Origin of the sequence: Agrobacterium sp. a22-2 (genome assembly GCF_012276985.1) — a bacterium.
Classification (GTDB): Bacteria; Pseudomonadota; Alphaproteobacteria; order Rhizobiales; family Rhizobiaceae; genus Allorhizobium.
In genome coordinates, this window is sequence record NZ_JAAXMM010000003.1 from 56,178 (window position 1) to 112,550 (window position 56,373).

General features: G+C 61.4%; 54 protein-coding genes and 2 pseudogenes (1 of these 56 cut by a window edge). 10 read left to right on the forward strand and 46 right to left on the reverse strand.

Features of this window, described 5'->3' with window-relative positions; translation table 11 throughout:
- Window positions 1–245 precede the first annotated feature (245 nt).
- The 15 genes from HFC70_RS05730 to argH all read right to left on the reverse strand — a co-directional run bounded on the left by HFC70_RS05730 (window position 246) and on the right by argH (window position 16,945).
- Window positions 246–530 (reverse strand): copper-binding protein, encoded by a 285-nt coding sequence (locus tag HFC70_RS05730; RefSeq protein ID WP_168472263.1) that lies wholly within the window; start codon window positions 528–530, stop codon window positions 246–248.
- 19 nt (window positions 531–549) lie between these two features.
- Window positions 550–1,032 (reverse strand): plastocyanin/azurin family copper-binding protein, encoded by a 483-nt coding sequence (locus HFC70_RS05735; RefSeq protein ID WP_168472264.1) that lies wholly within the window; start codon window positions 1,030–1,032, stop codon window positions 550–552.
- Window positions 1,033–1,064: 32 nt separating this feature from the next.
- On the reverse strand, window positions 1,065–2,414 hold the full coding sequence (locus HFC70_RS05740; RefSeq protein ID WP_168472265.1) for a multicopper oxidase family protein: 1,350 nt from the start codon (window positions 2,412–2,414) through the stop codon (window positions 1,065–1,067).
- A gap of 14 nt (window positions 2,415–2,428) precedes the next feature.
- Complete coding sequence (locus HFC70_RS05745; RefSeq protein ID WP_168472266.1) at window positions 2,429–3,889, reverse strand: TolC family protein; 1,461 nt, start codon at window positions 3,887–3,889, stop codon at window positions 2,429–2,431.
- Entirely contained in the window at window positions 3,886–4,113 is a 228-nt protein-coding gene (locus HFC70_RS05750; RefSeq protein ID WP_168472267.1) for a hypothetical protein, read from the reverse strand. The genes HFC70_RS05745 and HFC70_RS05750 overlap by 4 nt, the downstream gene beginning before the upstream one ends.
- Before the next feature lie 86 nt (window positions 4,114–4,199).
- The gene (locus HFC70_RS05755) at window positions 4,200–4,592 is read right to left on the reverse strand and encodes a hypothetical protein (RefSeq protein ID WP_246735661.1); all 393 of its coding nucleotides are present in this window, start codon (window positions 4,590–4,592) and stop codon (window positions 4,200–4,202) included.
- A gap of 236 nt (window positions 4,593–4,828) precedes the next feature.
- Window positions 4,829–7,051 (reverse strand): copper-translocating P-type ATPase, encoded by a 2,223-nt coding sequence (locus HFC70_RS05760; RefSeq protein WP_168472268.1) that lies wholly within the window; start codon window positions 7,049–7,051, stop codon window positions 4,829–4,831.
- A gap of 13 nt (window positions 7,052–7,064) precedes the next feature.
- The gene (locus HFC70_RS05765) at window positions 7,065–8,522 is read right to left on the reverse strand and encodes a multicopper oxidase family protein (protein WP_168472269.1); all 1,458 of its coding nucleotides are present in this window, start codon (window positions 8,520–8,522) and stop codon (window positions 7,065–7,067) included.
- A 935-nt stretch (window positions 8,523–9,457) separates the two neighbouring features.
- Complete coding sequence (gene speB, locus HFC70_RS05775) at window positions 9,458–10,516, reverse strand: agmatinase (RefSeq protein ID WP_168472271.1); 1,059 nt, start codon at window positions 10,514–10,516, stop codon at window positions 9,458–9,460.
- Between the two features lie 28 nt (window positions 10,517–10,544).
- Window positions 10,545–11,417 carry a polysaccharide deacetylase gene (locus HFC70_RS05780; protein WP_168472272.1) on the reverse strand — a complete coding sequence of 291 codons (873 nt, stop codon included), beginning with the start codon at window positions 11,415–11,417 and terminating at the stop codon, window positions 10,545–10,547.
- Between the two features lie 11 nt (window positions 11,418–11,428).
- Entirely contained in the window at window positions 11,429–12,820 is a 1,392-nt protein-coding gene (locus HFC70_RS05785) for an MmgE/PrpD family protein (protein ID WP_168472273.1), read from the reverse strand.
- Between the two features lie 106 nt (window positions 12,821–12,926).
- On the reverse strand, window positions 12,927–13,754 hold the full coding sequence (locus tag HFC70_RS05790) for an ABC transporter substrate-binding protein (RefSeq protein ID WP_168472274.1): 828 nt from the start codon (window positions 13,752–13,754) through the stop codon (window positions 12,927–12,929).
- A gap of 81 nt (window positions 13,755–13,835) precedes the next feature.
- On the reverse strand, window positions 13,836–14,606 hold the full coding sequence (locus HFC70_RS05795; protein ID WP_168472275.1) for an amino acid ABC transporter ATP-binding protein: 771 nt from the start codon (window positions 14,604–14,606) through the stop codon (window positions 13,836–13,838).
- A gap of 9 nt (window positions 14,607–14,615) precedes the next feature.
- On the reverse strand, window positions 14,616–15,488 hold the full coding sequence (locus HFC70_RS05800; RefSeq protein ID WP_168472276.1) for an amino acid ABC transporter permease: 873 nt from the start codon (window positions 15,486–15,488) through the stop codon (window positions 14,616–14,618).
- Window positions 15,485–16,945 (reverse strand): argininosuccinate lyase, encoded by a 1,461-nt coding sequence (argH, locus tag HFC70_RS05805; RefSeq protein WP_168472277.1) that lies wholly within the window; start codon window positions 16,943–16,945, stop codon window positions 15,485–15,487. The genes HFC70_RS05800 and argH overlap by 4 nt, the downstream gene beginning before the upstream one ends.
- 152 nt (window positions 16,946–17,097) lie before the next feature.
- Here argH and HFC70_RS05810 point away from each other — a divergent pair, with 152 nt between their 5' ends.
- Window positions 17,098–17,997, forward strand: coding sequence for a LysR substrate-binding domain-containing protein (locus tag HFC70_RS05810; RefSeq protein ID WP_168472278.1), 900 nt, complete (start codon window positions 17,098–17,100; stop codon window positions 17,995–17,997).
- Between the two features lie 18 nt (window positions 17,998–18,015).
- Here the strand turns inward: HFC70_RS05810 and HFC70_RS05815 are convergent, their stop codons facing one another.
- Window positions 18,016–18,492 (reverse strand): GNAT family N-acetyltransferase, encoded by a 477-nt coding sequence (locus tag HFC70_RS05815; RefSeq protein ID WP_246735662.1) that lies wholly within the window; start codon window positions 18,490–18,492, stop codon window positions 18,016–18,018.
- A 208-nt stretch (window positions 18,493–18,700) separates the two neighbouring features.
- On the opposite strand from HFC70_RS05815, the pseudogene HFC70_RS26930 reads away from it, so the two are divergent.
- From HFC70_RS26930 to HFC70_RS05825, 4 genes and pseudogenes are all read left to right on the forward strand, one after another.
- Window positions 18,701–18,876: pseudogene (locus tag HFC70_RS26930) on the forward strand (IS21 family transposase); the annotation flags it as partial.
- 10 nt (window positions 18,877–18,886) lie between these two features.
- Complete coding sequence (locus HFC70_RS27125) at window positions 18,887–19,021, forward strand: hypothetical protein (RefSeq protein ID WP_256368912.1); 135 nt, start codon at window positions 18,887–18,889, stop codon at window positions 19,019–19,021.
- A 38-nt stretch (window positions 19,022–19,059) separates the two neighbouring features.
- The gene (locus HFC70_RS05820; protein ID WP_246735663.1) at window positions 19,060–19,419 is read left to right on the forward strand and encodes a helix-turn-helix transcriptional regulator; all 360 of its coding nucleotides are present in this window, start codon (window positions 19,060–19,062) and stop codon (window positions 19,417–19,419) included.
- Window positions 19,412–20,665 carry a type II toxin-antitoxin system HipA family toxin gene (locus tag HFC70_RS05825; protein WP_168472538.1) on the forward strand — a complete coding sequence of 418 codons (1,254 nt, stop codon included), beginning with the start codon at window positions 19,412–19,414 and terminating at the stop codon, window positions 20,663–20,665. The genes HFC70_RS05820 and HFC70_RS05825 overlap by 8 nt, the downstream gene beginning before the upstream one ends.
- Before the next feature lie 66 nt (window positions 20,666–20,731).
- Here the strand turns inward: HFC70_RS05825 and HFC70_RS05830 are convergent, their stop codons facing one another.
- The 23 genes from HFC70_RS05830 to HFC70_RS05940 all read right to left on the reverse strand — a co-directional run bounded on the left by HFC70_RS05830 (window position 20,732) and on the right by HFC70_RS05940 (window position 44,706).
- Entirely contained in the window at window positions 20,732–22,099 is a 1,368-nt protein-coding gene (locus HFC70_RS05830; RefSeq protein WP_168472279.1) for a sensor histidine kinase, read from the reverse strand.
- Window positions 22,083–23,537, reverse strand: a complete 1,455-nt coding sequence (locus tag HFC70_RS05835) for a sigma-54 dependent transcriptional regulator (protein ID WP_168472280.1) — start codon at window positions 23,535–23,537, stop codon at window positions 22,083–22,085. The genes HFC70_RS05830 and HFC70_RS05835 overlap by 17 nt, the downstream gene beginning before the upstream one ends.
- Entirely contained in the window at window positions 23,534–25,225 is a 1,692-nt protein-coding gene (locus HFC70_RS05840; RefSeq protein ID WP_168472281.1) for an enoyl-CoA hydratase-related protein, read from the reverse strand. Before HFC70_RS05840 ends, HFC70_RS05835 begins: the two co-directional genes overlap by 4 nt.
- Before the next feature lie 8 nt (window positions 25,226–25,233).
- On the reverse strand, window positions 25,234–26,286 hold the full coding sequence (hypE, locus tag HFC70_RS05845; protein WP_168472282.1) for a hydrogenase expression/formation protein HypE: 1,053 nt from the start codon (window positions 26,284–26,286) through the stop codon (window positions 25,234–25,236).
- On the reverse strand, window positions 26,283–27,440 hold the full coding sequence (gene hypD, locus HFC70_RS05850) for a hydrogenase formation protein HypD (RefSeq protein ID WP_168472283.1): 1,158 nt from the start codon (window positions 27,438–27,440) through the stop codon (window positions 26,283–26,285). The genes hypE and hypD overlap by 4 nt, the downstream gene beginning before the upstream one ends.
- Complete coding sequence (locus HFC70_RS05855; protein WP_112829417.1) at window positions 27,437–27,664, reverse strand: HypC/HybG/HupF family hydrogenase formation chaperone; 228 nt, start codon at window positions 27,662–27,664, stop codon at window positions 27,437–27,439. Before HFC70_RS05855 ends, hypD begins: the two co-directional genes overlap by 4 nt.
- Entirely contained in the window at window positions 27,655–29,931 is a 2,277-nt protein-coding gene (gene hypF / locus HFC70_RS05860) for a carbamoyltransferase HypF (protein ID WP_168472284.1), read from the reverse strand. The genes HFC70_RS05855 and hypF overlap by 10 nt, the downstream gene beginning before the upstream one ends.
- Window positions 29,932–29,935: 4 nt before the next feature.
- Window positions 29,936–30,826, reverse strand: coding sequence for a hydrogenase nickel incorporation protein HypB (gene hypB, locus HFC70_RS05865; RefSeq protein WP_168472285.1), 891 nt, complete (start codon window positions 30,824–30,826; stop codon window positions 29,936–29,938).
- On the reverse strand, window positions 30,826–31,167 hold the full coding sequence (hypA, locus tag HFC70_RS05870) for a hydrogenase maturation nickel metallochaperone HypA (RefSeq protein WP_168472286.1): 342 nt from the start codon (window positions 31,165–31,167) through the stop codon (window positions 30,826–30,828). Before hypA ends, hypB begins: the two co-directional genes overlap by 1 nt.
- Window positions 31,160–32,272 (reverse strand): nickel-dependent hydrogenase large subunit, encoded by a 1,113-nt coding sequence (locus tag HFC70_RS05875; RefSeq protein ID WP_168472287.1) that lies wholly within the window; start codon window positions 32,270–32,272, stop codon window positions 31,160–31,162. Before HFC70_RS05875 ends, hypA begins: the two co-directional genes overlap by 8 nt.
- The gene (hybE, locus tag HFC70_RS05880; protein WP_168472288.1) at window positions 32,269–32,793 is read right to left on the reverse strand and encodes a [NiFe]-hydrogenase assembly chaperone HybE; all 525 of its coding nucleotides are present in this window, start codon (window positions 32,791–32,793) and stop codon (window positions 32,269–32,271) included. The genes HFC70_RS05875 and hybE overlap by 4 nt, the downstream gene beginning before the upstream one ends.
- On the reverse strand, window positions 32,783–32,998 hold the full coding sequence (locus tag HFC70_RS05885; protein ID WP_168472289.1) for a rubredoxin: 216 nt from the start codon (window positions 32,996–32,998) through the stop codon (window positions 32,783–32,785). The genes hybE and HFC70_RS05885 overlap by 11 nt, the downstream gene beginning before the upstream one ends.
- A complete protein-coding gene (locus HFC70_RS05890) occupies window positions 32,995–33,843 on the reverse strand; it encodes a hydrogenase expression/formation protein (RefSeq protein ID WP_168472290.1) in 849 nt (282 codons plus the stop codon). Before HFC70_RS05890 ends, HFC70_RS05885 begins: the two co-directional genes overlap by 4 nt.
- Window positions 33,840–34,289, reverse strand: coding sequence for a hydrogenase accessory protein (locus HFC70_RS05895; protein WP_168472291.1), 450 nt, complete (start codon window positions 34,287–34,289; stop codon window positions 33,840–33,842). The genes HFC70_RS05890 and HFC70_RS05895 overlap by 4 nt, the downstream gene beginning before the upstream one ends.
- Before the next feature lie 174 nt (window positions 34,290–34,463).
- Window positions 34,464–34,754 (reverse strand): HypC/HybG/HupF family hydrogenase formation chaperone, encoded by a 291-nt coding sequence (hypC, locus tag HFC70_RS05900; RefSeq protein WP_168472292.1) that lies wholly within the window; start codon window positions 34,752–34,754, stop codon window positions 34,464–34,466.
- 89 nt (window positions 34,755–34,843) lie between these two features.
- The gene (hupE, locus tag HFC70_RS05905) at window positions 34,844–35,419 is read right to left on the reverse strand and encodes a nickel permease HupE (RefSeq protein ID WP_168472293.1); all 576 of its coding nucleotides are present in this window, start codon (window positions 35,417–35,419) and stop codon (window positions 34,844–34,846) included.
- A gap of 10 nt (window positions 35,420–35,429) precedes the next feature.
- A complete protein-coding gene (locus HFC70_RS05910) occupies window positions 35,430–36,029 on the reverse strand; it encodes a HyaD/HybD family hydrogenase maturation endopeptidase (RefSeq protein WP_168472294.1) in 600 nt (199 codons plus the stop codon).
- Entirely contained in the window at window positions 36,029–36,760 is a 732-nt protein-coding gene (gene cybH / locus HFC70_RS05915; RefSeq protein WP_168472539.1) for a Ni/Fe-hydrogenase, b-type cytochrome subunit, read from the reverse strand. The genes HFC70_RS05910 and cybH overlap by 1 nt, the downstream gene beginning before the upstream one ends.
- Before the next feature lie 15 nt (window positions 36,761–36,775).
- Entirely contained in the window at window positions 36,776–38,566 is a 1,791-nt protein-coding gene (locus HFC70_RS05920; RefSeq protein ID WP_168472295.1) for a nickel-dependent hydrogenase large subunit, read from the reverse strand.
- A gap of 23 nt (window positions 38,567–38,589) precedes the next feature.
- Complete coding sequence (locus tag HFC70_RS05925; protein WP_210259152.1) at window positions 38,590–39,672, reverse strand: hydrogenase small subunit; 1,083 nt, start codon at window positions 39,670–39,672, stop codon at window positions 38,590–38,592.
- A 271-nt stretch (window positions 39,673–39,943) separates the two neighbouring features.
- On the reverse strand, window positions 39,944–41,389 hold the full coding sequence (locus tag HFC70_RS05930; protein WP_168472296.1) for a nickel-dependent hydrogenase large subunit: 1,446 nt from the start codon (window positions 41,387–41,389) through the stop codon (window positions 39,944–39,946).
- Window positions 41,386–42,411, reverse strand: coding sequence for a HupU protein (locus HFC70_RS05935; protein WP_210259153.1), 1,026 nt, complete (start codon window positions 42,409–42,411; stop codon window positions 41,386–41,388). The genes HFC70_RS05930 and HFC70_RS05935 overlap by 4 nt, the downstream gene beginning before the upstream one ends.
- 351 nt (window positions 42,412–42,762) lie before the next feature.
- Window positions 42,763–44,706, reverse strand: a complete 1,944-nt coding sequence (locus HFC70_RS05940) for a methyl-accepting chemotaxis protein (protein WP_168472297.1) — start codon at window positions 44,704–44,706, stop codon at window positions 42,763–42,765.
- A gap of 380 nt (window positions 44,707–45,086) precedes the next feature.
- Here HFC70_RS05940 and HFC70_RS05945 point away from each other — a divergent pair, with 380 nt between their 5' ends.
- Window positions 45,087–46,130: an SMP-30/gluconolactonase/LRE family protein gene (locus HFC70_RS05945; RefSeq protein WP_168472298.1), complete on the forward strand. Its 1,044-nt coding sequence runs from the start codon at window positions 45,087–45,089 to the stop codon at window positions 46,128–46,130.
- A gap of 147 nt (window positions 46,131–46,277) precedes the next feature.
- Here HFC70_RS05945 and HFC70_RS05950 read toward each other — a convergent pair.
- The 4 genes and pseudogenes from HFC70_RS05950 to HFC70_RS05965 all read right to left on the reverse strand — a co-directional run.
- Window positions 46,278–46,382: pseudogene (locus tag HFC70_RS05950) on the reverse strand (GntR family transcriptional regulator); the annotation flags it as partial.
- 40 nt (window positions 46,383–46,422) lie between these two features.
- Window positions 46,423–47,268: a carbohydrate ABC transporter permease gene (locus HFC70_RS05955; protein WP_168472299.1), complete on the reverse strand. Its 846-nt coding sequence runs from the start codon at window positions 47,266–47,268 to the stop codon at window positions 46,423–46,425.
- Window positions 47,269–47,274: 6 nt separating this feature from the next.
- Entirely contained in the window at window positions 47,275–48,204 is a 930-nt protein-coding gene (locus tag HFC70_RS05960; RefSeq protein ID WP_168472300.1) for a carbohydrate ABC transporter permease, read from the reverse strand.
- A gap of 82 nt (window positions 48,205–48,286) precedes the next feature.
- A complete protein-coding gene (locus tag HFC70_RS05965; RefSeq protein WP_168472301.1) occupies window positions 48,287–49,534 on the reverse strand; it encodes a sugar ABC transporter substrate-binding protein in 1,248 nt (415 codons plus the stop codon).
- Window positions 49,535–49,937: 403 nt separating this feature from the next.
- Between HFC70_RS05965 and HFC70_RS05970 the strand changes: the two genes are divergently transcribed.
- Window positions 49,938–50,972: a LacI family DNA-binding transcriptional regulator gene (locus tag HFC70_RS05970; protein ID WP_168472302.1), complete on the forward strand. Its 1,035-nt coding sequence runs from the start codon at window positions 49,938–49,940 to the stop codon at window positions 50,970–50,972.
- A gap of 13 nt (window positions 50,973–50,985) precedes the next feature.
- Here HFC70_RS05970 and HFC70_RS05975 read toward each other — a convergent pair whose 3' ends face one another.
- Together HFC70_RS05975 and HFC70_RS05980 are read right to left on the reverse strand one after the other, a co-directional pair.
- Window positions 50,986–51,921 (reverse strand): alpha/beta hydrolase, encoded by a 936-nt coding sequence (locus tag HFC70_RS05975; protein ID WP_168472303.1) that lies wholly within the window; start codon window positions 51,919–51,921, stop codon window positions 50,986–50,988.
- On the reverse strand, window positions 51,918–53,066 hold the full coding sequence (locus HFC70_RS05980) for a Gfo/Idh/MocA family protein (protein ID WP_168472304.1): 1,149 nt from the start codon (window positions 53,064–53,066) through the stop codon (window positions 51,918–51,920). The genes HFC70_RS05975 and HFC70_RS05980 overlap by 4 nt, the downstream gene beginning before the upstream one ends.
- A 293-nt stretch (window positions 53,067–53,359) precedes the next feature.
- Between HFC70_RS05980 and HFC70_RS05985 the strand changes: the two genes are divergently transcribed.
- Entirely contained in the window at window positions 53,360–54,178 is an 819-nt protein-coding gene (locus HFC70_RS05985) for a sugar phosphate isomerase/epimerase (protein WP_168472305.1), read from the forward strand.
- 62 nt (window positions 54,179–54,240) lie between these two features.
- Here the strand turns inward: HFC70_RS05985 and HFC70_RS05990 are convergent, their stop codons facing one another.
- Window positions 54,241–55,002: a DeoR/GlpR family DNA-binding transcription regulator gene (locus HFC70_RS05990; RefSeq protein WP_168472306.1), complete on the reverse strand. Its 762-nt coding sequence runs from the start codon at window positions 55,000–55,002 to the stop codon at window positions 54,241–54,243.
- Between the two features lie 216 nt (window positions 55,003–55,218).
- On the opposite strand from HFC70_RS05990, the gene HFC70_RS05995 reads away from it, so the two are divergent.
- Both HFC70_RS05995 and HFC70_RS06000 read left to right on the forward strand, forming a co-directional pair.
- A complete protein-coding gene (locus HFC70_RS05995; RefSeq protein ID WP_168472308.1) occupies window positions 55,219–56,019 on the forward strand; it encodes a class I fructose-bisphosphate aldolase in 801 nt (266 codons plus the stop codon).
- Window positions 56,020–56,022: 3 nt separating this feature from the next.
- Window positions 56,023–56,373: the 5' portion of a PfkB family carbohydrate kinase gene (locus HFC70_RS06000; protein ID WP_168472309.1), read on the forward strand. It continues 582 nt past the right edge of the window; 351 of the gene's 933 nt are visible here — the first part of the coding sequence; it begins with the start codon at window positions 56,023–56,025; the stop codon falls past the right edge of the window.

Consider the following 56,373-nt stretch of genomic DNA (forward strand, 5'->3'; position numbering starts at 1 on the left):
CAGCGAAGGCTGGCAGGACCACTATTGTCAGTCCGATCTGATGTCAGCGATTGGTTCATGGGCCGAATGAAAAGGCTGTCTCGGTATCAGGTGGCGACCTGGATCTTGCCAAAGCTGTGCCTGACATCCTTTGCCGGGGATGCTCCAAATAGGCGGCCGTATTCCCGTGTGAACTGCGATATCAGAGGTTCGACTATCATTGGCAAATCCGGGGCGCGGCCGCTCCGCTCGCGCCCCGCTTGTCGCTACTTGAGCTGCGTCACTGTCAGCTTGCCGTTGACACGCTCGGCGACGAATTCGACGTTGCTACCGGGCTTCAACTTGTCGAGGATTGCGGGATCTTCAACACGGAACACCATGGTCATGGCTGGCATTTCGAGTGCCTTCAGTTCTTCGTGGACAAGGGTAACCTTCTTGGCCGTGGCATCGACCTTCTTCACTGTTCCCTTGGTGAACTCCGTGGCGATGGCACCATAGGCCGTTCCCATAGCGAATACCGATGCAAGGGTGAGTTTTATGATCGTCTTCATTTTCAAGGTCCTTTCGGGGTTACTTCTTGGCGACAATGACGTCGCCGTGCATGCCGGCGTCGTAGTGGCCGGGAACAAGGCAGGCGATCTTGAACGTGCCGTCATTGGTGAATTTCCAGATGATCTCGCCGGACTCGCCCGCTGCCAGGCGGATGGCGTTCGGATCGTCATGTTCCATGTCCGGAAACTTTTCCATCACCGCCTTGTGCTCCATGACCTTGTCTTCCTGATCGAGCACGAACTCGTGGTCGAGCTCGCCGGCGTTTTTGATGGTGAAGACGATGGTCTGGTCCTTGCGGACCTTGAAGGTGTTCGGCGTGAAGATCATCTTGCCATCGTCCGTCTCCTTCATCGTGACACGGATCGTCTGTGTGGCCTTTGCCTTGTTGCCGGGCTCGCCAACGGCCATGGCTTCGCCGTGACCACCTTCGTGTGAGCCGGACGCAAAAGCGGGGGTTGAGAGTGCTGCTACGATGAGGGTTGCGGTCAGTAGAGTTTTCATGCGGTCGTCCTTCGTTGGGGGGAGGGTTTCGATCATCCGTGCTTCGACTGGTCGCTGGTGATCGTTGTCTTTGCGTCCTTGGCCTTGGTTGTGTCGGGAAGCTGGCCCGTCCACTCCCAGGCCTGGGTACCGGGCGGGTTTTCGTACCAGCCGGGATCTGAGTAATCGCCCGCCGATATGCCTTCGCGGACCTTGACGACCGAGAACATGCCGCCCATCTCGATGGGGCCGTGCGGACCCCATCCCGTCATCATGGGGACAGTGTTTTCGGGGATTTCCATTTCCATCTCACCCATGTCGGCCATGCCGGCGGTGCCCATCGGCATGTATTCGGGCTGGATCTTGCGGATCTTCTCGGAGACGGATTTCTTGTCGACGCCGATGAAGGTCGGGACGTCGTGCCCCATGGCGTTCATCGTGTGGTGCGACTTGTGGCAGTGGATTGCCCAGTCGCCGAGATATTTGGCGTCGAACTCATAGGCCCGCATCGCGCCGACCGGGATATCGATGCTGACCTCCGGCCATCGCGCCTCCGGGCGAACCCAGCCGCCATCGGTGCAGGTGACTTCGAAGTCGTAGCCATGCATATGGATCGGGTGGTTCGTCATGGTGAGGTTGCCGACGCGCACGCGCACGCGATCATCCTTGGAAACGACCAGTGGATCGATCCCCGGAAACACCCGGCTGTTCCAGGTCCACAGATTGAAATCGGTCATTTCCATGACCCGCGGGACATAGGTGCCGGGATCGATGTCGTAGCCGGAAAGCAGGAACACGAAGTCTCTGTCGACAGGCATGAACGCCGGGTCCTTCGGATGAATGACGAAGAAGCCCATCATGCCCATCGCCATCTGCACCATCTCGTCCGAATGCGGGTGATACATGAAGGTTCCCGACTTCACGAGGTCGAACTCGTAGACGAAGGTCTTGCCGACCGGGATATGCGGCTGCGAAAGCCCACCGACGCCATCCATGCCGGACGGCAGGATCATGCCGTGCCAGTGGACGGTGGTGTGCTCCGGCAATTTGTTGGTGACGAAGATGCGCACGCGGTCACCCTCGACCGCCTCGATCGTCGGGCCTGGAGACTGGCCGTTATAGCCCCACAGATGCGCGGTCATGCCTTCGGCCATCTCGCGTTCCACAGGTTCGGCGACAAGGTGGAATTCCTTCACGCCATTGTTCATCCTGAACGGGAGGGTCCAGCCGTTCAGCGTGACCACCGGGTTGTAGTCGGGCCCGGTGGTCGGTCGCACCGGTGTCTGGGTCGCCGCCGTTTCCATGATCGCGGCTTCCGGCAAGCCCATATTGGAGGTCTTTGCCCAGGCGGCGGATGAAACCATCGCGGCGCTGACCCCCAGGATCTGTCTTCTATTGAACATGTTCGCGTCCTTTCTCAGTGTCCGCCGCCGCTCTCGGCAGTCGCTGCAACCTCGGTTTCACCACTTGCTGCACCCGCGCCGCCGCCATAGATGGCGGGTGCGAGATTGGCTTCGGCTAACCAGAAATCGCGTTTTGCATTGACCGCAAGGAGGATCGAATTGATCTTCTCCCGGCTGTCGGCGAGCAGTTCGAACGTGTTGGTAATCATGCCGTTATAGGTCAGCAGGGATTCCTCTTCGATCTTGGTGCGGAGCGGCACCACGCTGTTTCGATAGTGCCGGGCGATATCGTAGTTCGACCGATAGGCCTGGTATGCCGAACGAGCCCCGGACCGGACGTTGACGGCTTTTTCCGCGAGCAGGTTTGCGGCGCGCATGTAGGCGAGCTCGGACTTGCGCATGCGCGCTTTGCCGGTGTCGAAGATGGGAATGACGAACTCGAGTTCTACATTTCCTGTCGTTTGCTTGTGCTTTTCGCCATCTTCGAGTTCTCGCTCGGTCTCGAAGCCGGAGAGAATTTCCAGATCGGTGACGTAGCGCGTCGCCTCCGTCAGCTTGAGAGACTTCGCGGTGGCCTCCAGGTCGAGCTTGGCCATCTGCAGATCGACACGGCGTTGCAGAGCTTCCGCCTCGATCATGTCTTGCTTGATCAACACCTTTGGAAGCTGCGGCAGGCGATTGGCGATCTGATAGTCGAGGTCGGCGCCCCACAGTCCCATCAGCCTTGTCAGCTCTTCCTTTGCGAGACGGGCGTCAAGACGGGCCTTTGCCGTTTGACCGGTCAGTTCGGCATAGAAGACGTGTTCGCGAGCTTGGCCGCCCTTGGTCAACGAACCTGCCTCACCGAGTTTTTGCGCAAGTTCGGAAGCGGCATCCGCCGCAGACTGAGCCTGTCCTAGCTGCGCCACGGTTTCCCATGCCGCAACTGCCGAAATCCATGCACGACGGGTATCCGCGGCCACCTGCAGCGTCCGCAGAGCCGCCGCCAGTTGAGCCTTGCGGAAGTTCGCATCAGCGATCTCGACGTTTCGTTTGTGGGTGGCCAGGGCCAGGATGTTCGTGGCGATGACGCCCTCGATCGTCTTGTAGGCCTCAAGTCCCGGCGTGCCGATCCCCGTCAGTCCTATGCCGACGGTCGGGTTGACCAGCATGGTCGACTGCCAGGCATCCGCCGCGGAATCTCCAAGGTCGGCATAGGCTGCCTGAAGACCCTTGTTGTTGAGAAGCGCCACTTGCACCGCCGTCTCGACGTCGATCGTCTTGCGCGCCATCAACTGCTTGACGCGAGCTGAGGCCGCTTGCGCCTCGGCCCGGTTCTGCACCCACACCGTCTGTTTGCCAGTAGCCTCTGATGTCTTGAAGGAGACGTTGGTGAAGCCGGCGTCAGTGGAAGCATAGTCGGTGGCCGCGACACAGCTGCCAAGGACGAAAGGTACGGCCAACGCCGCGACAATTTTGAAGATGCCTATCGTCATGATGCGTCTCCCTGCGGAGCTTGGGCATCATTTTGATTGCGCCATGGTCTCGGGTCGACAGGAATCCGATGCGAATATCCGGTCACGGGTGTTGAGTAGTGAATGGGCGTCACGCCGAGTGCGGGATTGGCCGCGTCATCGTAGGTGGCGATGTCGCCTATGGGTGTGGCTGCGCAACCGCCAAGCAATAAGGGCAGTGCGACCACGATATAAATGTGGTTCATGGTGATATCCGAACAGGAGATGTCTCGGCGCAACGGCTGCAAGCCGTAGACGCACGGTCAATGCCCGAGAGGCGGGCCTTGCCTGTTCAGATATTCGGCGGGCGGTGGAGTACGGGTATCTGGCCAACAGCCATGCTGTCGTCGATGAAGAATCGAAGGCTCTCCATGGCCGGTCCGCCAATCGCGGCATGACCGATCGGAACGGCCATGCTGACGCAGTAGTCGCCGCAGCACTGCTTGACCAGCTTGCTTGCGCCGTCATCCTGGTCGCCTACGTCATTGCCATGATGGTCATGGGAAGCCAAGTCTGATCCGTGATGGTCGCTACCCGAGATAGCAGATTGTTGCATCTCGGCGGAACCCGGACCATGCATTGCGGCGCTGGCATTGGACAATGAGTATCCGGCCAGCGATACGATGATCGCCAACCTGATCAGAACCAGCAGCCTGCTGCAAATGATTCGATACATCACGTCCATTCCTAATCGGTAACCTCAATACCGTCGTGCTTCAACTGACAGCGGTGATTTGACGAACTTCAAGTCGTTTGTGTGGCGCCGACAGCACAGCGACAGCCGTAAAGGTTCCAGTGATGGTAAGGTCAATACGCCGCGGCGGGGATTTTTGAATTCAGCCGGGGCACATGGCAACAGGAACGATGCCTGGGTGTACGGTTTCGTGAAGCCGTACACCCAGGGCACCCATGATGCGGGGGTTACACCCGGGCGCTTCGCAGTCTCAGCGAATTGCCGATGACGCTGACGGAGGATAGGGCCATGGCAGCAGCGGCGATAATCGGAGACAACAAAAGCCCGAAGGTCGGATAGAGAACGCCCGCCGCAATCGGCACGCCGGCGGCGTTGTAGATGAAGGCGAAGAACAGGTTCTGGCGGATGTTGCGCATCGTCGCGTGGCTCAGCTTGCGCGCCCGGGCGATGCCCTGCAGGTCGCCTTTCAACAGGGTCACGCCGGCGCTTTCGATCGCGACGTCGGTTCCCGATCCCATGGCGATCCCGACGTCGGCGGCAGCCAGCGCCGGGGCATCGTTGACCCCGTCGCCGGCCATCGCCACGATCCGGCCCTCCTTGCGAAGCCGTTCGACGATCGCGCTCTTGTGTTCGGGCAGGACCTCGGCCTCGACCTCGGAAATTCCGAGCCGACGGGCCACGGCTTGAGCCGTGGTTTTGTTGTCCCCCGTCAGCATGACGACACGCACACCTTCATCGAGCAATGCCTTCACGGCCGCTGGCGTGGTCGCCTTGATGGGATCGGCAATGGCGATAAGACCGCCGACCCACCCATCGATGGCCACGAACACGACCGTTGCACCTTCGTTGCGCAGTTCCTCGGCCCGTTGCGTCAGATCCGATACGGCGATACCGGTCTCCTCCATGATCCGATGGCTGCCGATCACCAGCCGCTGGCCGTCAACAATTCCGGTCACGCCCTTTCCGACGGGACTGTCGAAATCCTCGGCTTTGCCAAGCGATAGCGCGCGTTCGTTCGCCGCATCGACGATGGCGGTCGCGAGTGGGTGTTCGCTCGCTCGTTCGAGCGTCGCCGCAAGCCGCAGAAGTTCCGTATCCAAGAGGCCGTTCGCGGTTTCCACCGCCGTCACCTTCGGCTTGCCTTCGGTCAGAGTTCCGGTCTTGTCGACCACGAGCGTGTCGACCTTCTCGAAACGCTCCAGGGATTCGGCGTTCTTGATGAGCACGCCCATGCCGGCACCTCTGCCGATGCCGACCATGATCGACATCGGGGTGGCAAGCCCGAGGGCGCAGGGGCAGGCGATGATCAGCACGGCGACCGCGGCGACCAGGCCATGGGCGAAACGGGGTTCCGGCCCGAAGATCATCCAGGAGGCGAAGGCCATGACCGCGATCAGGATTACCGCGGGAACGAACCAGCCGGAGACTTGGTCCGCCAGTCGTTGGATTGGCGCCCGCGAGCGCTGCGCCTCGGCCACCATCTGCACGATCCTCGACAGCATCGTATCATGGCCGACCTTCCGGGCCTCCATGATGAAGCCGCCGGTCTGGTTCATCGTGCCGCCGATGACGGATGCCCCCGCCTGCTTGGTGACGGGCATCGACTCGCCAGTGATCATCGACTCGTCGAGCGAGCTTCGGCCCTCGAGCAACACGCCGTCGACGGGAACCTTCTCTCCGGGGCGGACACGCAGACGGTCGCCGACCACGACGGTCTCCAGGGCGACGTCTTCGTCAGTCCCGTCAGGACGGATGCGTCGTGCGGATGTGGGAGCCAGATTGAGCAACGCGCGAATAGCGCCTCCTGTCTGCTCTCTCGCGCGCAGTTCCAGCACCTGCCCCAGCAGGACGAGCACCGTGATGACGGCCGCGGCTTCAAAATACACCGCCACCGACCCGTCGGCAGATCGGAAGGTTTCGGGAAAGAGGCCGGGTGCGGCTGTTGCAACAACGCTGTAGACCCAGGCGACGCCTGTGCCCATGGCGATCAGAGTGAACATGTTGAGGCTCCGCCGGACCAGCGACTGCCATGCCCGCTCGAAGAACGGCCGTCCGGCCCACAGCACGACCGGCGTTGCGAGCGCAAGCTGCAGCCAGTTCGAGGCTTGGGCGCCGATCACCATGTGGAGATTCGTCAGATGGCCGCCCATCTCGAGGGCCAGCACCGGCAGCGACAGCACGAGTCCGATCCAGAATCTCCGGGACATGTCCAAGAGTTCGGCGCTCGGGCCTGTGTCAGTCGACGGCATCTCCGGTTCGAGTGTCATGCCGCAGATCGGGCAATTGCCTGGCTCAGGCCGCCTGATCTCAGGGTGCATCGGGCATGTATAGATCGTGCCTGGGCGGACCGTCGCGGCGGCCGTCTGGGGTTTTGCTGCATCTTGATGGGCCTGCCCACTCGTCTGGCCGCCGTCGGCGTGATGATGGTGATGATCGTGATCGTGCGTCATGACGTTCTCCCGCTCATTGTGCATCATCATAGCCGACGAAGGACATCATTCCAGCGGCCATGTGATACAGGTGGTGGCAATGGAACGGCCAGCGCCCCGGATTGTCGGCGTCGAACTCGACAACCACTTCGGACATCATCGGCACCATGACAGTGTCGCGGACTGCCCCGCTGAAGGCGGCGCCATTGATGCCGACAACCTGAAAATGATGACCATGCAGATGCATCGGGTGCGACATCATCGACATGTTGCGCATGGTGATCCGCACCCGCTCGTTGGCGGTTACATTCAATGGTTCCGAAGTCTCGATGTTCCAGGCGTAGGATGCCATGTCGCCCATCAGCGTCGCACCATATTGACGGGCCGGTGACCGACTTTCAAATGGTGCGGCGGCGCGCAGCTTCGCCTCCAGGGCAAGGTCAAGGACCGGCGATGTTTCGGGAGCTTTCGCCGATATCTTGGTGACCGCCGCTTCCGGGGTTGCAAGGATGACACCGGTTTGCTCGACCGCTCCTTCCCGAAGCGCCAGGATCGGGAAACTTTGCTGCACGGAGGGTAGCTGCAGCCGTATGTCGAGACGTTGGCCCATGGAAATCGGGAAGCGGCTTCCTGCGACAGGCACGACGTCCTGTCCGTCCACCGCAATGAGCGACCCGGTGAGTGCTCCCGTGTCGATGGTGAAGGCGGTTGCCGTCGCGCCGTTGATGATGCGCAGCCGGACGCGTCCACCCTTCTCGACGCGAACGACCTCGGGATCGTCGAGCGTCCTGTCATTGGCAAGATACGCGTCGTATTCGATGTCATTGATATCCATGGCAGCCATGCCCGGCATCGCCATACCCTGATGGTTCATCGGCATCCCGCCGCTCTTCATCATAGGCATCATGCCCTGATGGCCCATGTTCATTCCGCTATGGTCTGAGCCGCCGCTCTTCAGCCCAGCGAGCAATTCCTCAGGCGACTTGAACGAGAAGTCGTGGAGAAGGATAACGATCTCCTGCTCGTCCCGGGCCAGATCCTCGGCCGTCCGCACAATAAGCGGCGCGGCAAGCAGGCTCTGTTCTTGCAGCGTGTGGGCATGCATCCAATGGGTTCCGCCGCTCCCGATCGGGAAGCGGTATTGCCGCGTTTCCTTGCCCGCCAGAAGCGCTGCCGGATTGTCTGGAACGCCATCCATATCCCACGGCGGCGTCAGGCCATGCCAATGGATAAGCGTGCCTTCGTCCGTGTCATTGGCGAGCCTGACATTGAAGTCCGTGCCGGCCATGAGTTCCAGGCCGGGCTTTCCGCCAGGTCCTGTCAACCCGAAGACCGTGGCCGCTTTGCCGTTGACGTCGAGCGTCCGCTTGGCGATGACGATGTTCTGAGATGTGGTGGCTGCGAGCGCACCTCCGGCTAGCGAGGTGTTCAAGAGGGAATAGGCGGTAGCTGCACTGGCGGCGAGCGCCTTGATAAATTGACGACGATACATGATGTGTCTCTCGATCTGCGTCGGAAAGGCCGACGCTGCTGATGGATTTATGTGTCCGCTGGCGCGGACGCTGCATCAAGCGATCGATCGCGGTGGTTCAAAACCCGGAGACGGTGTCCTGCCGGACAGGCAGACGGCAGACAGCGCAAAGGAGGAACTGGAAAACTCTGTTTCGATGACAGTGCCCAAAGTCACCACCACGCTCAGGCACGCCACGCACATGCTACTGCAGCATGCCTCAAGAGCGCCATCAGATTGATGGTGTTGCGATGCCGGTTCCCCGGCCGAGTGCGTTTGCGCGATATCCATGCATTGGGTAACATCGCCATGAGCCGTGGGCAAACCGACAAGTATCGAGAACGCCACCAAAGGGGCGATCAAGAAGCGCAAGACATTCCTGCGTGTCGTTGTTTTCATGACATTCCTATCCCGAACAGGCTCACTTTAACCTGTCCGCGCCTCATGGCCTTGACCTACGTCAAGCGGGTCGCACGTAGAGACTAAAGCATGTTGCCCGAAAGTGGGAACCGGTTTCGGGACAACAACATGCGACAAAACAATAGGATAAAGCGTGACGAGCGAATCTGAAAGATCGCGACACGCTTTAGGCTGGTCCGTCCAGTTTGTGGTCAGGCAATGTGGCTTAGGCGGGCTTTCGCCGATTCCATGTCGGAAGCCCGCCGTCATCTGAACTGACCCCCGAAAGTTGGACATCAACCTTCGGGGGTTTTTCATGTCCAGATATGGCTTGGAGTTCAAGCAGTCGGTGGTTCTGGCTTATGAGGGGGCCAAGAAGGTGCCGACACGGTCGCATCTCTCTTTGGTGTCGATCAAGGCGCAGCCGGTTCAACCCCTTTCAAGAGCTTCAATTTTTTGCCTAAGTTACCCGGTCGTCAGGTTTTCTCGCCGTTGGTTGGTAGCCCCGGAATGCAATTTTATGTGCCGGAGGCAATCGCCGGGCTGAAGCGGATCAAACTGAGGATCTCGAACAGCATTTGGGCGCCGACATGGGCGGTATTGGTGGTTGTGTCATATTGTGGGGCCACCTCGACCACATCCCCGCCCACGAAATTTACCCCCTTCAGTCCGTGAAGAATGTCGAGCGCCTGTCGGCTGGTGAGGCCGCCGATTTCCGGCGTTCCGGTGCCCGGCGCGAAGGCCGGATCGAGGCTGTCGATATCGAAGGACAGATAGGTCGGACCATCGCCGACCACTGCGCGGGCCTTTTCGATGATCGCGTCAAGGCCCATCCTGCCGAGATCTTCGGCATGGATCACGGTCATGCCGCTCTCGTAGGAAAACTCCCAGAGATACTCCGCCGCACCGCGAATGCCGATCTGGACCACGCGGGTGGGATCGAGAACGCCGTCGAGAACCGCATTACGGAACGGGCCGCCGTGGTGGAACTTGGTAAGATCGTAGGCGCCACCGGTGTCGCAATGGGCATCGATGTGGATCATGCCGACGGGCCGGTCCCGGCCGACGGCCTTGAGGATCGGATGAGTGATCGAATGGTCACCGCCGACCGAGAGCGGGATGACGCCCGCCTGAACAACCCTGTTGAAATAAGCCTCGATATCCTCATGGCTCATTTCGAGCCGGTAGCGGCTGCGAAACGGTACGTCGCCGATGTCAGCCACCTTCATCTCGAACAGCGGCGCAGTTTTGAGAACGTGATTGTAGGGCCCGACCCGTTCGATTGATCGCAAGGCGCGTGGCCCGAAGCGCGAACCCGGCCGATTGGTCACGCCAAGGTCCATCGGTACGCCGATCAGGGCGACGTCGAGATCATCAAGATCGGGCTGGACGGTATCGATCGGCCGATAGGCGGCATCGAGCAAAGTCGGTATGCCGCTATAGGGTGCGGCGCGTGTGCCGCTTGCCGAAAAGATGCGGTCGGCAACGGCGCGGAACTCGGGATCGTGAATGTTTCCGCCGTGGCCTTCGCCATAGCGTGCGCGCAGGCGCTTTAGTGCTTCGTCATCGAAAGCCATGGGCATATATCCTTCTGATCGGCGGTGTTTACAGACGGGCCGCTTCCTGGGCCTCGAAATGGTCGGTGATTTCGCTGCCGGTGGCGATCCACACATCGCCTTTGGCAAGCACGTGCTTCAGGAAATCCCGCAGCAGGTGCCAGCGCATCGGACGGCCGGAAACCTGCGGATGAAGCACGAGCGTCGTCACCCCGCCCCAGGCATGGGTTGCCTCGAACTCGTCGATCCAAAGCGGCAGGATCATATCCCGCCCGAAGATCGGGCGCGGGCTGGTGCGGCTCGTCATGCCGAAATTCCAGTCGTCGAAGGCATAGTTGACGGGGATTTCGACCGGGCCTGGCATGCCACCGCTTGCGGCGTGCCGGTAGGGCAGGATGTCGTCCCGGAAGGAACTGGAGTAGCGGATGCCGGACTTTTTGAGATAGGCGAGCAGCTCAGGGAAATTTTCGCCCGAGGGCGCACGGTAGCCGACCGGGCGGACCCCGAGCGCCGATTGCAGCGCCTCGAAGCCCCGGTCGATTTCCTCCATGGCTTCATCGAGCCTGGCGCGATCGGGCAGCTTGTGCAGGTATCCGTGATGACCGATCTCGTGGCCGGCTGCCACCATGGCTTCACATTCGGCCCGATGCGCGAGCGCCGTCCAGCCAGGCGTGAAGAAAGTGGCTTTCAGGTCCAATTCGTCCATCAGGCCAAGGATCCGGGCAATGCCGACGCGGGCATCATAACCGCCATGCGACGTGGTGACCATGCGATCGACATTGGATGGGTTGTTGCCGATCCAGGCGGTCTCGGCATCCACGTCGAAGCCGATGAACAGCGCGCTTTTGGCGCCGTTCGGCCAGGTCATTTCAGGCGTCTTCGCTGCCGGGTTGAGGGGGCGTGGTGTCAGATCGAAGGTCATGGAATTGCCTTTCATCGGAAGGTGGGAAGCGTTTCGGCGTGGCCGGTCATCTGCGCCTCGATCTCCGTGCAGTCCCTGATCCGTTCAAGGCTGTCGAGCTTTTGCCAGAGCGTCTCCACCCGGTCTTCGGGCAGGCTCATCGCGGCAAGTTCACGGAATTTGGCCGCGACGGCGATCGCCGGCATCGGTCGCTCGGCAGAGCCCGTGGCGCGCGGCACCATCCGCTCGACAATGAAGCCATCGCGGAAGGTCAAGGTCACCACCGGCTCGGCCATGGCATCCATCGATGCGTCGACGGAAATGTCGATCCGTTCCATCATCGCGTGGACGTCCGGATGTCGGCGTCGCTCCTCGGTATAGGCCTGAAGGCCGGCGGTGCCGAAGACACACCGGGCAGCAAGCGCGAAAGGCAGGCTCATCTGGGTTGGTGCCATGGCGCCGCCCTCCTTCGCGCCGCACATATTCTTCAGCATGTCGCTCATGCGAAGGCCGATCCGGGCGATCTCCTGCGGCAGTCGGCCGGTTTCTCCGAGCAGGTCCTCCAGCGCGTCGACGGCGGAATGGGCGCCACGGCAGGACGCATAGGGTTTCAGCACCGCCCGGTTGACCTTCCAGACATCGCCAAGCCCCTCCGACAAGAGCTCAGGCCGGCAGGCGGACTTGTTGAACGAGGTGAAAAAGCCGCCCCAGACGTCATCGAACACGCGGGAGGGGCCGGCAAATCCCTTGGCGGCAAGCAAGGCTGCAAGCAGGCCGCCTTCCGCTGCGCGACCGGCATGAAGCTTCTTTGCCTGGGAACCATCATGGATGAAGGCCCAGAGACCGGAGGAAAAGCTTGTTGCAAGCGTCATGGCGTCCCGGGTGGTCGAGGCATCGAGGCCGAGCAGGTTTGCAACGGCGACGGCTGCGGCAAAGGTGCCGCAGGTACCGGTCGAATGCCAGCCCAGGCCGTTGTGGGCATCATAGCCGCCGGTGGCTTCAAGGATGCGGCGTCCGGCATCGTAGCCTGCGACAACAGCGGTGATCATGCGCTTGCCATCCACAGGCCGTGCCACTTCATGCAGGGCTGAAAAGACGGCGGGCATGATGACAGCGCCGGAATGATCGCAACCGCCGGCGTCGTCGAGTTCGAAGGCATGGGCTGCGACACCATTGATGAAGGCACTGTCACGCGGCGAACCGGTGAGGCCTGTGCCCCAAAGCTGTGTACTGCCCGCCGGGTGCATCGCTTGCATCGCGCTTGCAAACTCTTGAGAGCGGGCACCCGCGATGGCCGCGCCCAGGGTATCGGCAATGTGGACTTTTGTCTTGGCGACGACACTTTCCGGTATGGAGCCATAGTCAAGCTCGGAAATGAAACGGGCGAGCCTGTCAATCGGCGTGTCGGCGAGAGAACGGTTCATGAGAAAACTCTGGAATAAGGGGAAGGCCCGCAACACCAACGCGGGGGGAGATGCCGGCCGCGAAGCAATCGCGGCCGGATGATGTATGTCATGGAGGTCTTGCCGCTTACTTTGCGGCTTCGCCGTTGATGTAGATGCCGTCCAGCATCGTTCCTTCCAGGCCGTGTTTTGCAAAGACCGCCTTGTATTCGTCGGAGGCCATGATGGCCTTCAAGGCCTCGGCATAGGCATCGCGCAAGGCAGGATCCTTCTTGGAGAAGGCGATGCCCTGGTAAACGGCGGTGATAGGCTCGCCGACGATGGCGTAGGTATCCTTCTCCAGCGTCATCAGGTAGGGCAGCGTTTCAGAGCCCTGCACGGCGCCATCGAGGCGGCCCTGCTTCAGCTGGGCGCGTGCATCGGCCGAGCCTTCCGTGCCGACGACCTTGATGGCGGCAAGCCCCTTGGCCTCGCAATTCGCGGCGCTCCACTTGGCGGTTTCATCCGGGAAGGACGTGCGGCGGCTCATGCCCACCGTCTTGCCGCAGAAGTCGGCCGGGGTCTTGAACTCCTCCTTGCGGGCGGCGGACGTGTAGAACTGCGCGCCGGATTTCATGTAATCGACGAAGTCGAGCGTATCGCGGCGCTTCGGAAGGTCGCTCATGCCGCTATGGATGAGATCGACGCGGCCCGTTTCAAGAGATGAGATCATCTGCTCGAAGCCGATGTCCGCCCATTCGACCGTAATGCCGAGCTGCTTGGCAAGCGCCACGCCAAGATCGATGTCGACTCCCATCAGCGTATTGGTGGCCGGGTCCTTGTATTCCATCGGCGGGTAGTTGGGCTGATTGGCGACGATGACCTTGCCAGCAGACTTGATGCGGTCCGGCAGGCCTTCGGCATACACCGCCGTGGAGGCGAGAAGTGCGGTGAGCGCGATAAGAGCTGTTTTCATGCGAGTTCCCCTTTTTGAACCTGATTGGATTAGGATGGTCTTGAAGCGTGGGCCGACCGCGCTAGGCCGGCCCGATTGGTTTCAGCTGTGAACAGCCCTGATGAACTCGATGGTGCGAGGGCTTTTCGGCGCACTGAGAACTTCAGATGCTGGGCCGATCTCGACCATCTTACCCGCCTCCATGAAGGCGACGGTATTGGCAACGCTCCGGGCGAAGCCCAGTTCATGTGTCACCACGATCATGGTCATGCCGCTGGCAGCGAGATCCTTCATCACATCCAGAACTTCGGAGACGAGTTCCGGGTCGAGCGCTGAAGTGGGCTCATCGAACAGGATCAGTTCGGGGCGCATGCACATCGCACGGGCAATCGCCACGCGCTGCTGCTGGCCGCCGGACAGTTGCGAGGGATAGTGCCCGGCCTTGTCACCCAGTCCCACGCGGACCAGTAGGTCTTCTGCCCGTTTGCGGACATCGGCCACCGGCTCGCGCAGAACCTGGACCGGACCTTCCATGATGTTCTCCAGCGCGGTCATGTGCGGAAACAGGTTGAACCGCTGGAAAACCATGCCGATGTGGCGGCGCTGCCGCGACATTTCCGCATCGCTGATTTCGTGCAGGTTGTTACCTTCGCGGCGATAACCGACCAGTTCGTCATTCACCCAGATCGCACCAGAGTTCATCTTCTCAAGCTGGTTGATGCAGCGCAGGAATGTGCTCTTGCCTGATCCGGAAGGTCCGATGATACAGCAGACCTCACCCTTGGCGATTTCCAGGCTGACCTTGTCGAGCGCGGTGAAAGTCCCATAAAGCTTGGTGACGTCAACGGCCTTTACAACGATATCCTTGCTCATCTCATCCCCTCACATCGATGCGCTGACGGCTTTGCTGCCGCGGCCGAAATACTGCTCGATATAATGCTGGACGACCGAGAGGACGGAGACGACCGCGAGATACCAGAAGCTGGCAACCAGCAGCAGTTCCAGCACGCGGGTGTTGGCAAAGTAGATGATCTGCGCATTGTGCAGGATTTCCGAATACTGGATGACGCTGGCAAGCGAGGTGAGCTTGACCATGCCGATCACCTCGTTGCCGATCGGCGGCACCATGACGCGCATGGCCTGGGGCAGCACGATGCGGCGCAGCATCATCATCTGCGTCATGCCGATCGAGCGGGCGGCCTCATACTGCCCGCTATCCACTGACAGAAGGCCGCTGCGGACGACTTCTGACGTGTAAGCGCCCTGGGAAATTCCAAGCCCCAGCATGGCCGCGACAAACGGCGTCATGATGTCCACGGTGCGGAATTCGAACAGGCCGGGAATGCCCATGGTTGGAAAAATGAGCGCCAGGTTGAACCAGATCATCAGTTGCAGAAGCGCTGGCGCACCGCGGAAGATCCAGACATAACCCACCGCAATGGACGACAGGACCGGGTTGCCCGACACGCGCATCAGGGCGATGACCACGCCAAGAACGATGCCGAGCGTCATGGCGGCCACGGTCAACACCAGCGTGCTCTGCAGGCCCTGCAGGATGGCTGGCGCGAAGAGGAAGTCGCGGACATAGCTCCACTCGATCTGGCCGACGCTGAAGGCGCGGACGAGGGCGGCAAGAGCGGCCAGAACCAAGGCGGCGGTCACCATGCGCCCGATATGGCGCTTGGGAACGAGCGTCAGGTGGGCGATCTCGTATTTCTGGTCGAGCGATGCCGCTTGGGGTGCTGGCATGGTCATCGGACGCCTCGTGCGTTCTCGGAGGGGGGCACTCTGCCCGGCAGGTTCAGCGTGCTCTCTGCGAAGACCTTTCTTGCCTGCAGCGCGCCGGTGAAGCGCTCGATCTGTTCCCGTACCCTGGCCGGTGACGTCGAGCCAAAGCCGGTGCGGCTGGCAAGCGCGCCTTCCAGCGTGATGGCCTTGAGAACAGCGGGCGCAAGGCGGGCGTCGATACGGGGCAGGTCTTCCTCACTCAGACCGGCAAGATCATGGCCGTGCTCTTCGCAATAACGCACGACGGCGCCGGTAATGTCATGAGCCTGCGCGAACGGCACGTTCTGGGATACCAGCCAGTCTGCCACTTCCGTTGCCAGCGTGAAGCCCTTCGGCGCTTCTTCGCGCAATTTCGCGACATCGAATTCCAGCGTTTCCACCATGCCGGCGAAAGCGGGCAGGATGAGTTCGAGAACATCGATACTCTCAAAGAGTGCCCGCTTGTCTTCGGCGAGATCGCGGTTATAGGCGAGCGGCATGCCCTTCATCGTTGCCAGGAACCCGGCAATGTTGCCGATCAGCGTGCCGCTCATGCCGCGGGTCAGTTCGGCAATGTCGGGATTCTTCTTCTGCGGCATGATGGAGGAGCCGGTCGAGTAGGAATCGTGCAACCTGACCCAGCTGAACTGCTTCGAACTCCAGATGCAGATTTCTTCCGCAAGGCGAGACAGGCTGATGGTGACCAGTGAGCAAATGAACAGGAATTCGGCCACATGATCGCGGGCCGAAACGGCGTCGATGGAGTTTTCGCAGGCCGCGGCGTAGCCAAGTTCGACCGCCGACAGATCCGGGCGGCAGGCGATGCCGGAACCGGCCAGTGCGGCGGCACCTAGCGGCGAACGGTCGAAGCGCCGATCGAAATCCTCGAGACGCTCCAGGTCGCGCAGCAGGCTCTGTGCATGCGCCATGAGATGATGGCCCAGCACGACAGGCTGTGCGGGTTGCAGATGGGTGAAGCCGGGCATCACCGTTTCGGTATGCCGGGAGGCCTGCGAGACCAGCGCCAGCTCTATTTCGACAATGCCGCGCGACAACTCCCGCGCCATGCGGCGCAGATAAAGGCGGGTATTGTTGGAAGTCTGGTCGTTGCGCGAGCGGCCGGCGCGCAGCTTGCCACCCAGCACACCCAGACGCTGCATCAACAGGCGCTCGAGGAAGGTGTGAATGTCTTCATCCGATGCGATCGGCTTTTCACTCCCGGTGGCAACGTCTGTCTCGATATGGTCGAGCGTTTCACGGATTTTGATGAATTCTGCTTCGTCCAGCACGCCTGCACGTTTCAGCTCGGAGGCATGGGCTCGCGAACCGGCGAGATCTTCGCGGTAAAGCCGAAAGTAAGAGGGGTGCGAGCGTGAAAGATTGGCAAGCGCTTCCGAGGGGCCGGACTTGAAGCGTCCACCCCAGAGCTGGGTCGGCTCCGACATGATTGTTCCCTTTTATGTTTAATATTGAGGCAATGGTCTTATTCGCCGCCAATTAAGGCAAGCGAAGTTAATTCCTTGGCCTATGACAAAAACGACTAGCCAATCATGCCTTGGATGCTTAGTCTGAAAACGACTGAACGGGCGAGGTGAATATGTCTGGCCGCAAGCAATTTCCATCCATGACGGCGCTTCAGGTTCTGCTGGCTGTGGGCGAGCGCGGCTCGACGAGTGCTGCCGCAGAGCCGCTCGCGCTGTCGCAAAGCGCTGTCAGCAAGCAATTGATCGGATTGGAAGAACTCATCGGAGGCCCGGCTTTCCAGCGCACGCCGAACGGCATGGTTCCAACCGAGTTGGGCGCCATTTACATCGAGCATGCCCGCACGGCGATCAAGGCAATGGAGGATGCAGCCCTAAAAGTCGCTCGCCTCAAGCCGGGGCCGCGGGTTCTTCGTCTTCAAGTGCCACCGATCTTCGGTGATCGCTGGCTTCTGCCGCGCTTTGTTCAATTCACTGAGGCCCATCCCGAAATCGAAGTGCAGTTTACGACCTTCGTTTCAAAGACGCAGACGGAAATTCCCGATGGAAGCGTACGTTTTCTCGTGACCCCGGCACCGGATGAGGAGGGTACATATCTCTTCGGCAATGACATTCGTCTTGTCAGCGCCGCATCCTACTGGGAAAAGCTTGGAGATCCCGCAACCATCGAAGCCGTAGCGCGGGGTGTCATGCTGGAGCATCCACAGACTCCGTTCCATTGGCCGTTGTTCGTGCAGGCGAATGGATTGCTCGGGCTGGAGGTTCGCCACACGATGCGTTTCGGCTATTATACGATGGTTATCCGCGCGGCATTGGCAGGGCAGGGCATGGCGCTGATCCCGCATGGCCTGATTGTCGATGAACTTGCTGCCGGCCGCCTCGTCAATCCCGGAGGGCTGCGCTACCGGAGCGACCATGGATACTGGTTCACCAAGCCGGGCAACATTCCCACAAGCCAGTCGATGCGTCTTTTTGAACAATGGCTGCTTGAAGAAGCCCGTTCAACGAAAGATTAGATCGGGATCATCCTGACGTCAGGAGGCCATACGCTTCAGGGCATCGCCATCCAGCCGATAGAAGATCTTGTCATGTTTTTGCTGTCCGCCAATGCTGTCATAGAAACGCAGCAGGCGCTCATCGTTGGCATCGGCGGTCCAGTCGATCCGCGACAGTCCGCGATCTCTTGCCAAGCGTGCGAGGTGGGCGAGCATTTCCTGACCTATTCCACGGCCGCGATAGGCGCTGCGCACATATAGCTCTTTCAGGAAAAGGCCAGCTTGCAGGTATGGGCCGGGATAGATGGCGCTGAAGGCGGCGAATCCGATAACGAGCTGATGATCGGTCGCTACGATGATTTCCGCAGCTTCCGGTCGTTCCGCCAACCCTTTCAGAACATCGTCGTAAGGTGGGCAGGGCACGTTGTAATGCGCCTGCATTTCCTGCTGCATTTCCGCAGCGCTCCGCAGCAGGTCCGGATTGTGATCCAGCATCTGGATGATGTAAGGCATCATTCCTCGAAAATCTTATCTGTCGATCATTAAAGACCAGTTGCCACATTTATCAGAGTTCGAGGGACATCTAGGCGTTGCCTGCTCTCTCGTCGAGCTAGCCAAGACGACCATCAAGACCTATGCCAAACCTTGCTCTATTGAACCGGATCTCGTCAACCTCGTCCAGAAGACTCGACGCGTTCGTCGCGACCATGCGACCATTAATCGGTGGCTTGACGACGACGTTAAGATGCCGCGTGACCAGCGCCCATACGGCCAAGTGGGTATTCGGCTGGCTCCGTGACGAGTGCGGGTTCATCGGCGGTTACACTCATCGAGGACGATATGCGCGAGCGTGAGCAGCGTCGCGAGGAAGTGTTCGTGCTGTTGTTGCATCCGGCGGGGCGCTTTCCGAATGGCTGCAGGCCTGTTTCTGGAGAGCGCCCCGCCGGAGCGGCTCGCTGGCCTCGGTCTGCAGCCCACCCTGTTCTCGCCCGCACCGCTGCCCAAATATGACAAATACGAAAACAGATCATTTTTCTCCAAATGATTCGTTTTCGTTTCTTTCTCTTGACGAGGGAGTCTGATATGATATCTATACGTATCAAAACAATCAGAAATGATATGTACAGGTATCCAATGAAATCTGAGTCCAGCGCTTTGCTCGAAATCGGCCGTCTTTTGAAGGCGGCACGTCTCGCCTTGGCAATGACCCAGGAGCAGGTTGCCGACATGGCGGGAATATCGCGCCCCCGCTACCGCGATATCGAGACGGGAAGCGCCGCAGCGCGGGCAACAACCTTGATCAATATCGCGCGAGCACTCGGGCTGGAGCTAATGCTGATCCCGCAGTCGATGGTCCCAGCTGTTGACGCGCTGCTGCGCCCCCATGAGGACGATGATTTGCCCGCCTTTGTCTCCAGTCCTGAAGATGACACCGATGGCTGAGAGGCTTCATAGTCCCAAGACCATTTCGTCACTTGACGTGCTGTTGAACGATCTGAAGGTCGGCACGATTGTCAGGACGCCTGGCGATTTCAACGCATTCAGTTTCGATGACGCCTATCGGGCGGCGGGTGGGTTTCCCGTTCTCAGCCTTTCTTTTCGAGCGGCGACGGGAGGATTGCGCAAGGATCCCAAGCCTGTCTCCAGAGCTTTGCCGGCCTTCTTCGCCAACTTGCTTCCCGAGGATAAGTTGCGCGAGGCGATGGAGAAACACCACGGGGGCAGCGTACGGGCTGGCAACGATTTCGATCTGTTGGCTGCGCTCGGTTCGGATCTGCCGGGTGCCGTCCGTGTCGTCCCGAGCGAGGGGACAATCGCTGTTGTCGACGATGCGTCAAAGTCCAAACCGAAAGCCCGGTTTTCGCTTGCCGGTGTGCAGATGAAGCTCTCCGTCATCAAGAATACCGGCAGGGGTGGCGGTCTGACACTGCCGCTTGGGGATGAGCAGGGTTCGTACATCGCCAAGTTCCCATCGGCATCTTTTCCTGGTGTTTCGGAAAACGAATATGCCAACCTCGCTCTGGCTGCTGCGATCGGCATGGAGGTGCCTGAACGTGAGCTTGTGGATCAATCCGAATTTGAAGGGATCCCGGAGGAGTTCACCACGCTGTCTGACGGCAAGGTTCTGCTCGTCAAGCGCTTCGATCGCGGAGCTGGTGGCGAGCGCATCCATATCGAGGATTTCGCCCAGGTGTTCGGGGTCTATCCTTCAAGGAAATACGAGGGCGCTGCATATCATGATATAGCCGCTGCCTTGGGCGTAGCCATATCCCCTGTTGCAGCGCTCGAATTCGTGCGCCGACTGGCCCTGGCTGCCATCACCGGCAATGGCGACATGCATCTCAAGAATTGGTCGGTGATCTACCGTGGCGCTGGCGACAAGCCGGCGCTCGCGCCCATCTATGACGTGCTCTCGACGGTCCCCTATATCCCGGCTGACACCATGGCCCTATCGCTTGCCGGAGAGCGTTCGTTCAAGGCTCTTGGCGCACAACGATGGAAGGCCTTTGCCCATCGTGCGCGGTTGCCGGAACCCGCGGTGCTCAAGGCGGTCGTCAACGTTGTCGAGCTCGTCAATCAGTATTGGTGGACACTGCCGGAACGCGCCGCGATCCCCGAGAAAGTGCTTGAGCGGATCGACACACATGTCAGCTTGATGGCGCCTATACTCGGAACCTGCGCTGATTAGCTGGAACGCCGTGGCCGTCACTTCGGTTCGATCCAGCAGCATTGCGATGGACTGTCTTGGTCAGCTCTAGCCATCCAGCGGCAGCATCACGCGGAATTCGGCGCCACCGGCGTCGCTATTGTGTGCCGTGATCGTGCCGCCGTAATCCTCGACGATCGAAAAGCTGATCCAGAGGCCAAGCCCGGTGCCCTCACCGACGGATTTCGTGGTGAAGAACGGTTCGAAGATTTTCCCCATATCGCTTTCGGCAATGCCGGGCCCATTGTCTGCAATGCGGATTTCGATGGCGGATTCCAGACGGGCGGCGGTGATGCGGACTTTTGGGTTCGCACATCGGGCGATGGCATCCAGCGCATTGTCGATCAGGTTGACCACGACCTGGTGGATCTGGCCTTCATGGGCATTGATGATCAATCCGGGGGTACTGTCGATGGTCACGTCGGCAAGCGAGTTCTTGGCCCGGATCGCCAGATGCGCTGCATTGCGCAGCAGGCGGTCGAGATCCACGGGCTGGCGCTCGGCCGTCTTGCTGAACGACAGCCGCCGCAGGTTCTTGACGATGTCGCTGATGCGGTCGGCACCTTCGATCGTGCCTTCCAGCAGCGGATCGATATCGGCAAGGATCGAATCGATCTTCAGCGTCTGGCGCAGCGCGTCGATCTCCGGCGCATCCGCGCCCTTGTGGACGGTGTCCAGATAGAGAACCAGATTCTTCCGGTAACGGTCGAGCGTATAGATATTGGCATAGACGAAGCTGATCGGGTTGTTCAACTCGTGGGCGACGCCCGCCACCAGCCGTCCGAGGCTTGCCATCTTTTCCTGCTCGATCAGCCGTCTTTGGGCCTGCTGCAATTCGCGATGCGCCAGATGCAGCGCCTGATAGGCCTGCCGCAATTCACTGATCGGCCGGCCTGTCAGCACGGCCCCGAAGCGCCGTCGGCGCCCGTCAAAGAGCGTTGCGCAACGCATGGCCAGGCATTCTTCCCGGCCGTCGGCGGTGCGGAAGCGCAGGTCGCCCTCCAGCACGCGACCCTGTTGCCCGGCGCTCGCCAGCCGCTCGGCCTCCTTGCGGTCCTCCGGCAACACATAATCGAAAATGCGGCTGCCGATGACATCGCTTTCACTCATGCCGAGCAAGGTGAGAAAGGCCGGATTGGCTTTCTTGATGACGCCATCGCTGCTGCAGGCAATCAGGATGTCGGAGACCGAGGCAATGACGCTCGAGATGAAGGTCTGTGCTTCCTCAAGCTCGGCATTCTTGCGCTCGAGATCGGTCTCGTTGCGCAGCAGTTCGGAATAGACTTCGTCCATGCGGCGAATGACATCGACCCACACGGATTCACCGTCGCCGTCGAGTTCGAGCAGGCCCGAGACGGAGATCTTGCTGATCAGGTCTTCACCGGTGCGCCCGGCCGTATCACTCAGTCGTGTCATCTGGGTAGCGCCGCAGGTCGTAGCGTTCGATCTTGCTACGCAGGCCGACGCGGGACAAGCCCAATTCTTCCGCGGTATGACTGATATTGCCGCCATGGCGCTCAAGGCATGCCTCGATCTCCGCCTTTTCGATCTCTGCGACGATATCCTTGAGCTGGCGCGGGGCGCTGGTCCGATTGCCGAGGCGGCCGTCGCCACCGTTGCGGATCTCCGGCGACAGCAGGCCTGGCTCCAGAGCTTGGCTGCCATCCGACAGCACGACCATGCGCTGGATCTCGTTCTGCAGTTCCCGCACATTTCCCGGCCAGCCGTAGGCTGTCATCAGATCGAGCGTTTTCGGATGAAAGCCTGCGACCTGCCGATTGAAGGCCTGGTTGATCTGGGTCAGGAAGCGGGCGGCGATGGACGGAATGTCGTTCGAGCGTTCCTTCAGCGACGGCATGTGGATCGGAAAGGCGGCCAGCCGGTAATAGAGATCGCGGCGGAACCGACCGGCGGCAACCTCTGCCAGGAGATCGCGATTGGTCGCCGAGATGACCCGGACATTGACCTTGCGCGGCCGTTGCGCGCCGAGCGGACGGATTTCGCCCTCCTGGAGAACGCGTAGCAGCTTGACCTGGAAGGCGGGGGAGGTTTCGCCGATCTCGTCGAGGAAGATGGTGCCGCTGTCGGCGAGTTCGAACAGGCCGATGCGGTCCTGGTAGGCGCCGGTATAGGCGCCCTTCTTGCAGCCGAAGAGCTCGCTCTCCAGCAGGTCGTCGGGCAGGGCACCGCAGTTTTCCACCACGAAGGGGCGGTCGGCGCGGCCGGATCCGTGGTGGACGGCGCGGGCCAGCAGCTCCTTGCCGGTGCCCGAGGCGCCGGTGATCAGCACCGATACGTCATACCGCGCCGCCCTCTTGGCGAGCGTAATGGACGAAATCAGCGGACTATCTTCCGTGTGGATGATCCGGTCGAAGCCGAACAGCTGCTGTTCGCTGCGCCTTCTGTCGCTGACGACCTTCTGCAACATTTCGGCTGCCGGCTTGACCTCGACCCGCACATCGCCCGCCTCGTGCTGCAGCCGCCAGAGATTGGCGCTTTCGCGCACGCAATCGATCAGCTTTTCCGGGCTCCACGGCTTGGTGATGTACTGGAAGATGCCGGCATTGTTGACGCCTTCGATAATGTCGTCGCTGTCGGTGTAACCTGAAATGATGATGCGGATGGTATCCGGCCAGAGCTCGCGGACCCGCTTCAGGAAGTCGACGCCGGATTCGCCGGGCATGCGCTGGTCGCAGAGAATGACCTGCACCAGTTCGCCCTCCAGCACCGCCTCGGCCTCCCTGGCGTTGCGCGCACCGATCACCTCGAACTCGTCGGACAGAACCCGCTGGATCGCCTCGATGGAGCGGACCTCGTCGTCGACGACGAGAACGGTTGCATGGCTGTTGCTCATGATCTTGCTCCTCCCGTTTGCTGATCCGGCCAGCCGCTGGCGCGGTGGATCGCAAGCGTCACGGGCGTTCGGGATTTCGGCACTTTGCGAATGAAATTGTAGCGGGCCACGTGGTAGCTCGGATCGAAGCCATAGAAGTTGCGCCGCATGCGCTGCAGCTCTTCCTGGCGATAGACGGCCAGTGGCTTCTGCGCTTCGTCCCTCTGTCGTTTCATTCGCTTGTCCGAAATGCGTTCGCCAATGTCCGGCTGTGCTGCCAATGCTGTGGCGGCAGAGCGCAGTTCGGCGTGTGCAGCATCGACGTCGCCCGGCAGCATGCGGCTGGCGAGACCCAGATCCAGCGCTTCCTTCACGCCCATCGGCAATCGCGCCTGGGTGACACGGCGGGCCCGCGCCTCGCCAAGGCGGGCGGGCAGGAGATAGGTCCAGTATTCGGAGCCGTAGAGATTGCCCATGTCCTTATAGTGCGGATTGAGGATGATGCCCTCGCGCATCCAGACTTCGTCGGCCGCAAGCGATAAAAATACGCCGCCGGCACCCGCATTGCCAAGCACGCCGGCAATCACGATGCGGTCGTCGCAGGTGATGATCTCGCGCACCAGATCGTTCATCGCCTCGATGTTGCGCCAGGATTCGTCCGCCGGACTGTCCGCCGTCTCGATCAGGCCGAGATGGATGCCGTTCGACCAGCAATCCGCGCCGCTTTGTAGCACCAGGACCGGGCACTTGCGGGCCTTTGCGGCCTGGACGGCGGTCCGCATCGTCTCGCAGTCTTCGGTCGACATCGCACCGTTGTAGAATTCGAATTCGAGAAATCCGACGCCGCCGTCTTCGTGGTACCGGTAGGGATCTGGCCTCTGCAAAAGGGGGAGGTCTTTCGCAGCGGCGCCGAGCAGGCGGAGCGCCGGCAGCTTGGGCGTCCGTGCGACTTTGTCCCGGAGATGGCCGATCCACAGCGCGCCCTCACGACAGGCGATTGCCACCGATTGGCGGGAGCGCCCCAGAAGCTCCCCCGGCTGGCCCGAGAGGCCTGGCGCGACTTCGGCATCGAAGGCCTTGTAGACATGTCCAGCGATCGTCATCCCGGCACCTGGGTCGCCATCCGATGCGCGGATAATCGTCAGCGCTTCTTCCGCCGTCAATCGGGTCGGGTCGACAAGGCGGTCGGCCACGCTGCAAGCAGGCTCTACCCGGCCTTTGCCCCTGTTGGCTTGCATCAGCGGCTGGGCGTCGCCGCCGGCCATGCGCGCGATCGCTTCCATGACGCAGGCGACCGCCGCTTCGGTCACCTCGTGGCGATAGAGGCTCGACTTGCGGGCCTGTCGCATCGGAAATTCCCGCCAGGCCCAGACGGGGCCGGCATCCATCTCCTCGCGCGCCTCGATCAGCGTGACGCCCCAGTCTTGCTCGCCGCGCAGGATCGCCCGGTCAAGCGCGCTTGGTCCCTTGTCGCCGCGAATGCCGGGATGGACGATCAGGCAGAGTGTCTTGCGCCACACGTCTTCCGGCAGTGCCCGCTTGAGGAAGGGGGCGATGATCAGGTCCGGTGCAAACAGCGCGACCGCTTCGCGCGTCAGGTCGTCATGAATGTCGAGCTCCACCGACACCTCGTGACCGGCCTGCCGGAGATCGACATGCAGGCGCTGCGAGAGCGAGTTGAAGCTGTGACAGACGAGCAGAATGCGCATGGCGGGGCTCAACAGATCCGCGGGAGCTGTTCGCCCGACAGCCAGTCGACGATCCGCCCGCCGCCGAAGCTGGTGGTCATCTGCACGAAGCCGTTCGGATCCTCAACGGCATGGCCGATCAAGGCGGCGTCCCGGCCAAGTGGATGGGCCTGCATGGCCGCCAGAATGCTCTCGGCACCCTCCGGTGCGACGATCGCCACCAGTTTGCCCTCGTTGGCGACATTCAGCGGATCGAGACCGAGGAACTCGCAGGCAGCGGCTACTTCCGGCTTGAGGGGGATCGCCTCTTCGTCGATGCGGAAACCGACACCCGACTGGCTGGCGATCTCGTTCAGGGTGGCGGCGATCCCGCCGCGCGTCGGATCACGCATCAGCCGGATATGTCCGCCGCCCGCCGCCACCATGGCCGCGACGAGCCCGTGCAGGGCGGCACTGTCTGAGACAATGTCGGTTTCGAATTCGAGGTTCTCGCGCTTCGACATGACAGCGACGCCGTGGTCGCCGATCGAACCGGAGACGATCACCGCGTCGCCGGGACGTGCCGCGTTCGAGCGCAGGTCAAGCCCGGCCGGGACCACGCCGACGCCGGCTGTGGAAATGAACACGCCGTCGGCCTTGCCGCGCTCGACCACCTTGGTATCGCCGGTGATGATCGGCACGCCGGCCTCGCGCGAGGCCTCGCCCATGCTGTGCGCGATCCGGTCGAGATCGGCCAGCGGAAAGCCCTCCTCGATGATGAAGCTTGCCGACAGATAGAGAGGCCGGGCGCCGGCCATGGCAATGTCGTTGATCGTGCCGTGCACGGCAAGCGTGCCGATATTGCCGCCCGGAAAGAACAGCGGCGAGACGACATAACCATCCGTCGTCATCACCATGCGGCCGGCCTCGACCACAAAGGCCGACTGGTCGTTGCCGGCCCGCAGCCAGTCATTGTCGAACGCCTTGTGAAAAATGCTCTCGATCAACAGGCCCATCGCCCGACCGCCGGCGCCGTGGGACATGTCGACACGGCCGTTCCTGATATCGAGCTTGCGCTTGTGGGGTTTCACGATCACGTTCATGCGACGGCCTTTCCGGGTTCGGCACTCTTGGCATGCTCGCGAAAGCGGCCATAGGTCCAGTGGGCCGCACAGGCACCCTCGCTCGACACCATGCAGGAGCCCATCGGGGTGTCGGGCGTACAGGCCGTGCCGAACAGCTTGCAGTCGGCGGGCTTCTTGACGCCGCGCAGGATGGCACCACAGTCGCAAGCCGGATTGTCCTTCGACGCAGGAGTGACCATCGCAAAGCGCTTTTCCGCATCGTATTCAGCGAATTCCGGCCGCAGGCGCAGCGCGCCATAGGGCACTTCGCCAAGCCCGCGCCATTCGAAGCTCTCGCGCAGCTCGAAGAAAGTCGCGACCTCGGCCTGCGCCCTTTCGTTGCCAAGGGCGGTCACCGCGCGGATATACTGGTTCTCGACTTCGTGCCGGCCGTCATTGACCTGATGGACGAGCATCAGGATCGCCTGGATGACGTCGAGCGGCTCGAAGCCGGCGACGACCACGGGCTTCTGGAATTCCTCGGCGAAGAATTCATAAGGCTCGGTGCCGATAACGGTCGAGACATGGGCCGGGCCGATGAAACCGTCGATCTTGACGGTCCCGAGCTTGCGGACATCCGGGCTTTCCAGAATGTTCTGGATGGCGGCAGGCGTCAGCACGTGGTTGCAGAAGATCGAGAAATTCTTCAGATCCTTCTGGATGGAGAAGCGCAGCGCCAGTGCTGTCGGCGGCGTCGTCGTCTCAAAGCCGATGGCGAAGAAGACGACGTTGCGATCCGGCTCGGCTTCGGCGATCTTGAGCGCATCAAGCGTCGAATAGACCATGCGGATGTCTGCGCCGGCGGCCTTCGCCTTGAGCAGGCTTGTGCCGTTGGAGCCCGGCACCCGCATCAGGTCGCCATAGGTGCACAGCGTGATTTCCGGCCGCATGGCCAGCGCGATCGCCGCATCGATGCGACCGATCGGCAGCACGCAGACCGGACAGCCCGGCCCGTGGATCATCCGCACGTTCGGCGGCAGCAGGTCTTCAAGCCCGTAGCGGGAGATCGCATGGGTGTGGCCGCCGCAGAACTCCATGAAATGGTAGGAGCGGGCGGGATCTGCCGCCGCCGTGATCTGCCGGGCGATGTCCTTGGCGACGCGCCCGTCGCGATATTCGTCGATGTATTTCATGCGGCATCTCCCAAAGCGGCCTGCCGGAGGAGTTCGAGTGTTCTCTCGGCCTCCTCCGGATCGATCTTCGCCAGCGCATAGCCGACGTGAAGCACGAGGTAGTCGCCCGGCTGGACATCATCGACAAGCGCGGTCGAAATGATCTTCGACACGCCGTCGAGCGTCACCTTGGCCATGTTGTCGGGCAGCACTTCCTTCACCTGGACGGGAATGGCTAGACACATATGAGACTCTCCTTCACTTCGGCGGCATTGTATCGGATGATCTGACGGGCAAAGGCCGCCTGGCCAAGGGCAATGCCGCCGTCATTGGCCGGAACCCTGGATGGCAGAAAGGGCTTCAGGCCGCGTGCGCGAAGGGCATTGGCGAGGCCTTCCGCCAGAACGCGGTTCATCATGCAGCCGCCGCCAAGGGCGATGCGGTTAATGCCGTTCGCCTCTGCCTGCGCCGCCGCCCATGCGGCCAGGCCGGCGATCAGGGTACCGTGGAACAGATCGGCGGCTGCCGAGCCTGCCAGCCGGTTTTCGGCCATGTGGACAAGCAGGGCACGGAAATCGAGCATGCCGCCGTCGATCCGGAACCCGCCGGAGAGGCCCTTCGGGGCCTCGACAAGCGCTTCAAACTCCATCGCCGCCTGCCCCTCATAGCTCTGCTCCAGGCGGACGCCGGCAATGGCGGCGGCGGCATCGAAGAGCCGGCCGAGGCTCGATGTGCGCGGCGGCTGCATGCCGCGATCGAGCATGGCGGTCAGTCTCGCAACGCCTTGGTGCCCCGGCCAGAGCAGGTCGACAAGATCGGCGCGCCCGGCCATGTGGAGTGCAGCCACGCCCATGCGCCAAGGCTCGCTCGCGGCCTTGTCGCCGCCGGACAGGGGCAATGCCTTGAGCGAACCGGAGCGCCGCCAGGTATGACCATCCACCAGCAGCATTTCACCGCCCCAGATGCCGCCGTCGGCACCATAGCCATGGCCGTCCAGCGCCAGACCGATGACGGGACCGGAGATCCGATATTCGGCGGTGACCGCCGCGATATGGGCCAGGTGATGCTGGACCCGCACCAGCGGCAGGCCGAGGCCTTCGGCGATCCGCACCGAGCGGAAATCCGGATGCAGGTCGCAGGCGGCATAATCCGGCCGGACATCGAGGATGGAACAGAGATGGGTGATCGTCTCGTTCAGGAATCGGATCGTCTCGGCATTGTCGAGACCGCCGACATGCTGCGAGAGAAAAGCCTCGCGGCCGCGGGTGATGCAGATTGTGTTCTTGAGGTCCGCGCCCAGGGCGATCACCGAAGGGCCGTCTTCGCCGAGATCGACCGGTTCCGGCACGAGGCCGCGTGCCCGCCGCAGAAAGGCCGGCGCGCCGTCGATCACCTGCATGACCGAATCGTCGGCGCGAACGGCAATGTCCCGGTTGTGCGTGACGATGAGATCGGCGATGCCGGCCAGCCGCCGCCGTGCGTCCTCATTGTCGGCGCAGAGCGGTTCGCCTCCCGGATTGGCGCTGGTGGCAACCAGCGCGGCGGGACATTCGGGTATCATTTCGGTCAGGGCATCGAGCAAGACGTGGTGCACCGGGGCATAGGCGAGCATCACGCCGATCCGTTTCAGGCCGGGGGCGACAAGGCGGGATACGGCATCGCGCGCCTCGCACAGCACGACAGGATGCGCGGGGCTTTCGAGCAGGTCTGCCTGCTGCGCGGTGACGCCTGCCAGCATGCGGGCGGCCGCGGTGGTCCTGACCATCACCGCAAACGGCTTCTGGTCGCGCCCTTTTCGTTCACGCAGGCGGATGATCGCGGCATCGTTGCGGGCGTCGCACAAAAGGTGGAAGCCGCCGATGCCCTTGAGGGCAACGATCTCGCCGCGACAGAGGGCCGTGGCGATGGCATCGATCGGATGGCTGAGCGCCGGCCCGCAAGCGGGACAGGCGACCGGCTCGGCATGAAAGCGGCGATTGTCGGGATCGCGGTAGTCCGCGCTGCAGGCCGGACACATCTCGAAGGGCGCCATCGAGGTCTGGGCGCGGTCATAGGGAAGGGCCCGCGTGATGGTGAAGCGCGGGCCGCAATGGGTGCAGTTGACGAAGGGATATGCAAAGAAACGGCTTGCGGGATCCGTCAGTTCCCGCTGACATTCTTCGCAGGTGGCGGCATCGGCGCCAATCCGCGTCGCGGACTGTCCGCTAAGGCTTTCGAGGATTTCGAAGCGTTCTCCACCCGCCGCTGGCAGCTCGATAATGTCGACCGCGTCGATGCGCGCCAGCGGCGGGGCGTCACCGTACATCGCCTCGACAAAGCGGCGAGCCGAGGCGCCCTCGATCTCGATCAGAACGCCGGTATTGTCGTTGAGGACGAAGCCCGAGAGCTGCATCTTGTGGGCAAGCTGGTAGGCGAAGGGGCGAAAGCCGACGCCTTGCACGCAGCCGCGAACCCGCAGCCGCAGCCGCCGGACGGGATCTGGATCAAGGAGGCTTACGATCGCGCCCGTCATGGTTTCAGGCCGCCTTTGCCGCCTGGCGGGCCGCGGAGGCTTCGAGCCAGGCGTAGAAGGCTTCCATGCCTTCGCCGGTGCGGGCCGACACGATCAACGTCTGCAGGCGCGGATTGACGCGCAAGGCGTTGGCGATGCAGAGCCCGACGTTGAAATCCAGATGTGGCAGGAGATCCGACTTGTTGAGGATCATCAGGTCGGCAGCTGCAAACATATCAGGGTATTTGAGCGGCTTGTCCTCGCCTTCGGTGACGGACAGCACGGCCACCTTGTGGGCTTCGCCGAGATCGAAGGCCGCCGGACAGACGAGGTTGCCGACATTCTCGATGAACAGGACCGAGCCCGGCTGCGGGTGCAAATCCTCGACCGCGTGGCCCACCATATGGGCGTCGAGATGGCAGCCCTTGCCGGTATTGATCTGGATCGCCGGGGCTCCGGTTTCGCGGATGCGGGCCGCATCGTTCGAGGTCTGCTGGTCGCCCTCGATGACGCCGATCGCCAGCCGGTCCTTCAGTTCGTTGATCGTGCGCACCAGCAGGCTGGTCTTGCCCGAGCCGGGGCTGGAGACGAAGTTGAGCGCGAAAATGCCGTGGCGGACGAAAAAGGCGCGGTTCTTGTCGGCATGGTGATCGTTCTTCGACAGGATGTCGGTCTCGATCTGGATGATGCGTTCCTGGCTGAGGCCCGGCACATGCACGCCGGCAATACCCTTGCCATAGTGCACCGCGCCGTCTTCCGCATGGTGATGATCGTGGTCGTCGTGATGGTGGCCGTGGTCATGATCGCCATGATGATGGTCATGCGCATGGCTATGTCCGTGATCGTGCCCGTGGGCTGCATGGGCCTCGCCCTTGTCGATCACTGCCGGGGTTCCGCAACCGCATACCGTGCACATCAGATCACCTCCATGTCTCTGATCTTCAATTCATCGCCTGCCGTCATCTGGACGCGGTGATTGCCGCAGTCCGGGCAGGCGCCAAAACGCTCCGTCAATGCCACCGTCTTTCCGCAGTCGAGGCACCAGCCTTCTCCGGCGATCCGGTTGATCTCAAGGGCGGCATTCTCGGCCATCGTGCCGCGCCGAATGGCATCGTAACAGAAGGAAAGCGCCTCCGGATTGACGTGACTCAAGACTCCGACATCGAGCCGGATCGACCGGATGGCGCTGGCACTGTTGGCCCTTGCGGTTTCGCAGGCGATCTCGACCACACTTTCCATCAACGACATCTCATGCATGGGTGGCCTCGCGCATGTTGATTTCAAACGCCACGCATGGGTCAAACAGCGCGGCGAGTTGCGATACGACCTTGCGGCCGGCCTCGCCATCGCCGATCTTACAGGAGAGCAGCGTTTCGACAAATGGACCGGCCGGGTGGAAATTCCATTCCGTCGGTGCGAGAATCCGGTAGGCGGAAATCGATCCATCGCTGCCGATTTCCGCCTGGTGATAGAGCCGGCCCCGCGCGCATTCCACCGCACCATAACCGCCCGCGCCGGGGCTTGGTCCGTCGCTGAACAGTGGTGCCAGGTCACGATCCTTGCCATCGGCGATGCCCTGCAGCAGGTTGAGACAGAGGCGCACGTCCTCGATGCGTGCCAGCAGACGCGCAGCCAGATGGGGTTCGTTCGGCGTCGCCGAAGCGCGCAGCCGGGCATAGGCGCCGGTTTCGGCAACCCGGCCGGCCAGATAGGGAAGGGCCGTGTAGCCGGTTTCGTGGACAAGGTGGCTCAGGACGTCCTCGTCGTCATGGACGGTGAGTGAATCCGGCCGGCGCAGGCGGAAGATCCGCTCGCCGCGGGCCTCGTCGAGGATTGCCGCACATAGCGTCCCCGTCGCGGGGACATCGCCCACTGTCGGTACGCCGAGGGCGGCGGCGGCGCTTTCCAGGCGAGCGGCCGGCAAGGCCATGTGCTTGATCGGCAGGCTGCCGGTACGGGCTCCCGTGATGATGTTCTGCGAGGCGGCAAGTGCCTCGCGCAAATGCACGCCCGAGGCCGCCGTAAGGTCCGCAACCCGGTGCGACGGCCAGTGCAGGACCAGCGCCCGAAGTGTTTCGAAGGCGCGTTCCGCCAGCAGCCCGGCGGCGGCCGACCGCCGCTCGTCAGCGCTCATGGCCCGATCCGCGGTACGCAGCACCGCCAGCCGGGCGGCGATCGATTGAGCGAACCCGCAGAGCGAAAACAGTTGACCGGCCAGCACCGGAGCGTCCTCGGGGCGGCGGCCGACGAACATGCGGGCCAGGCCTTGCGGCCGGCTGCCGGTCAGTTCGACGGCACAGACCTGGCCGCGCGATACCGTGACGTCGATCCTGATCGTTCCTGCCCCGAGCGCGAAGGTCATGGGCCAACGTCCTCTTGCTGACGAAGGCGCCCGCGCAGCAGGTCGCGGCGATTGACCTCGGCCGGTGGCCTCGGTGGCTCTTCGAGGATCGGCGGGTCGAAAAAGGCGCGGGCGGCTTCTTCTGCCGTTTCCAGGGCCGCGTCCATGGAGCCGAATTCGAAGACGGGCGAAAAAAGCGAACAGCAATCCAACCGGCCGAAACCCTCAAGTTCGCCGGCAATGAAGTCCACTTCGCCGGCCGGCAGTCCGATGCGGATTGTTGTACCCGGAACGACCGCCGGGGCCGGATGCCCTTCCGGCAGGTCGGCGGCCACGAGGTTCATGAACCACGGCGTCGTGACGATGCCGAAGACGCGTCCGCCATAGCTGCGAAAACCGCTTGCTGCGACCGTGAGTGCCGGATTGCAGATCGGCAGGTCGTGCATCGAGCGTTCGAAAATGCCGCGATAAAGCGTTTCCAGGCTCTGGCCGAGCGCCAAAGCCGCATCGTCGCTGGTCTGGATGGCGAGGTCAGCGTCCATCGCCCAGTCTCATGAATTTCGACTGCAGGGCGTCGCAGTTCGGACAGCGCCAGTCTTCGGGAAGGGCTGAAAACGGCGTGCCGGGCTCGATCTGCCAGACTGGGTCGCCCTCCGCCGGATCATAGACGTGCCAGCAGATGCCGCACTCCATCTTGTCGTCGTCCGAGACCGTCTCTCGCTTGCCGAAATTCTCGAAGCTGCTCATTTGAAATAAGCCTCTTCGATTTCGCGCAGCCGCATTTCGGAATCGCGGAAATCCTCTTCCGCGGCGATCGCGACGGAGGGGATGTCGCAGATTTCCAGCGTGTCGAGAATGATCGTGTCCATGGCATTGTAGAACTGCACGGACCAGACATTGCGGGCGCCTGTTGCCACCACGCGGCAGGTGCCGTAGCCGCGCGAGGTGAGTTGCACAGGTCCGGCACCCAATGTCTGCTGCAGGAAGCTCATGTCCTCGGGGCTCATTGGAAACAGCGAGAAGGTGATGATATGCGGCTCGTCTCCCTCCTTGTATCGCGCGATCCGGTCGCCGATCTCGTGCAGCACCGGCATAACGTTCATGGCGCCTTCGGGAGCCGGCCCGTGGACGATTTCCGGCGGAAGCACAACGCAGGCCTGCCGCACCGCGGCCGGGATGGAGGCGACCTCGACATAGTCCGCCAGCAGTGTCCCGTTGGCATCGGTGAAGCGGACGCGCCAGACGCCGGCCATGACCGCCTCCTGGATCTGCGCCAAGACCCCGTTCGCAAGCGCCGCGATGCCGGCCACTTCGCCTTCGCCGAGCGTCTGGGTGATGAGCTCCTTGTCATCGTCGGCAAAGTCGGTGATGTCGAAAAGCTGGCCCGGCTGATCGGCTTTATGCACGGCCAGCGCGTCGGCGATCCGCGGCAACAGTTCGGCGGTCTGGCGACAGCGCCGGATCATCTCTTCCGCCGAGCTGGTGGCCAGATAGTTCAGTTTTCGCGTGCGCAGCGGCGGCTCTGCACCGATCGGCATCACGGTCATCGTCGCATCGTCGCCCTCGGGCGCCACCCAGAAACCTGCTTTCATCGAACGATCTCCTTGCCGGCATGGGTAATTTCGACGCGCGGGCCGCCCGATGGGGCGAGGACCGGCGCATCCGGCAACAGCCAGGCGCCGATCTTCTCGATATAGTCCGACCAGTCGCGGATCTTGCCGAGCACACCAAGCGGCTGGTCGCGCCGCGTCACGACAAGGCTCGGCATCACCACCACGTTGAAACGTGCCTTGAGGCTCTCCTCGGCGGCTCTGTCGATCACGGCGCCGCGCAGTCTGCCCTGGAAGGTCCTAAGCAGTTCCGGCAGGACGACCGCCACGTCATCGGCTTCGGGCCGCTGCTTGGGATCGCCGGTGAAGAAGAGAATGCAATTGTCAGGCTCGCCTTCGGCCGGGGCCAGGAAGGCATCGATGTTTGTCTCGTCGACGAACGGCAGCCCCGCCTGATGGCGCAGTGCGCCTATGAGATATGATGGCATTATGTCCTCCCTGATCGGCATGCCGGTATTTTAGCGTATGATCTGCAAGTGCCGTGCCAGCTGGAAGGAAAGACGAATTCCATTGATCTGAAAGGACAATTTCCAGCACAAAGGCTGTTGGCGACAGTTTAAGTGGAAAGTTTGTTTTCAGCATGAAAACAAACCTCTCAGACGTCAGCGCAGGTGCTCGGGTAGTTCCGGCTCGCGGGAGACGAGATCGGCGAACAGATGCTCGAAGTTGCGCCCTTCCACAGCTTCGGCAAGCCCCTCGAGGGCGTTGTCGATCGTCTGCGCCTCGGCTGCGTCCAGCACCCGGATGGCCGAGCCGAGATGGGTCAATACGAATGTGCCGGGCGGCTGGGCGCCGACAAGCATCATGGAAATGGATGAAATCGCCTCATGACGTCTGCAGCGCGCGGTCAGTTCGTCGCCTTCAACGACCTGCATGGGTATGCCGATGCACATGCCGCTCTCCTCTCGTTGGTTATCCGGTACAAAAACAGCAAACGCGCAAGGTTGACCTTGCGCGTTTGCGTGCCGAAGCCTGCAGGTGGTCAGCCCGCGAGAAGTGCGGCGCCGGAGACGGCCACGACCGCGCCGGCAATGCGCGCGGCGATCTGCCCGGCCTTGCCGAAGCGCAGCGCGCCGAGCGCGATGCCGGCCGCGTGAAGGACGATCGTCGCGGCAAGGAAGCCTGCGACATAGCCGGCCGCATGGGACATGGCCGGCAATTCGGTGCCGTGGGCATGGCCATGGAACAGGGCGCAGAGGCCGACGATGGCAGAAGCGCCTGCGGTCGGAACCTGGATTTCAAAGGCAACCAGCAGGCCGAGGATCGCGACGGTGAGGGCGATGGCAGTCTCGACCATCGGCAGCGGGACGCCCGAGATGCCGAGCATGCCGCCGACGGCCATCACCGAGACAAAGGCGGATGGGACAATCCAGCGGGCCTTGCCGCCGAGCGTCGAGGCCCAAAAGCCCACGGCGACCATAGCCAGCACGTGATCGAGGCCGCTGATCGGATGGCTGAGGCCGGCCAGCGCCCCGTCGCTGTGCAGGCCGACATGGGCATGTGCAACCGATGGCAGGGTTACGGCCGCCAGCGTGGCCAGGATGCGAGCATATCTCATGAATTCCTCCCTAGAGAACCGGTGCGGGCTGGGCCTCGCGCCGTTCGTAGCTTTCAAAATCGATATCGTTTTCAAGCAGTGCCGGAACGACCTCGTCTGCCGACCGGGGACGGATCGCGATCCCCCATGCAGCAAGAAGATCGGCCGCGATCTGCAGTGCCCTTGGAATGACGGCCTTGACCGGCCCGGTCAGCGGGCCGCCCCAGTCTTCCAGATCGACCGGCTGGCAACCGATCAGCGCCAGTTTTTCCGGATAGTGGCCGAGCAGGTCGGCGGCGCTCAGGACTTCCTGGAAACCCGTCTGGTGCAGGCTCATCTTCTTCGCCCCGGTGAATTTCGGCACCTCCTCGTCCTCGACGAGCTTGAGCGTGCCGGGCACCAGCCCGTAGTCGATCGCGTCGAAGACGATGAGATGGTCCGCCTCGGTCACGAACTGGACGAGATAGAGGCCCTGTGTGCCGCCGTCGAGAATGGTGACATTGTCCGGCACCGCATAGGCGCGATGAAAGGCTTCAACGGCGCGCACGCCAAATCCTTCGTCCGCCCAAAGGATGTTGCCGATGCCTAGCACCAGGACACGGGGAGCTGTGGAGGCGTGATGCTGCGCCATCAATCCGCCTCCTCGTCCTTGAACAGCCGCTCGCCGGAGATCATCGAGGAGATGATCGATTGGCGGCTCATGATGTCCTCGCGCACCGCCACATAGATGTGGACGATCATGAAAATCACCAGCACCCACATGCCGAGATGATGCCAGGTATGGACGGACTGGCTGTTGGGCCAGATCGAAAACACCCAGCCGAACAGTTTGTACTGCCAGCTGTCGATGCCGGCACCTTCGGCATAGAGGGCAAAGCCGGTGGTGATCATGAAGATCGTCGGCAGGACCACGGCGAAGAACATCGAGAACTGCGCCAGCGGATTGTGGCCGATGTATTTCTTCGGGTGCTTGACCATGAAGGAATACCACCAGATCTCGTGCAGCCATTCCTTCCAGAACCGGCCGCTCCAGAAGGGAAAGTAGAAGATCTGCCGTGAATGGGGATTGCCGACAAACGCCCAATAGACGCGCATCAGGAACCCAACAGCCAGGATCTGGCCGGCGGCAAAGTGCGTGAAGCGGATATATCCCATGAGAAAGTGGTTCGAGGCCTCGCCGGAGAGCGTCGGTGGCGGGCTGCCGATGAAGTAGCCGGTGACCATCAGGATGACGATGGCCAGCGCATTGACCCAGTGCCAGATGCGCACCGGGACCTCATAGACATAGACGCTCTGGCGGGAGACCGCCGCTTCGCCGTGGGAATCGGAGGCTGCGACCTTTTCGGTCACGCTTTCGGTCATGCTCATGGCATCCTCCTATCGCACCTGGACCTTGGCCATTTCCTGTCCATCCGGGCTCATGACATGGGTCGAGCATGCCAGGCACGGATCGAAGGAATGCAAGGTCCTGAGGATTTCGAGCGGCTGGGCCGGATCAGCCATCGGCGTGTCCATCAACGCCGCCTCGAAGGCGCCGATATTGCCGGTGGGGTCGCGCGGCGAACCGTTCCAGGTGGTCGGCACGACGCACTGGTAATTGTCGATCTTGCCGTCCTTGATCTTGACCCAGTGGGCGAGCGCCCCGCGCGGTGCTTCGGTAAAGCCGACCCCCTTGACTTCCGCAGGCCAGGTCTCCGGCTTCCACTTGTCGACGAAAGCGGTACTGGAATCGCCGGCCTTGATATTGGCCATCAGCTTGTTGAAGAAATGGCGCATCTGCAGGCCGGCCCAGTCGGATTCGAGCGCGCGGGCCGCGGTGCGGCCAAGCGTCGAAAAGAGAGCGGTGACCGGCAAGCCAAGATCGGTCAGGAGCTTTTCGACCGGCTCCTTGAATTCGGCCTTGTTCTGGGCATAGCCGACGATCCAGCGGGCCAGAGGTCCCACCTCCATGGCGTTGCCCTTCCAGCGCGGCGACTTGATCCAGGAGTATTTTCCGGCCTCGTCGAGTTCCTCGATATTGGTGCGCGTGCCCTTGGCGTTGGGACCGAGCACGTAATTGGGCTCCGTCACGCCGTCCCATGGATGCAGGCCCTTGGTCTCGTCCGGATACTTGTACCAGGAGTGGGCCACGAATTCCTGGATCTCGTTTGGATCCTCGAGATCGACCGGGAAGACCTCGGCCAAATTGCCGTTGATGATTGCCCCGCGCGGCAGCTTCAGGCTCGCCTCCGAGTAGTCATTGGCATGTTCGGGAACGTCGCCATAGGACATCACGCATTTGCTCGACAGCCCGCCGCCATAGAGCCAGTCCTTGTAGAACGAGCCGATCGCCTTGACGTCAGGAACATAGACCTTGGCATTGAACTCGATCAGCTGGTCGATGATCGAGGAGACATGGTTCAGCCGCTCCATATTGATCGCGCCGACGCCGCCTGTGCCGTCGACATTGATCGGACAGGGCACGCCGCCGACCAGCCAGTTCGGATGGGGGTTCTTGCCGCCGAAAATCGTATGGATCTTGACGATTTCCTTCTGGAAATCGAGCGCCTCGAGATAATGGGCGACCGCCATCAGATTGGCTTCGGGCGGCAGCCGGTAGGCCTTGCTGCCCCAGTAGCCGTTCTTGAACGGGCCGAGCTGGCCGCTTTCCACGAACTTCTTCAGCCGCGTCTGGATATCCTTGAAATAGCCGGGTGAAGACAGAGGCCAGTCAGAAATCGACTGTGCCAGGGCCGAGGTTGCCTTGGGATCGGCATTCAGTGCGGAGACCACGTCGACCCAGTCGAGGGCATGGAGGTGATAAAAATGCACGACATGATCATGCACCTGCAGCGCCAGCTGCATCAGGTTGCGGATCGAATTGGCATTGTCCGGAATGGTGATCCCCAGCGCGTTCTCGACCGCGCGAACCGAGGTCAGCGCATGGGTGCCGGTGCAGACGCCGCAGATCCGTTCGGTGAAGGCCCAGGCGTCGCGCGGGTCACGATTCTTCAGGATGACCTCGATGCCGCGCCACATGGTGCCGGTGGAGACGGCGTTGCGGATGATGTTGTTCTCGTCGACATTGACCTCGACGCGCATGTGACCCTCGATGCGGGTCACCGGATCGACGACGATGCGCTTGCCGGAATTGTCGAGCGAGAAGCCGTTCGGTGTTTGAACTGTCATGATGATGTTCCCTGCCCTGGTTGTTATGCGTCGGTTTTTTCGCGCTTGGAGGTAACCCGCTTGACCGCGGTGATTGCGGCATGGGCGGCAACAGCGCTACCGACGACGACCGCTGCCGTGGCGCCGATCTTGTCGGCATTGGCCTCGATGCCGAACTGGTTGATGGTGGTCAGCCGGTCGTAGAAGCTGCCCTTGTCCCAGAAACCGTCCTCCGAACAGCCGATGCAGCCATGCCCGGACTGGATCGGGAAAGAGACGCCACCATTCCAGCGCACGGTCGAGCAGGCGTTGTAGGTGGTCGGGCCCTTGCAGCCCATCTTGTAGAGACAGTAGCCCTTGCGGGCACCTTCATCGTCCCATTCCTCGACGAACTGGCCGGCGTCGAAATGCGGGCGGCGATAGCACTTGTCGTGGATGCGCTGCGAATAGAACATTTTCGGCCGGCCCTGCCGGTCGAGTTCGGGCAGCTTGCCGAAGGTGGTGATGAAGGTGACGACGCCGGTCATCACCTCGGCGATGGGCGGACAGCCCGGAACCTTGATGATCGGCTTGTCGCGGATGACCTTGTCGATCGGGGTGGCCTGGGTCGGGTTCGGCTTGGCGGCCTGGACGCAGCCCCAGGAGGCGCAGGCGCCCCAGGCGATGACGGCCATGGCGTCTTCCGCCATCCATTTGAGCTTTTCGACGAAGGGCCGGCCGCCGTCGATGCAGAACATGCCGTCCTCGTTGAGCGGTGGGTTACCCTCGACGGCGAGGATGTACTTGCCCTTGTACTTTTGCTTGGTCTCTTCAAGGATCGCTTCGGCCTGATGGCCGGCCGCCGCCATGATCGTATCGTCGTAGTCGAGCGAGATCATCGACAGCACCACATCCTTGACCAGTGGATGGGCCGAACGGATGAAGCTCTCCGAACAGCAGGTGCATTCCAGCCCATGCATCCAGATGACCGGCACGCGCTCATTGGTTTCGAGCGCCTGGGCCATGGTCGTTGCCGTGCCCGGGCCGAAGCCGAGGCTGGCGGCCGTCAGGCTGCAGAATTTCGTGAAGCTGCGCCTGGTGATGCCTTGACGGCGAATGACATCGTAAAAGGTTTCTGTTGCTGCCATGATGCTCCTCCGGCCTTTCCACCCCTCCGGCCCGACCCAATGATCAGGGCGGGCGTGGTGGATGAGGGTTTGCAAGAAGCAGACCAGATTGAGAACAGCTCCAGTATTTGCTCTATGTAATTGTTTATTATGTGTTATTTTTGGTGCCAAATTTTGGCGACCAGCGGCGTTCGACGGATCGATGCAAGCAACATTTTCACTGCTGGAAATTCTGTAACCGGCTGTGTGCTGTTTCAGCCAACAGAATGTTTCAATCGAGCCAGGAAACGCTCTAATGCGCTGTGCAGACCATGCAGGGATCGAAGGAGCGGATGACGTGTTGAAGGGCGGCCGATTGCGCGCCGAGCCCGCCGGTATCGAGCCCGGCCAGGGCGGATTCCAGCGGTCCGGGAACGCCCGCCGCGTCGCGGGGCGAGAAGTTCCAGGTGGTCGGTGCGATGATCTGGTAGCGGCTGATCTCGCCGCCCTTGAGGCTCACCCAATGGCCGAGCGCGCCGCGCGCGGCCTCGACCAGGCCTGATGCAACGGCATCGTCCGGCAACGCGAAATGGGCGCAGAATTCGTCCTTCAGGCGGAGTTGCCTCAGCCATCCCTGCATCGCATGAACGAGAATGGCCGTCTCCACCAGCCGGGCGACGATGCGGGTCTTCACCGAGGTGCCGCCGTCGCTCGCCAGCAAGTTCGCGATCAGCGGATGCTGCGCCACGGCAAGACGCGCGGCTGCACCTGTCTCGGCCGGGCTTCCGGCAAGCCGGGGGGCCTTGGCCCAGGAATAGGCACCGTCCTTGGCAACCAGCGGCACCGTATCGGCTTCCGTCGGTCGCTTGTCGGTCTCGGCAAACCAGGCATGGGCGACATCCTCCGAGATGCCGGCGACATCGAGCGGCAGAACGCGGCCCTGCGCATCCACCATGCCACCGGGCAGCAGGGACGACTGGCCGTCGTGATAAGCGCCATAGGACAATAGCAATCCCGGCCCCTTGCCGACGCCGGTTAGCTGCAAGTCGTCGGCAAGCGTGAGGAAGAACGGAAAATCACCCTGGGACGGGCCTGCGGCAAACTCGTCGAGTTCCGAAACCGTCTCCATCGCCAGGATCGTATCCAGCGACACGCCATAGACGGTCTCTTCCAGGTAAAGCTGGAACTCGCCCAGAAGCGAGGCCAGTTGCACCCGCTCGCCGATATCGATCGCCCGTGTCGTGCCGCCCGGCTGGAAGGCCAGCGAATGCGGCCATTTTCCGGCAACCACGCCCATCACTTCGAGCAGGCGCCGTCGCATCGGCAGGAACCGGGCCGACGCGCTGCCGCTGACCGCCTTGAACCGGCGGACGGTCTCCTCGTGCCAGGGGCGGGGGGCATATTCCTCCCGGGCGAAGTCCGGCATGAAGAACAGGTAGAAATGCGTCAGGTGGTCGGCGATGTTTTCGGCAGCATGGGCGAGATTGGCGGCGAGGTAGCCATTCGGTGCCGCCATGCCGCCCGCGAGATTCCGCAGGGCTGTGGATGCCGCGATCGACTGGGATACCGAGCAGATGCCACAGATGCGCGGCGCGATGACCAGGGCGTCAAGCCCCGGCCGGCCGCACAGGATCTGTTCGAAACCGCGATAGAGCGTGGTGGTGACTTCGGCCTTCTCGATGACGCCATCGTTGATCTCGAGGGAAACTTCGAGATCGCCTTCGACGCGGTTGAAGGGGCCGGCAACGATACGGCTCATTCGCTCGAGTTCCCGGTGCGCTTCGGCGCGCGGATCACGCGGTCGGAGGTTGCATTCGTCCTCACCCGCTCGGGCGTTGCCGATTTCGATAGTGCTGCCAGCGCCACGAACCAGGCCTTCGGCATGTCAAGCGGCAGGCCGACCGGGATGCCGCCGATCTTCGGCGTTTCGAGAAAGCCGTTGGTCTCCTCGAATCCGGGCGAGGTGCAGGCAATGCAGGAAAATCCGCCATGGGTGCAGGATCCGCCGCCGTTCCAGCCGCGCTGGTTGCAATCTCCCACGGCCTGCGTCGCCTTGCAGCCGAGATGTTCCATCATGCAGCCGAGATCGGAGAGCTTTTCGGCGCTTGCCTTGAATTCGTAATATTCGTTGCGCTCGCAGCCATGGTGGGCAAGCGTCTTGGCATAGAATTTCGGCCGCCCGAGCCGGTCGAGATCGCGCTCGTCGAAATCGCCCATTTTCAGCGCGGCGATCGTTTCCATGATCCAGCCGGGATGCGGCGCGCAGCCGGCGACGTTGATCACCGGCATTCCGGATCGCGAGCGGTAGCTGCCACCCAGCGCGCCGCCGGATGCGGTGCCTTCATATTGCAGTCCGCAGGCCTCGGCAGGGTCGGGAGACGCGGCATGGATGCCGCCATAGGATGCGCAGGTGCCAACGGCCACGCAGTACTCCGCCAGCGGAGCAAGCCGGCGTACCCATTCGAGCATGGTCCGGCCGGTGCCGGCGAGGCGATTGCAGAGGCCTGTTCCCGACGGACCCCTGAGGATCGATCCCTCGATACAGAGGATATCGAGCGGCGTCTCGCCGGCCGCCACGCTGTCCAGGATGGCGATGGCTTCGACGCCGCTTTCTTCGCTCAGCGACGGATGCCAGAGCAGATCGATGCCGAAGCTGCGCAATTCGCGCGGCCAGCCCTGTGCGCCGTTGTCGAGAACCGACATGGTACAGCCGCCGCAGCTTCCGGCCTGCAGCCACAGCAAGGTCATCGGTCGTTCGGGGCGCGCTTTGCCATAGATCATGATCGCCAAAATCTCGCATCTTCCCGGAAGACGGTCAATGAGGGTGCAACCAATCGGCAGCTGCAAGGGCGGCGCCTGGAAAACCGTCAGTCCAACGGCTCCATTCGCAACGATGCTGCAGCACCCGGCAAAGGCAGAGATATTGCCCCTCGTCGCCATCTCGCCCTCAGATCATGGCAGACCTGATTTTCGGAAATGGCTGCTCCAGAAGGACCTGGGGTTCGAACGACAGCAAAAACAGCAACCCGAGAGCTTTTAGAAAACGCGGGGCTATTCAAGCAATTGATTTTCTAGCGCCTGCGTCATCCTTTGGAACGGGGCAATATAAGCCCCGTCCCTTTGTATAGATGATCAGAACTCAGACCATTCCGGTTCCTGCTTCACAGCAGTGTTGCCCTGGAAGGCTTTGCTCAGCTTCTGGTTAAGCTGGTGTGCAGGGGATGCCGATGGGCGATGGTTGGCGCCGGCAATGACAGTTCGCTTCGCAATTTTCTGCGGGTTCTGTTCAGCGCTTCCGGCCAGCTTGAACTGTGCCATCAGCTTAGAGAGCGCGGCGGCTTCACTCGCAAGACTGTGGCTGGCGGCTGTCGTTTCTTCGACCATTGCGGCATTCTGCTGAGTGCCCTGATCCATCGTGTTGACGGCCGTGTTTATCTCCTGGAGACCGATCGATTGCTCGCGGGATGCTTCCGCGATTGCATGAACGTGTCGGTTTATCTCCTGGACTTCGGAGACGATCACATCGAGAGCCTTGCCGGCGTCACCGACCAGGGCGACTCCTGCCTGAACCTGGTCACCGGACGCGGTGATCAGGGCCTTAATTTCCTTGGCAGCATTGGCAGAGCGTTGTGCAAGTTCACGAACCTCCTGGGCAACAACGGCGAAGCCTTTGCCTGCATCGCCCGCGCGGGCCGCTTCCACCCCGGCATTGAGTGCAAGAAGGTTGGTCTGGAAGGCGATATCGTCGATTACGCCGATGATATTGCTGATTTCATTCGACGATTGCTCGATGCGATGCATGGCCTTGACGGCATTGCGAACCACTTCTCCGGATTTTTCCGCACCATCTCGTGTGCGCGCAACGAGCTGACTGGCTTCGCTGGCACGTTTCGAAGCATCCTTGACCGTGGTGGTGATCTCTTCAAGGGCAGCAGCTGTCTCCTCAACAGAGGCCGCTTGTTGCTCCGTGCGTTTGGAGAGGTCGTCCGCGGAGGAGCGGATCTGGTTGGAGCCTGCTCCAATTGCGCTGGCATTGGCACCGACAGCGTTAAGAGCTTCGTTGAGTTTGATGACGGCCGCGTTGAAATCCTGGCGAAGTGAATCGAGATCCGATGTGAATGGCTGCTCGATGCGGTAGGCGAGATCGCCGTCGGCTAGAACTCCAAGTGCCTTTCCAAGTGCTTGCATGGCCTGCTGAAGATCAGCGGCTTCAGCTGCCTTCTCCTCCTCACGCTTGCGGCGGTCATTTTCGCTCATTGAGCGATCAGATTCAGCCTGTTGCTCAATGCGTATCCGTTCAATCGCGTTGGCGCGGAACACGGCAACGGCGGCGGCCATATCACCAACCTCGTCCTTGCGATCCAGTCCATCGATCGTGGCCTGTGTTTCGCCGGCAGCCAGCGATACCATACGCTCGCGTAATTTCGCCATTGGCGATGTGATGCCTTTGTGCGCGATGGTCATTGCGATGGCCACGGCCAATGCAATACCGGCGAGCATGCCGCAGATGGCATAGAGGATCGTCGCCGAAACAGAGTCAGACAGTTGCTTGGCGCCACTGTTCAAGAGTTCTGCCATTGCGCCATTGTTCGCCCCGAATTTGGGGGACAAGTCGATGATGGCCTGATCGAGTTTGATGGAGAGGGCAGCAACCTGCGCGCGGTCACCGGCAACATGCGCCTTGAGAAGATCGTCTCCAATCGCCTTGAGGCCATCGGCGCCTGCGATCAGCTCATCGATTGCCGTCTTGCGGCTCGGAACCAGGGCCGGAATCTGCGAAAGCCGGTCACGGGCGCCTGAAAATTCCTTGGAAAAGCGGGCAGAAAGATCCTGGAAAGCCGGCGTACCTGGATCCTGTGTCAGAGCGCGGCTCAACCATGTGGTCGATGTCCAGATGCCGGCAGCACCGCGGGGACCAAAGGTCGCCGCATTGCTTTCGCGTTGCAGGAATCCGCTATAGGCGTCGTTTGCAGCATCAAACCTGCCCGCAACAAACATCAGGCCGGCGAGTGAAATGAATCCGAGTATGGCGATGGCCATAAGAAATTTGGTTTTGATCTTCAAGTTCTTGAACATGCGGCTACCTTTAAAAGGGCTAAAAATAGGTGTGGCGCTTGACGGGGAGGGAGGGGGAATTGTGTCGGCGTGGACAACGCACATCATGCACAAGATCGATCAAACCTGATCGGATGTCCCGAATAGCGACGAGACCATGGAGGATTAAAGAAACATTTAAACTTCCGAAGGGCGGATGCATTTTTCGCCGCAGCCCCCCCTCCGATTACCAGATTTTACGGTCCCGTATTCAGGTCTGATTGACCAAGCTCTCAGAAGGCGGACATCGAAGGTTGCGAGCGCTGCTGCGGTTGCTAACAAACCTTGGGCCGTGATTTTGGCTCCCCGTTTCGGCGGTCCAGTTCGATATGAAATCAAATCCTTTTCCGAGAGGTACTCCATTGGATTACACACGCAGAAATATCATTGTCGCGTCGGCAGCGGCGCTCGCGAGCACAGCCGTGCCGAGAGCCGGCAATGCTCAGTCCTTTGAATTCAAACCCAACCAGCGCTACCCGGACCCTGCCGTCACGATTCTTGACCCAAGCTTTGCCAAATACAGGATTAACAGCAGTACGCTCGAACAGGTCGCAACCGGCGCACGTTGGCTGGAAGGGCCGGTCTGGTTTGGCGATGGGCGCTATCTGTTGGTCAGCGACATTCCGAACAATCGTATCATGCGTTACGACGAGGCGAATGGAACCTGGAGTGTATTTCGCGACAACGCCAACTACACGAACGGCCACACGCGTGACCAGCAGGGACGCCTGGTTTCTTGCGAACACCTGACACGCCGCGTGACCCGGACGGAATATGATGGCAGCATCACCGTCCTGGCCGACAGGTTCAATGGCAAGCCGCTGAATTCTCCGAACGATATCATTTGCAAATCCGACGGCTCGATCTGGTTCACGGATCCGCCCTTTGGCATCGGCGGCGAGTGGGAAGGCGAAAAGGCCACGCCAGAATTGCCGCATTCCGTCTACCGCATCTCGCCAGAGGGCAAGCTCAGCCTTGTGACGGCGGAACTCAAAGGCCCGAACGGCCTGGCATTCTCACCTGACGAAAAAAGGCTCTACATTGTTGAAGGTCGTGCCGCGCCGCACCGCATCATCTGGAGCTACGATGTCGGTGCTGACGGTGTTGAGCTGTCGAACAAAACGGCGCTTGTAACCGCTGATGATGGCGGCGGCCTTGACGGCATCAAGGTGGACGTTGACGGCAATATCTGGTGCGGATGGGGCAGCAGCGGCGCTCCCGGGGCAAAGCCGGAAGAGCTGGACGGTGTGAAAGTCTTCAATTCGGCTGGCAAGGCAATCGGGTTCATCCGGCTCCCAGAGCGCTGCCCGAACATTGTCTTCGGTGGTTCGAAAAAAAATCGTCTGTTCATGGCAAGCAGCCATTCGGTCTATGCACTTTACGTTGAGACCAAAGGCGCCGTCTGACATCACCAATGCCAATCGGGGCGGCAGTCTTGGAACGGGTTCTGCCGCCCCTGTCATTGGGGAATGACAGACGCGTGCGACGTTCGGTATTGGCGGCTTTCAATATCCATTCGGCATGGCCCATGTCTAACCTGGCCCCAGCGTAGGTCAAAAGGACAGGTCGAGAACCTTGCCTTCGAACAGGCGATCGCGTGAGCCTTCGAGGTGGTGGTGCATGAAATCGCGGGCGTTTTCGGCGCGGCCGTCGACGATTGTCGCAGGCACTCAGCGATAGGCGGCAGGCTCAGCGGCTTCAGCTCTTGACCGAACCCGCCGTCATGCCGGCCAGGAAATAGCGCTGGGCGACCAGGTAAAGCACCAGCAGCGGCAGCGAGCCGAGCACGCTCATCGCCATCATCTCGTTCCATTCGAAGGCATGCTGCCCCATCAGAAGCTGGATGCCGATCGGCACCGTGCGCAGGTCCATCGACTTGGTCAGCGTCAGCGCGAAGAGGAACTCGTTCCAGGCCAGCAGGAAGGTGTAGACCGCGGTTGCGACAATGCCGGGGATGGAGACCGGGACGATGACCCGCCACAGTGCCGTCCAGCTCGAGCCGCCATCGACCAGCACCGCCTCGTCGAGTTCCTTGGGCAGTGTATTCAGATAGCCCGTCATCAGCAGAACGGCATAGGGCAGCGTGAACACCATGTAGGTCAGGATCAGTGCCAGATAGGTATCGAAGATCCGGAAGGCCACGACCATGCCGAAATAGGGAATGAGCAGCGTGATCGGCGGCACCGTCTGGGTGCTGATGATGAAGATGTTCAGCGTATTCTTGAACCGGAACTGAAAACGGCTGAAACCGTAAGCCGTCACGATCGCGATGAGGAGCGTCAGAACAGTGACGACGCCTGCCACGAAATAGCTGTTGATGAAGAACCGGACTTTGACGGGATCGTTGAAGATCGTCAGATAGGCCGCAATCGTGAAATCGTCCGGCAGGAGCCTTGGCGGCAGGGCGAAGATTTCCCGGTTTGATTTGAGCGAACTGAAGAACATCCAGACGATCGGGAAGGCCGCAAAGACCAGCCCGACGGCAAGCCCGACATAGGTCACCACGGTCGGCAGGAGGGAATGCTTGAAGGAGCGTTTTGCCATGACCGGTTACCTGCGCTGCTGGTGCTTGATATAGAAATAGGTGACGCTCATCGAGATGATCAGAATGACGATGGCGCTCGCCGAGGCCAGCGAAAATTCGTAGCGGGAGAATGCCAGCTTGTAGGTATAGGTCGAGAGCATTTCCGTCGAATAGATCGGGCCGCCGCCGGTGGTCATCCATACGAGCGGGAAGACCTGCATCGTCCAGATGAAATCGAGCAGTGCTATACTGATGATGATCGGCATCAGCTGCGGAATGGTGATGTACCAGAATTTCTCGACCTCGTTGGCCCCGTCGATGCCGGCCGCCTCATAAAGTTCTTTCGGAATGCCCTGCAACCCGGCCAGCAGGCTGACCATGTAGAGCGGATAGCCGGCCCAGATATTGGCGAATGTCAGGGCGTGGATCGCCGTCTTGGTCGAGGAAAACCACTCCACCTTGAAGTCGATGATATGGAGGGCCATCAGCACGCTGTTGACGACACCGTTCGGATCCAGCAGCAGTCGCCAGATGATGGCGATGATCACCGCCGTAAACAGCCACGGCAGGATGAAGAGGACGCGCAGGACGCTGCGGATCAGCGGGTCGACGCGATTGGTGTTCAACAGCAGCGCGAAGGCGAGACCGATGATGAAGTGGAAAACCACGCTCATGACCGTGAAGTAGAGCGTCTGGCCGACGGACTGCCAGAAGACCGGATCCGCGAATAGGGTCAGGTAATTCTGGATCCCGACGAACGCGGCACCCTTTTTCATGATGGCGCCATCCATCAATGAATAGCGCAGCACCATCAGCATGGGAAACAGCATCAGCAAGGTGAGGAGCAGGGTCGCGGGCGACACATAGAGATAGGGCGCCAACCTGCGCAATGTCCTGTAGCGGAATTTGCGCGCTTTGGGCCTTGTGTCGGCCACTGCCGGAGCGGAACCGTTCATGAGACTTTCCAATCTGCCGAAGACTGCGAGGGGCACCGGCAGCGCATGAAGCGCAACCGGTGCCCGTGAATGCGTGGGTTGCCTAGAACTTGGCCAACCAGGCTTTCTGGGTATTGGCCGCAGCTTCCTTGGCGGTCTGGCCGCCGTCGAACATCTTCTGCACTTCGACATTCATGTCGCGCATCAGTTCTTCGGCAACCGGCAGGCCGACAAACTCGTTGGCCGGATAACCGCTCTGGAAGATCTTGAAGGCTTCCGCGAAGATAGGGTCGCCTTTGACGAAGTCCGGCTTCGCATTGACATTGCCCGGGAAGGCGTTGGCGATCGAGACGAGGCGACCGTTCACTTCGGCGCTCATCAGGAATTCGACCAGCTTCCAGGCTTCTTCCTTGTGTTCGCTGCCCTCGCTGACGCCGATGCCCCAGGACGCATAGGGCATGCCGCGCTTGCCGGTATAGCCATCGACGGCCGGCAGGGCGGAAATGCCGAACTTGAGGTCCGGGTTGCGTTCGCGGATGAGGTTCACGTGGGCGAGCGAGTCGACCATCATGCCGACGCGGCCGTTGACGAATTCCTCGACCTTGTCCTGCTCCTTCTTGGCAAAGATGCCGGGTGAAATCACGCCGGCCTTGTTGAGCGACTGGATATAGTCGAGCGTGCCGACAACGGCTTCGTTTTCGAGATCAGGCTTGCCATCCTTCATCATCGAGGCGCCGGATGCCCAGACCCAGGACATGACGTCGTTCTGGATGCCGCCTGGCGATTGCAGCGACAGCGGCAAAACCCAGCCATACTGGTTTTTGGACGCGTCGGTCATTTTCTTCGCGGCTTCGACGAATTCGCTGCGTGTGGACGGCATCGTTTCGACGCCGGCCGCCTTGGCGAGATCGAGGTTGACGAAAACCGGGTACACGAAGGAGGCGAGCGGGAACATCACGCTCTTGCCATCCACCTTGACGATGTCGGTTATCTGGCTCCGGTCATATTTGGCCTTGTCCATCAATTCGTCCAGCGAGGCAATGGCGCCCTGCTTGGACAGGCCGTTGACCCATGCGCCGTCGAGGCCAACCACGTCGCTCAGCGTGCCGGAGGCAGCGCCGACAACGATCTGGTCGCGGGTCGAGGAATAGGGACCGCTGACCAGCGTGACCTTGATGCCCGGATTTTTCGCTTCAAAATCGTCCATGATGCCGCGCAGGGCGCCGGCCGGCATTTCCGGCTCCCACCATTGGATGAATTCGATGGTGGTGTCGGCATAGGCTGCTGTTGCGCAAAGCGCCCATGCTGCAACGGCTGCCCGCATCGTATTGCCGAATTGTTTGAAATTCATGTCTGCCTCCCAGTAGACTATGCGTTGATCGATCCTCCCAGATCGGATTGGAAGTAGGTTCCTGGAGCCATCCCATGTCAACGGCGAAATGCGAAAGCAGCCGGATCGAAGGGCATATTTTCCCTGTTTTTCATGATAAGCTTATGAAATTCAACGATAATAAAAATTTGCGCGCGAAAAATTTCTATCCCAATTTCTATTGCTTGTGGAGCATTATTTCTTTACTTTCGTAAACAAATGAAAGGGTGTATTGAAATCCGATAGCTGTCGTCGCGCATGGTAGGACAATCGCTCGCGAATGGAGAACCGGCCCCTTGCACAGTCTTGGTCCGGACACCGATATGCGGCTTTGAACACTCGGAAATCGCCGCTGCGCGGTGGTTTGCAGGCATTGGGAACGTGAATGGCCAAGAAGACATACAAATCCATGGACGATTTTGCCGGCGCCTGCGGTGTCTCGCGCCCGACGCTTTCGAAATATTTCGACGACCCGACGCAGATCAAGGAGGTGACCCGCAAGCGCATCGAGGCGGCGCTGAAGAAGTCGAGCTTCGAGCCCAATCTCTTTGCCCGCCACCTCAACCGCAAGCGCACCAAGAATATCGGCATTCTGGTGCCGACCATGTCGGATCCTTTCTACGTGCAGGTGGTCTCGCTGATCGAGCTCGAATTGCGCGACAAGGGTTTCTGGCCCGTCCAACTGTCCTCCCATACGCGACCGGAGCTTGAGGAGGAGGCAGTCCGGACACTGATGTCCCTCAAGGTCGCCGGCGCCATCGTTGCGCCTCTTGGGCCTGGTTCGCGTCGTTCCGCTCTGGAGAGGCTGACCGATGCGATCCCTGTCGTCTGTTTCGACAGCCCCGCCATGTTCGACCTGCCCTTCGTCGGCAACGACAACGCGCAGAGCGTCGCTGCCATCGTGCAATATCTCTGTCGGTCCGGCGAGCCGCCGATCTTCCTGGATGTTCCCCATATGCTGGCCAATACCAACGAACGGACGGAAAGCTATCGCGCTACGATGATCCGCGAGGGGTATTCGCCTGAGGTCATCGAATGCGACGCGCCGCCGTCCTGGGAGTTCGAGCGGCTGGGCTATGAGCAGATGCAAAGAATTCTCTCGAAGGGCGGCCTGCCGGGCAAGACGCTTCTGTGCGCCAACGACCGCTTCGCCTTCGGCGCCATGGCGGCGGCCTTTGCGTCCGGACTGAAGATCGGTCGGGCGGAAGGCTGCGACGTGCGGATCGCCGGCCACGACGACCATCCGCTCAGCCGCTATGCCTGTCCGTCCCTGACGACCATGGCCCAGAATGCTCAGGAGATCGCGGCCAAGGCGGTTGAAATCCTGTTGCTCAGCATGGAAGACGATGCCGCCGATCGCGAGCTTGCCGCCAACAGGGTCATTCTGGAGGCAACACTGGTGATGCGCGATTCTGCCTGACAGCCTATCCGTCTCATCCCCCGAATGCCGGATCCATGGAGCGCCATGCCTGCGCGATTGCGTCCAGAGCGTCGCGCGCTTCCGGTATGGCGCCGCCCATGGAAAGAAATCCATGGATCTGCCCAGGCCAGATGCGCAGGCTGGCGCGCGCTTCCGCCTGGAGGAGTTCGGCATAGGCAAGGCCCTCTTCGAACAGCACATCGTGTCCGGCCAGCACGATGAAGGCCGGCGCAACATCCTGTAGTGAGGCCGCGCAGAGTGGTGAGGCGCGCCAGTCGGCCAGATCTGCGCCCGCCGGCAGATAATGGTCGCGAAACCAGCGCATGCCGGCCGCCGTCAGGCCGAAATCCTGGCCATAGCGCCGGTAGCTGTCCGACGCTTGGCGTTGATCCGTGACCGGATAGATCAGGACCTGTCCTATGATGGGTGGCACTGCTGCATCGCGGGCCATCAAGGCGAGGATGGATGCCAGATTTCCACCGGCGCTGTCGCCGGCGACAAGAATACGTTTCGGGTCGATGCCGAGCGCGCCGGCCTGTTCGTTCATCCAGATCAGTGTGGCGGCGCAATCCTCGACTGCGGCCGGAAAGGGGTGTTCCGGTGCCAGCCGATAATCGGGCGAGACGACCACAGCCCCGACGGCATTGGCAAGGATACGGCAGATATCCTCGTGGGTTTCCGGCGCGCCGATCACCCAGCCGCCGCCATGAAGGTAGAGCAGCGCCGGCGCGTCATGGTCAGGCGCGCCGCGCCCGCGCCAGATCTTCAGCCTGATGTCACCGATCCGGCGTTCCGTTACGGCATCGACCTCTTCGAGCGGGTTCTGCATCCGGGAAAAGCCATCCAGATACTGCTGCCTTGCCTCCTGCGGTGTGCAATCCTCGACAGGCTTTTCCGGATCGCCCGGCCAGGTAAGGGCGCGAATGGCGGAGGCGTCCAAACCACTCATGCCAGCAGGCTCGCCGCTTCGTCTTCGCGCAATTCCTTCGGCTGCGCCACCGTGCCAGCAATGGTCTGCGCAATGCCGGTTTCGCCGGCCCGCAGGATGGCCTCCATGATTTCAAGCACATGCAGTGCCAATTCGCCGGAAGCCCTTGGCGGCCGTGCCTCGGTGATCGAACGGGCGAGATCGGCCAGGCCGAGCATGCGGTAATTGGCGCGATCGGGTGCGGCGACCGGCCAGTTGATCGCGCCGAACAGGTGACCCGCCGTATCCGTTTCCTGCCATGGCGCTCCGCGGTTCGAGATGGCGACGACACCGCCGAAATTGTCCGGATCGGGAAGGCGAAGCGATCCCTCGGTGCCGTGCAGTTCGATCGGGTGATTGGAGTGGCGGAACACATCCCAGGAGGCGCCGAAGGTGATGCTCGTGCCGCAATGGAATTCCAGGATGGACAGCACGCTGGTCGGCGTGCCGACCTTGAAGCTCGTGCCCTTCTTCGGCCCGTCCGCCGTGATGAACCGCTCGTCCTGGCCGCTGGTCGCCACGGCCTGGACGCGGCGCACGGGGCCGAGCAGGTTGACCATCATGGTCAGGTAATAGGGTCCCATGTCCATGACTGGGCCGGCGCCGGGCTGGTAGTAGAAGCTGGGGTCCGGATGCCAGTGTTCCATGCCGCGGCCCATCATGAAGGCCGTGCCAGTGACCGGCTTGCCGATGGCGCCTGCCTCCATCTGCCGGCGTGCATGCCGACCGGCCGCCCCCAGAAATGTGTCCGGTGCTGATCCGAGCGACAGGCCTTTGGCCGCAGCGGCCTCCACCAGCTTGCGCCCTTCGGCAGCCGTGACGCCGAGCGGCTTCTCGGTAAAGACATGTTTGCCCGCGGAAAGAGCCTGCATCGAAATATCGAAATGGGCAGCAGGAATGGTCAGGTTCAAGACGAGGTCGATGTCCTTGTCGGCCAGCAAAGAATCGACATCGGCGGCACGCAGTCCGAATTCCGCGGCGCGGCGGTGTGCTGCGGCCATGTCGAGATCGGCGCAGGCGGTGATCGCGACGCCCCTAAAGAGCGGTGCATTGCGCATGTAGGCCATGGAAATGTTTCCGCATCCCACCACGCCGATTCGAAGTGCCGTGTCGTTTGTCTTTGTCATGTGAATGCCTGGTCCTGCCGGATTGAAGAGGGTGGATAGAGATGCGGAGTGACCGCCGCTTGAACGCAGAGAAGAAATTATGTTGACGCACGGTAACATTTAATCTTACGTAGTGACAAGACACTTGGAGGCGTGTCGATCCCCTTAACTTGTCGAACTCACGGCATTTGTCGCGCCATCTCGGGCGACGCATTCTTGGCGGACAAGGCAAAGCCGCGCCTGCCCGTCGATGCACGGCTCAACGGCCGTCTTTCGCATCGGCGCGACGATCAACGGACAGTCAGGACCACGTTATGAAGAGCACAGACTTGAAAATCGGCTGCCAGACTTTCACCTGGGAAATGCTGGGGAGTGGGTGGCAAGGCGGACCGGACGACCTGCTGCGCGCCATCGCCAAGGGCGGCTATGCCGGTATCGAAATCACCGATACGATGATCGGCGGCTATGCGAAAAAACCCGAAGCCTTCGCCCGCGCCCTTGGGGATGCCGGCCTGACGCTGGTGTCCTTTGCCTTCGGCTCGCAAAGTGGTTTCACGTTGCCCGAGCAGATTGCGGGCGACCTGGAGGCGACGCGCCGCTGGGTGGATTTTGCGGCGAACTTTCCCGGCGCTCTCGTGTCGATGGGCTCGGCAACCGTCGTCTCCGACGGGCCGCGCGCCGACAAGTTCGCGGTTGCCGCCGAATGCTACAATCGCTCCATGGAGATCGGCAAGGCAGCCGGCGTCACGGTCGCGGTCCATCCCTCATCCCATCACAACACCTTGCTGTTGACGCGCGCCGATTATGACGCGCTCTTCGCCCTGCTTGAGCCGCAGGTTGGCTGGGTGCCGGACACCGGCCATATCCTGCGCGGTGGCCAGGTGATGGCCGATACGCTCGCCGCTTTCCGAGACCGCATCCGCTACGTCCACCTGAAGGATGTCGATGCCAGCGGCACCTGGACGATGCTGGGCGAAGGCGCATGCGACGTGCCGACGGTCATCGCGACGGTGCGCGAAGCGCCGCTGTTTAACGGTTGGATCGTGGTGGAGGAGGAGTCTGAACAGGCGGGCATGGATCCCGCGAGCGCCGTTCGGGCCAATTACGAGACTTTACGCCGGCTGGGCGTTTGAGTGCAGGGCTGAAATGCCGACGCAGTTCGGGGCCTCAGCCCCTTTTGCGCCCGGCATGTTGATCAGGCATAGCGGACCTCGACGCCCAGCTTGTCGAGCCGGTTTCGGATGCTGTGCGGCATGTTGCTGTCGGTGATAACAAGGTCGACGCGCGACAGGGAAAAGGCCTTGGAGGAGGCGCCGGTGTCCCATTTGCTGGAATCGGCCACCAGCACCACGCGACGCGCCATGCGCACCAGATTGCGCTTGGTCCGGGCGATGTCTTCCGAGACATCCACCACGTCGAATGCCTGGTCGATCGCATGGGCGCTGACAAAGGCCTGATGGGCCACTAGGCCGCCGAGAACCTTGTCGGAATCCGAGACGATCGTGCTGACCGTACTGGGAAAAACCCGGCCGCCGATCATGTGGACGTCGAGGCCTGGGCGATACATGAGGTGCTGGGCGATGTTCATCGCCGTCGTCGCCACCACGACATTATTGACCGGCGGCATCTGCATGGCGACCTGGAGAAGCGTCGATCCGCTGTCGAAGACGATGGACTGGTTGTCGATGATCTGCCGGGCGGCCATCTGGGCGATCCGCCGCTTGGCGTCGAAATTGCGCTGCATGCGCTCTTCGAAGGCCGCAGCCGGGGAATCCGCAGGAATCGCGATCGCTCCGCCATGGGTTTTGATCAACTGCTTCTTGGCATCCATGATTTCGAGATCGGAGCGGATCGTGACCTCGGAAACCTCGAAGAACTCGGCAAGCTGTCGTGTACGCGCCTGACCGACCCTTTGAAGTTCGAGCAAAATCTGGTGCCGTCTTTGCTCTGCAAGCATCTGTAACCTCGACCGCTTCCTGCGCCGTGAGAGCTTTCGAATTTCGAAAGTCCGCTGATCGTTTTGATAGGCCAATTCAAGATTACTATCAATCGGGGCCATAGAAAATCATACGCTAAGTGCTAAACGAAAGAAATCGAAATATTGAAAGTTGTTTTATTTTCGCGCTAGGGTCTGGTCAACATCAGCCTCTGCAAACATGAAGGAACTATTGCCATGGGCCTCGGAACCAAAATTCGCCTCTCGCGCCTGTTCTCCAATCCGTCCGGCAAACTGTTCGGCGGCGCGGTGGATCATTTCGTCGGCTACGGCAATGTGCGCGAAGGCGGCCTTGCGGACCTGCCGGGCGCCCTGCGCCGGGTGATGGCCGGCGGACCTGACTATGTCAGCATCCAGCCGGGGGCCGCGCGCCACCTGTGGGAGGAATATGCCGGCAAGGCAGCGCTGGTCATCCAGGCCGGTTGCTTCACCGCCGACGACCGCATCCGCCAGCTTATTGCGACGCCGGAAGACGCCGTGCGCTATGGCGCCGACGCGCTCGCGGTTGCCATTCCGGTGCGCGGCAATACGGAAGGCGAATACATCCGCTGGCTGACCGATACGGTGAATGCCGCGGCGCGTTTCGAAATGCCCGTCGTCGCCCATGTCTATCCGCGCGACTTCTCCGATGGCGGCAAGATCGTCTTCACCCCGGATGAAATTGCCTACGCCGTGCGCATCGGTTACGAGACCGGCGTGGATGTGATCAAGGTCGGTTATACCGGCGATTTCGACTCCTTCCGCGAGACGGTCGCGACCTGCCCGGTCCCTGTCGTGATTGCCGGCGGGCCGAAGACCGAAACGCTGCTCGGCGCACTGACCCAGACATCGGACGCGCTTCGCGCCGGCGCCAAGGGTGCGGTCGTCGGACGCAATCTCTGGGGGCATGGCGACACCACCAAGGCAGCGCGTGCCTTCAAGCTGGTCATCCATGACGGCATGGCGCCGGCAGACGCCCTGGCCGCCGCGGGCCTCTGAGCGATGTCGCGACCTTTCCAGGTTCTGGGTTTCGGTGCGCTTGCCATTGACGACATCCTCTATGTCGATCGGCCACTGTCGTCGGGCAAGGGAAAGGTCACTAAACGCGCCATGGACCACGGCGGCAACGTGGCCACCGCCCTGGTGGCCATAGCCCGCCTCGGCGGCCGCGCCGCCTTTATCGGCTGGTTGAATGACCAGCCTTCAAACGATGTGGGCGGGCGGCAACTCGAGCACGATGGGGTGGACACATCCCTTGCGCCGCGGGCCGCGGGCTCCCTGCCGATCCGTTCGGTGATCACCGTCGATCCGGACGGCGACCGCTTCATTGCCTATGACGACGACGTGTTGCAC

Bases quoted from the DNA above. Each gene is read 5' to 3' on its own strand.
- HFC70_RS05825 (WP_168472538.1), top strand. From the start codon at position 19,412: ATGGCTGAGAGGCTTCATAGTCCCAAGACCATTTCGTCACTTGACGTG.
- HFC70_RS05755 (WP_246735661.1), bottom strand. From the start codon at position 4,592: ATGGACGTGATGTATCGAATCATTTGCAGCAGGCTGCTGGTTCTGATC.
- HFC70_RS05750 (WP_168472267.1), bottom strand. From the start codon at position 4,113: ATGAACCACATTTATATCGTGGTCGCACTGCCCTTATTGCTTGGCGGT.
- HFC70_RS05740 (WP_168472265.1), bottom strand. From the start codon at position 2,414: ATGTTCAATAGAAGACAGATCCTGGGGGTCAGCGCCGCGATGGTTTCA.
- HFC70_RS05820 (WP_246735663.1), top strand. From the start codon at position 19,060: ATGATATCTATACGTATCAAAACAATCAGAAATGATATGTACAGGTAT.
- HFC70_RS05940 (WP_168472297.1), bottom strand. From the start codon at position 44,706: ATGTTCAAGAACTTGAAGATCAAAACCAAATTTCTTATGGCCATCGCC.
- cybH (WP_168472539.1), bottom strand. From the start codon at position 36,760: ATGACCGAAAGCGTGACCGAAAAGGTCGCAGCCTCCGATTCCCACGGC.
- HFC70_RS05965 (WP_168472301.1), bottom strand. From the start codon at position 49,534: ATGAATTTCAAACAATTCGGCAATACGATGCGGGCAGCCGTTGCAGCA.
- HFC70_RS05730 (WP_168472263.1), bottom strand. From the start codon at position 530: ATGAAGACGATCATAAAACTCACCCTTGCATCGGTATTCGCTATGGGA.
- HFC70_RS05835 (WP_168472280.1), bottom strand. From the start codon at position 23,537: ATGAGCAACAGCCATGCAACCGTTCTCGTCGTCGACGACGAGGTCCGC.
- HFC70_RS05765 (WP_168472269.1), bottom strand. From the start codon at position 8,522: ATGTATCGTCGTCAATTTATCAAGGCGCTCGCCGCCAGTGCAGCTACC.
- HFC70_RS05910 (WP_168472294.1), bottom strand. From the start codon at position 36,029: ATGGCGCAGCATCACGCCTCCACAGCTCCCCGTGTCCTGGTGCTAGGC.
- HFC70_RS05810 (WP_168472278.1), top strand. From the start codon at position 17,098: ATGTCTGGCCGCAAGCAATTTCCATCCATGACGGCGCTTCAGGTTCTG.
- speB (WP_168472271.1), bottom strand. From the start codon at position 10,516: ATGGCTTTCGATGACGAAGCACTAAAGCGCCTGCGCGCACGCTATGGC.
- HFC70_RS05840 (WP_168472281.1), bottom strand. From the start codon at position 25,225: ATGCGCATTCTGCTCGTCTGTCACAGCTTCAACTCGCTCTCGCAGCGC.
- HFC70_RS05935 (WP_210259153.1), bottom strand. From the start codon at position 42,411: ATGATCTATGGCAAAGCGCGCCCCGAACGACCGATGACCTTGCTGTGG.
- HFC70_RS05780 (WP_168472272.1), bottom strand. From the start codon at position 11,417: ATGACCTTCGATCTGACACCACGCCCCCTCAACCCGGCAGCGAAGACG.
- HFC70_RS05955 (WP_168472299.1), bottom strand. From the start codon at position 47,268: ATGGCAAAACGCTCCTTCAAGCATTCCCTCCTGCCGACCGTGGTGACC.
- HFC70_RS05985 (WP_168472305.1), top strand. From the start codon at position 53,360: ATGAAGAGCACAGACTTGAAAATCGGCTGCCAGACTTTCACCTGGGAA.
- HFC70_RS05855 (WP_112829417.1), bottom strand. From the start codon at position 27,664: ATGTGTCTAGCCATTCCCGTCCAGGTGAAGGAAGTGCTGCCCGACAAC.
- HFC70_RS05885 (WP_168472289.1), bottom strand. From the start codon at position 32,998: ATGAGCAGCTTCGAGAATTTCGGCAAGCGAGAGACGGTCTCGGACGAC.
- HFC70_RS05990 (WP_168472306.1), bottom strand. From the start codon at position 55,002: ATGCTTGCAGAGCAAAGACGGCACCAGATTTTGCTCGAACTTCAAAGG.
- hypE (WP_168472282.1), bottom strand. From the start codon at position 26,286: ATGAACGTGATCGTGAAACCCCACAAGCGCAAGCTCGATATCAGGAAC.
- HFC70_RS05975 (WP_168472303.1), bottom strand. From the start codon at position 51,921: ATGAGTGGTTTGGACGCCTCCGCCATTCGCGCCCTTACCTGGCCGGGC.
- hupE (WP_168472293.1), bottom strand. From the start codon at position 35,419: ATGAGATATGCTCGCATCCTGGCCACGCTGGCGGCCGTAACCCTGCCA.
- hypF (WP_168472284.1), bottom strand. From the start codon at position 29,931: ATGACGGGCGCGATCGTAAGCCTCCTTGATCCAGATCCCGTCCGGCGG.
- HFC70_RS05800 (WP_168472276.1), bottom strand. From the start codon at position 15,488: ATGACCATGCCAGCACCCCAAGCGGCATCGCTCGACCAGAAATACGAG.
- HFC70_RS05745 (WP_168472266.1), bottom strand. From the start codon at position 3,889: ATGACGATAGGCATCTTCAAAATTGTCGCGGCGTTGGCCGTACCTTTC.
- HFC70_RS05785 (WP_168472273.1), bottom strand. From the start codon at position 12,820: ATGAACCGTTCTCTCGCCGACACGCCGATTGACAGGCTCGCCCGTTTC.
- HFC70_RS05760 (WP_168472268.1), bottom strand. From the start codon at position 7,051: ATGACGCACGATCACGATCATCACCATCATCACGCCGACGGCGGCCAG.
- HFC70_RS05815 (WP_246735662.1), bottom strand. From the start codon at position 18,492: ATGATGCCTTACATCATCCAGATGCTGGATCACAATCCGGACCTGCTG.
- hypC (WP_168472292.1), bottom strand. From the start codon at position 34,754: ATGTGCATCGGCATACCCATGCAGGTCGTTGAAGGCGACGAACTGACC.
- HFC70_RS05830 (WP_168472279.1), bottom strand. From the start codon at position 22,099: ATGACACGACTGAGTGATACGGCCGGGCGCACCGGTGAAGACCTGATC.
- HFC70_RS27125 (WP_256368912.1), top strand. From the start codon at position 18,887: ATGGCTGCAGGCCTGTTTCTGGAGAGCGCCCCGCCGGAGCGGCTCGCT.
- HFC70_RS05930 (WP_168472296.1), bottom strand. From the start codon at position 41,389: ATGAGCCGTATCGTTGCCGGCCCCTTCAACCGCGTCGAAGGCGATCTC.
- HFC70_RS05920 (WP_168472295.1), bottom strand. From the start codon at position 38,566: ATGACAGTTCAAACACCGAACGGCTTCTCGCTCGACAATTCCGGCAAG.
- hypB (WP_168472285.1), bottom strand. From the start codon at position 30,826: ATGTGCACGGTATGCGGTTGCGGAACCCCGGCAGTGATCGACAAGGGC.
- hypD (WP_168472283.1), bottom strand. From the start codon at position 27,440: ATGAAATACATCGACGAATATCGCGACGGGCGCGTCGCCAAGGACATC.
- HFC70_RS05925 (WP_210259152.1), bottom strand. From the start codon at position 39,672: ATGGCAGCAACAGAAACCTTTTACGATGTCATTCGCCGTCAAGGCATC.
- HFC70_RS05890 (WP_168472290.1), bottom strand. From the start codon at position 33,843: ATGAAAGCAGGTTTCTGGGTGGCGCCCGAGGGCGACGATGCGACGATG.
- HFC70_RS05790 (WP_168472274.1), bottom strand. From the start codon at position 13,754: ATGAAAACAGCTCTTATCGCGCTCACCGCACTTCTCGCCTCCACGGCG.
- HFC70_RS05970 (WP_168472302.1), top strand. From the start codon at position 49,938: ATGGCCAAGAAGACATACAAATCCATGGACGATTTTGCCGGCGCCTGC.
- HFC70_RS05875 (WP_168472287.1), bottom strand. From the start codon at position 32,272: ATGACCTTCGCGCTCGGGGCAGGAACGATCAGGATCGACGTCACGGTA.
- hybE (WP_168472288.1), bottom strand. From the start codon at position 32,793: ATGGACGCTGACCTCGCCATCCAGACCAGCGACGATGCGGCTTTGGCG.
- HFC70_RS05960 (WP_168472300.1), bottom strand. From the start codon at position 48,204: ATGAACGGTTCCGCTCCGGCAGTGGCCGACACAAGGCCCAAAGCGCGC.
- HFC70_RS05795 (WP_168472275.1), bottom strand. From the start codon at position 14,606: ATGAGCAAGGATATCGTTGTAAAGGCCGTTGACGTCACCAAGCTTTAT.
- HFC70_RS05995 (WP_168472308.1), top strand. From the start codon at position 55,219: ATGGGCCTCGGAACCAAAATTCGCCTCTCGCGCCTGTTCTCCAATCCG.
- HFC70_RS05980 (WP_168472304.1), bottom strand. From the start codon at position 53,066: ATGACAAAGACAAACGACACGGCACTTCGAATCGGCGTGGTGGGATGC.
- HFC70_RS05895 (WP_168472291.1), bottom strand. From the start codon at position 34,289: ATGCCATCATATCTCATAGGCGCACTGCGCCATCAGGCGGGGCTGCCG.
- argH (WP_168472277.1), bottom strand. From the start codon at position 16,945: ATGTCGGAGCCGACCCAGCTCTGGGGTGGACGCTTCAAGTCCGGCCCC.
- hypA (WP_168472286.1), bottom strand. From the start codon at position 31,167: ATGCATGAGATGTCGTTGATGGAAAGTGTGGTCGAGATCGCCTGCGAA.
- HFC70_RS05735 (WP_168472264.1), bottom strand. From the start codon at position 1,032: ATGAAAACTCTACTGACCGCAACCCTCATCGTAGCAGCACTCTCAACC.